Source organism: Dyadobacter soli (assembly GCF_900101885.1).
Lineage (GTDB): Bacteria > Bacteroidota > Bacteroidia > Cytophagales > Spirosomataceae > Dyadobacter > Dyadobacter soli.
In genome coordinates, this window is record NZ_FNAN01000002.1 from 460900 (window position 1) to 504611 (window position 43712).

General features: G+C 50.5%; 32 protein-coding genes and 1 tRNA gene (1 of these 33 running past the window's edge). 23 read left to right on the forward strand and 10 right to left on the reverse strand.

Going from position 1 to position 43712, the window contains the following annotated elements:
* The 7 genes from rfbB to rfbD form a co-directional block, all read left to right on the forward strand.
* Positions 1-1015: the 3' portion of a dTDP-glucose 4,6-dehydratase gene (gene rfbB, locus BLQ88_RS04230; protein ID WP_090147018.1), read on the forward strand. It extends 41 nt beyond the left edge of the window; 1015 of the gene's 1056 nt are visible here — the last part of the coding sequence; its start codon lies beyond the left edge, outside the window; its stop codon occupies positions 1013-1015.
* 33 nt (positions 1016-1048) lie between these two features.
* Positions 1049-1930, forward strand: coding sequence for a glucose-1-phosphate thymidylyltransferase RfbA (gene rfbA, locus BLQ88_RS04235; RefSeq protein ID WP_090147019.1), 882 nt, complete (start codon positions 1049-1051; stop codon positions 1928-1930).
* Between the two features lie 196 nt (positions 1931-2126).
* The gene (locus BLQ88_RS04240) at positions 2127-3761 is read left to right on the forward strand and encodes a DUF1800 domain-containing protein (protein WP_090147021.1); all 1635 of its coding nucleotides are present in this window, start codon (positions 2127-2129) and stop codon (positions 3759-3761) included.
* A gap of 10 nt (positions 3762-3771) precedes the next feature.
* Complete coding sequence (locus tag BLQ88_RS04245; protein WP_090147023.1) at positions 3772-5295, forward strand: DUF1501 domain-containing protein; 1524 nt, start codon at positions 3772-3774, stop codon at positions 5293-5295.
* A gap of 314 nt (positions 5296-5609) precedes the next feature.
* Positions 5610-6980: a sugar transferase gene (locus BLQ88_RS04250; RefSeq protein WP_090147024.1), complete on the forward strand. Its 1371-nt coding sequence runs from the start codon at positions 5610-5612 to the stop codon at positions 6978-6980.
* 210 nt (positions 6981-7190) lie between these two features.
* Positions 7191-8141: a T9SS type A sorting domain-containing protein gene (locus BLQ88_RS04255; protein WP_176884883.1), complete on the forward strand. Its 951-nt coding sequence runs from the start codon at positions 7191-7193 to the stop codon at positions 8139-8141.
* A 58-nt stretch (positions 8142-8199) separates the two neighbouring features.
* A complete protein-coding gene (gene rfbD / locus BLQ88_RS04260; RefSeq protein ID WP_090147028.1) occupies positions 8200-9066 on the forward strand; it encodes a dTDP-4-dehydrorhamnose reductase in 867 nt (288 codons plus the stop codon).
* Between the two features lie 5 nt (positions 9067-9071).
* Here the strand turns inward: rfbD and BLQ88_RS04265 are convergent, their stop codons facing one another.
* Positions 9072-11912, reverse strand: coding sequence for a family 78 glycoside hydrolase catalytic domain (locus tag BLQ88_RS04265; RefSeq protein ID WP_090147036.1), 2841 nt, complete (start codon positions 11910-11912; stop codon positions 9072-9074).
* A 17-nt stretch (positions 11913-11929) separates the two neighbouring features.
* Positions 11930-13702 carry an alpha-L-rhamnosidase-related protein gene (locus BLQ88_RS04270; protein ID WP_218132889.1) on the reverse strand — a complete coding sequence of 591 codons (1773 nt, stop codon included), beginning with the start codon at positions 13700-13702 and terminating at the stop codon, positions 11930-11932.
* A 224-nt stretch (positions 13703-13926) separates the two neighbouring features.
* Here BLQ88_RS04270 and BLQ88_RS36650 point away from each other — a divergent pair, with 224 nt between their 5' ends.
* From BLQ88_RS36650 to BLQ88_RS04295, 6 genes are all read left to right on the forward strand, one after another.
* Complete coding sequence (locus BLQ88_RS36650; protein ID WP_170118858.1) at positions 13927-14070, forward strand: hypothetical protein; 144 nt, start codon at positions 13927-13929, stop codon at positions 14068-14070.
* Complete coding sequence (locus BLQ88_RS04275) at positions 14067-15764, forward strand: sodium:solute symporter family protein (RefSeq protein WP_090147038.1); 1698 nt, start codon at positions 14067-14069, stop codon at positions 15762-15764. Before BLQ88_RS36650 ends, BLQ88_RS04275 begins: the two co-directional genes overlap by 4 nt.
* Positions 15765-16158: 394 nt before the next feature.
* On the forward strand, positions 16159-17523 hold the full coding sequence (locus BLQ88_RS04280; RefSeq protein WP_090147041.1) for a TolC family protein: 1365 nt from the start codon (positions 16159-16161) through the stop codon (positions 17521-17523).
* A gap of 56 nt (positions 17524-17579) precedes the next feature.
* Positions 17580-18719: an efflux RND transporter periplasmic adaptor subunit gene (locus tag BLQ88_RS04285; RefSeq protein WP_090147043.1), complete on the forward strand. Its 1140-nt coding sequence runs from the start codon at positions 17580-17582 to the stop codon at positions 18717-18719.
* 39 nt (positions 18720-18758) lie between these two features.
* Positions 18759-21932, forward strand: coding sequence for an efflux RND transporter permease subunit (locus tag BLQ88_RS04290; RefSeq protein WP_090147046.1), 3174 nt, complete (start codon positions 18759-18761; stop codon positions 21930-21932).
* A 92-nt stretch (positions 21933-22024) separates the two neighbouring features.
* Complete coding sequence (locus tag BLQ88_RS04295; protein WP_090147048.1) at positions 22025-22927, forward strand: bestrophin family protein; 903 nt, start codon at positions 22025-22027, stop codon at positions 22925-22927.
* A gap of 57 nt (positions 22928-22984) precedes the next feature.
* Here BLQ88_RS04295 and BLQ88_RS04300 read toward each other — a convergent pair whose 3' ends face one another.
* Entirely contained in the window at positions 22985-24397 is a 1413-nt protein-coding gene (locus BLQ88_RS04300; RefSeq protein ID WP_090147049.1) for a DUF4270 family protein, read from the reverse strand.
* Positions 24398-24884: 487 nt separating this feature from the next.
* Here BLQ88_RS04300 and BLQ88_RS04305 point away from each other — a divergent pair, with 487 nt between their 5' ends.
* Positions 24885-25925: a Kelch repeat-containing protein gene (locus BLQ88_RS04305; RefSeq protein ID WP_090147051.1), complete on the forward strand. Its 1041-nt coding sequence runs from the start codon at positions 24885-24887 to the stop codon at positions 25923-25925.
* The gene (locus BLQ88_RS04310; RefSeq protein ID WP_090147052.1) at positions 25922-26272 is read left to right on the forward strand and encodes a DUF4907 domain-containing protein; all 351 of its coding nucleotides are present in this window, start codon (positions 25922-25924) and stop codon (positions 26270-26272) included. Before BLQ88_RS04305 ends, BLQ88_RS04310 begins: the two co-directional genes overlap by 4 nt.
* A gap of 27 nt (positions 26273-26299) precedes the next feature.
* Here BLQ88_RS04310 and BLQ88_RS04315 read toward each other — a convergent pair whose 3' ends face one another.
* Positions 26300-27382 (reverse strand): endonuclease/exonuclease/phosphatase family protein, encoded by a 1083-nt coding sequence (locus tag BLQ88_RS04315; RefSeq protein ID WP_090147054.1) that lies wholly within the window; start codon positions 27380-27382, stop codon positions 26300-26302.
* A gap of 152 nt (positions 27383-27534) precedes the next feature.
* On the opposite strand from BLQ88_RS04315, the gene rimP reads away from it, so the two are divergent.
* From rimP to infB, 3 genes are all read left to right on the forward strand, one after another.
* On the forward strand, positions 27535-28032 hold the full coding sequence (gene rimP / locus BLQ88_RS04320; protein ID WP_229212569.1) for a ribosome maturation factor RimP: 498 nt from the start codon (positions 27535-27537) through the stop codon (positions 28030-28032).
* A gap of 88 nt (positions 28033-28120) precedes the next feature.
* Positions 28121-29362: a transcription termination factor NusA gene (gene nusA, locus BLQ88_RS04325; RefSeq protein WP_090147057.1), complete on the forward strand. Its 1242-nt coding sequence runs from the start codon at positions 28121-28123 to the stop codon at positions 29360-29362.
* A gap of 70 nt (positions 29363-29432) precedes the next feature.
* Entirely contained in the window at positions 29433-32570 is a 3138-nt protein-coding gene (gene infB / locus BLQ88_RS04330; protein ID WP_090147059.1) for a translation initiation factor IF-2, read from the forward strand.
* A gap of 51 nt (positions 32571-32621) precedes the next feature.
* Here the strand turns inward: infB and BLQ88_RS04335 are convergent, their stop codons facing one another.
* From BLQ88_RS04335 to BLQ88_RS04350, 4 genes are all read right to left on the reverse strand, one after another.
* Positions 32622-33188 (reverse strand): bifunctional (p)ppGpp synthetase/guanosine-3',5'-bis(diphosphate) 3'-pyrophosphohydrolase, encoded by a 567-nt coding sequence (locus tag BLQ88_RS04335; RefSeq protein ID WP_090147061.1) that lies wholly within the window; start codon positions 33186-33188, stop codon positions 32622-32624.
* 195 nt (positions 33189-33383) lie between these two features.
* Positions 33384-33458, reverse strand: a tRNA-Val gene (locus BLQ88_RS04340).
* Between the two features lie 43 nt (positions 33459-33501).
* The gene (locus tag BLQ88_RS04345) at positions 33502-34815 is read right to left on the reverse strand and encodes an MFS transporter (RefSeq protein WP_090147063.1); all 1314 of its coding nucleotides are present in this window, start codon (positions 34813-34815) and stop codon (positions 33502-33504) included.
* Between the two features lie 81 nt (positions 34816-34896).
* On the reverse strand, positions 34897-35352 hold the full coding sequence (locus BLQ88_RS04350; RefSeq protein WP_090147065.1) for a hypothetical protein: 456 nt from the start codon (positions 35350-35352) through the stop codon (positions 34897-34899).
* A 144-nt stretch (positions 35353-35496) separates the two neighbouring features.
* Here BLQ88_RS04350 and BLQ88_RS04355 point away from each other — a divergent pair, with 144 nt between their 5' ends.
* Together BLQ88_RS04355 and BLQ88_RS04360 are read left to right on the forward strand one after the other, a co-directional pair.
* A complete protein-coding gene (locus tag BLQ88_RS04355) occupies positions 35497-37128 on the forward strand; it encodes a T9SS type A sorting domain-containing protein (RefSeq protein ID WP_090147067.1) in 1632 nt (543 codons plus the stop codon).
* Between the two features lie 17 nt (positions 37129-37145).
* A complete protein-coding gene (locus BLQ88_RS04360; RefSeq protein ID WP_090147069.1) occupies positions 37146-39161 on the forward strand; it encodes a thioredoxin domain-containing protein in 2016 nt (671 codons plus the stop codon).
* Here BLQ88_RS04360 and BLQ88_RS04365 read toward each other — a convergent pair.
* Both BLQ88_RS04365 and BLQ88_RS04370 read right to left on the reverse strand, forming a co-directional pair.
* On the reverse strand, positions 39158-39676 hold the full coding sequence (locus BLQ88_RS04365; protein ID WP_090147071.1) for a DinB family protein: 519 nt from the start codon (positions 39674-39676) through the stop codon (positions 39158-39160). The genes BLQ88_RS04360 and BLQ88_RS04365 overlap by 4 nt on opposite strands.
* 19 nt (positions 39677-39695) lie before the next feature.
* Complete coding sequence (locus BLQ88_RS04370; RefSeq protein WP_090147073.1) at positions 39696-40199, reverse strand: DUF6265 family protein; 504 nt, start codon at positions 40197-40199, stop codon at positions 39696-39698.
* 226 nt (positions 40200-40425) lie between these two features.
* Here BLQ88_RS04370 and BLQ88_RS04375 point away from each other — a divergent pair, with 226 nt between their 5' ends.
* The 3 genes from BLQ88_RS04375 to BLQ88_RS04385 all read left to right on the forward strand — a co-directional run bounded on the left by BLQ88_RS04375 (position 40426) and on the right by BLQ88_RS04385 (position 43596).
* Positions 40426-40977: a hypothetical protein gene (locus BLQ88_RS04375; RefSeq protein ID WP_229212570.1), complete on the forward strand. Its 552-nt coding sequence runs from the start codon at positions 40426-40428 to the stop codon at positions 40975-40977.
* A gap of 111 nt (positions 40978-41088) precedes the next feature.
* Entirely contained in the window at positions 41089-42015 is a 927-nt protein-coding gene (locus BLQ88_RS04380) for a hypothetical protein (RefSeq protein WP_090147075.1), read from the forward strand.
* A gap of 18 nt (positions 42016-42033) precedes the next feature.
* The gene (locus tag BLQ88_RS04385) at positions 42034-43596 is read left to right on the forward strand and encodes a vanadium-dependent haloperoxidase (RefSeq protein ID WP_090147077.1); all 1563 of its coding nucleotides are present in this window, start codon (positions 42034-42036) and stop codon (positions 43594-43596) included.
* Positions 43597-43712: the final 116 nt, after the last annotated feature.

A 43712-nucleotide genomic window follows, 5' to 3' on the forward strand; every position in this document is an offset into this window, starting at 1 on the left:
CTCACACGTGGTGCGCCGCTTCGTAAAAACTTACCCGGAATACCAGATTTTCAACCTCGACACCCTGACTTACGCGGGTAACCTGGAAAATTTGCGGGATATCGAAAATGAGCCCAACTACCAATTCGTGAAGGGCGACATTGTCGACGCAGCGTTTATAGATCAGCTGTTTATTGAAAACAATTTTGATGGCGTGATACATCTCGCCGCCGAATCCCACGTGGACCGGTCCATTTCCGATCCAATGGCATTTGTGATCACCAATGTGGTAGGAACGGTCAATCTTTTGAATGCGGCCCGCAAAGCCTGGAAAGACGATCTTGAAAACCACCTCTTTTACCACGTTTCCACGGATGAGGTCTACGGAGAACTGCACGACCCGTCGGAGTTTTTTGTAGAAACTACCAAATACGATCCACGCTCGCCTTACAGCGCATCCAAAGCATCATCCGACCATTTTGTAAGGGCATACCACAATACCTACAAAATGCCGGTTGTGATTTCCAACTGCTCAAACAACTACGGCCCCAATCACTTCCCCGAGAAGCTGATCCCGCTGATGATCCACAATATCCTCAACAACAAACCGCTGCCGGTGTACGGTAAGGGCGAAAACATCCGCGACTGGCTGTTTGTAGAGGATCACGCGCGGGCGATCGATGTGATTTTCCATAAGGGTAAAAACGGCGAGACTTATAACATCGGCGGCCACAACGAATGGACGAACATCGACCTGGTGAAACTGCTTTGCAAAATTATGGATCAAAAACTGGGCAAACCCGAGGGAAGCGCGGAAGGACTGATCCATTATGTGACAGACCGCGCCGGACATGACCTGCGCTATGCGATCGACGCCACGAAGCTTAAAACCGAACTCGGATGGATGCCTTCGCTGCAATTCGCGGAAGGGCTGGAAAGAACCGTTACCTGGTACCTCGACAATGAAGAGTGGCTTACAAATGTAACCTCGGGCGCCTACCAGCATTACTACGAGGAAATGTATGAAAGCCGTTAATAATCTGTTCAACTATCTCAACGTTTTTTCACGATGAAAGGAATCATTCTGGCGGGAGGATCGGGCACCCGATTGCACCCGTTGACGCTCGCGGTAAGCAAGCAACTCATGCCGGTTTACGATAAACCGATGATCTATTACCCGCTATCGATCCTGATGCTGGCGGGCATAAGCGAAATACTGATCATTTCAACGCCGCATGACCTGCCGCATTTCCAGAAACTGCTCGGAGACGGCAGCCGTATCGGGTGCAAATTCAGCTATGCGGTTCAACCTAGCCCGGACGGACTTGCCCAGGCATTTATCATAGGCGAAGAGTTCATCGGCGACGACAAAGTTGCGCTGATCCTGGGAGATAACATTTTCTACGGCTCTGGTCTTTCCAAGCTGTTACAGGCTAACAACGACCCGGAAGGAGGTGTAATTTTCGCATACCAGGTGCACGATCCCGAACGTTACGGCGTGGTCGAGTTCGACCCGTCCTTCAAAGCATTGTCTATCGAGGAAAAACCGGTGCAGCCCAAATCCAACTACGCCGTGCCGGGATTGTATTTCTATGACAACGACGTTGTCGAAATCGCCAAATCCATCAAGCCCTCGCCAAGAGGCGAATATGAGATTACGGACGTAAACAGGCTGTATCTCGAATCCGGGAAACTAAAAGTAGGCGTGCTCGACCGGGGTACTGCCTGGCTGGACACCGGTACTTTCGAATCATTAATGCAGGCGGGCCAGTTTGTTCAGGTCATTGAAGAACGACAAGGCCTCAAAATTGGTTGTATCGAAGAGGTTGCTTATCGAATGGGCTACATATCCGCCGATCAGTTGAGTGAAATCGCCCAGCCACTGGTAAAAAGCGGCTACGGCAAATACCTTCTCAGGCTCCTGCCTGCACCCGAAGAAGCTGTCCTGTAAGTCTTCTCAACCGGCCGTTTTGACCCGTAATGCGTAAAACGGTCGGTTGCTATACGTAGAATAAATTCTATATTTTTATCGAATTTATTTGACTTTGAGTACATTTTGAGTATACTTTTGTACAAAGTACATTAAGTAGCCGAACGTATACACATGTTCTGCTAACTGTAATGATAACAATTATACAAAAGAACTCATGGCATATCTCGATACTTTTCAGCCCCTGCTAACAGCCGAGACTGCTGCGCATTTGCTCCGAAGAGCCACGTTTGGGCCTACCAAACAGGAAATTGCCAGCTTTACCGGCCTGAGTGCGACAGAAGCGGTGAACAGACTCATCGCCAACGTCGCCGTAACGATCTCACCTCCCCCACCGGTCGACTATGATGAAGGCCAGCCTACCGGCGGACAGCCTTTCCTGGATCTTCCCTACAACAAATCACGTACCAGCACATTCAGCCTGTTTATCCGGTATTGGTGGCTCGGTTTGATGCTACAACAGAACGGGCGCCCGTCGGTATTGGAAAAGCTCACGGCGTTCTGGCAAAACCATTTCGTGGTTATTCAGAGTGTGGTGCTCGACTACCGGCTCACCGATCGATATCTCCGGCTATTAAGGAACAGTTGCCTAGGCAGTTTCAGGACAATGGCCATTAACGTTTCGAAAGATGCCGGCATGCTGATATTTCAGAATGGGAATGAAAATCAGAAAGGCAAACCCAATGAAAACTATGGCCGCGAGTTGCAGGAGCTATTTGTGGTGGGGGTCAAGGACTTTAATGGTAAACCCAATTACACCGAAGACGATGTCAAAGCGGCGGCAAGAGTCCTGACCGGCTGGCAGGTGAAGAACTACCTCGTCGACGCGTCGACATCTTTCGAAGTGATCTACGACCCCAACCGGCACGACACCACCAACAAGACGTTTTCAACCTACTACGGCAACAAGACGATTACAGGACGCTCGGGCCCTACCTCGGGCGATGAAGAACTGAACGAACTGATGGACATGCTTCTGGCGCATCCCGAGTCCCCGAAGTACATTTGCCGGGAGCTCTACCGGTGGTATGTCAATTCCGAGGTTACCCAGGACATTGAAAATAACGTCATCATCCCGCTTGCCAATTTCTTCTCGAGTCCTTCCAATGCATTCAATATTGAAGCCGTCCTGCGGAAACTGCTCACGAGCGACATATTCTATGATGTCAGCAACCGGGGTGCGATGATCAAATCCCCGCTGGATTGGGTCGTCGGTAACATGCGTTTTTTCAATCAGCCCGTTCCCGACATGGCCACGGAATACGTGGCGCACCGCACCTACGTCCAGTTTGCCTACAATTTGATAGTAGGCTTGCAATACAAGCTGCTCGATCAGCCGTCTGTTTTTGGTTATTCACCTTATTATCAGACCGGTTACACCGAGAACTGGATCAACGGTACATCCATTGGCCGGCGCCACCTGCTGGTCGACAGGCTTATTTACCCGACCTCCCAAATCAAACCGGGCTACCTGATCGGCATCGACCTGCTTGGCTGGGTTACCGCTTTGCAACCCAATTTTTCGGACGTCGCGGGCACTCCGCCGCTTACCTGCGAGCAAATCCTCGACAGCTTCCTGGATAAGCTTTTCGCTGTAAGCCTCATACAGCCGGACAAGGACTTTCTGATCGATAACATTATGATGAGGGGAATTTCGCGGCAATCCTGGCTCAAAGAATGGGACAGCTACCGGGCAAACCCCACGAACGCGGATCGGAAAGGCGCGGTATTGTACCGCTTTCAAATATTAATGCGGCACCTTCTTCGAATGGCCGAGTACTACATTTTTTAACCCAGAACTTATGAAAAGGAGAGATTTTCTAGCGGCGGCATCAACGATGATGCTGCCGCTGACAGTGAGTGGTTTTGGTTTTAAGTCTGCAAACCGGAATTCACCCGTTGTGCAAAGCTTATTGAAAAGCAATTTGCTGGCCGACGACCGCGTCTTGGTTATCGTGTATTTAAATGGCGGAAACGACGGGCTCAATACCGTGATCCCCGTGGAGCATTACTCGCGATACCAGAGCCTGAGAAGCAATATAGCGATCCCTGAAAACCAGGTGCTTAAACTCGCATCGAACCCCGAAACCGGCCTTCACCCGGCTATGAGCGGAATGCGTGAAATGTATGATTCAGGCAAGCTGGCTATCATTCACTCGGTAGCATATCCCAATCCCGACCAATCGCATTACCGATCTACCGATATCTGGATGACGGGCGTCGAATCCAACCAATATTCGGAAACCGGGTGGATAGGCAGGTACCTCGACGGGCAGTTCCCGGGCTATCCCGAAAACTATCCAAACCCGTCCATGGACGATCCGCTGGCCATTCAGATAGGCTATGTGAATACCAAGACTTTACTCGGCCCATCGCAGCCGATGAACGTCACCATCGAAAACCCGAGTACTTTCTACCAATTCCTAGGTACAATTCCTTCTGCAACCTCGGGTACTCTTCCTTGCTGCGACGCCGGCAAACGGGTGGAGTTCATACGCAATCAGCAAGCCCTTGCCGTGAGCTATTCGACCGAGATCAAACGGGCGGCAGATGCGGGCAAGAATCTCGCAACCTATCCCGCTGGCGTGAACGACCTGTCTGAACAACTCAAAATTGTGGCCAGGCTGATCCACGGCGGTCTGCGGTCCAAAATCTACTTTGTTGAGCTGCGGGGTTTCGATACGCACGCGACGCAGGTAAATACATCGGATACGCTCACCGGAACTCACGCACAATTGCTGCGGCTGTTATCGGAAGCCATTTCCGCATTTCAGAACGATCTCAAACTTCAGGGTACCGAAAACCACGTGATGGGGATGACATTTTCCGACTTTGGGCGACGGGCCAATTCCAACGCCTCTATGGGCACCGACCACGGCGTAGCGGCGCCCATGTTTGCGTTCGGAACGGGGATAAAGAGGCAGTTGGTAGGCATTAATCCGAACCTCACCAGCGACCTCGACCCACCCACTACTACCCGGTACAACAACAATCAGAACATCAAAATGCAAATCGATTTCCGGCGGGTATATACCGATTTTCTGAAAGACTGGCTTGGTACACCGTCCGATAAAACAAACAGTATTTTGTACAAAAATTTCCCCACCACCTCGCTCTTCTCCGACACGGTGTATTCGCTGGGGTCCGGCATGTGGCCCGACCAGTCGATCTGGTCTTCCGGGAGAATGCCCGGCCCGAAAGATATCGTTGTCATCAACAGCGGACATTCCATTTCCGTCGGCCAGGACATCACCGCCAAAAGCATTCAGGTTGAAGGCAATGGCGAGTTGAATCTTCTGGGAAATTACAAGGTGACAACGTCCTGAGAAATCGGCGCCCGGGGATAGTCGAGTATTATTTCGATAATTTTTAAAATAGGACAATAAACAGTGGCTACAAAATAGTTCTATCATTTTTTGAATATAAACTATTGATTATCCCCAAATTACAATATTAAGGCGGTTAACCTGTTTTGAATTAAGAAAGAAATGCCTTAAACTTGTTACATACCATTCAATGCCTCCCGAATAGGCTGGCTTGTCGGAACTGAGAAATGAAAGTTTTTCCTGACCGATAGCCTGAACAGCCCGCGAAGGAGTTGGTACCAAGCAAAGCATTATACTCAACGTTATAAATACTTATGAAAAATCACTATCCTGGGCTTCTGCCTAAGGCTCACCTCTGGACGGACGTCGCGCTCCTGAATCTGTCGTTTTTCTTCGCCTACATTTTCCGGTTTGATGACAGCATTGTTACGCTGTTTGAAAATCAGTATGTGAACTTGCTCCTTGTTGCGAACCTTGTCTGGGTTTTCACGATTTACGTTTTCAAAACTTACCGGTTCACGCGGTTATCCTACCATTTCAATACGCAGCTCGCTGCATTCCTGAAAGCGGTTACGGTACACGGCGCGGTGATGATGGCGTTCCTTTACCTCAGCAAGCAGGGGGAAGAGTACTCGCGCTACCAATTCCTGATGACCTACATTATGTTCATCTCGCTGTCTTCGGCATCGAGAGCTGCGGCTGTGCTTTTTTTGAAAGTGTACCGCCAGGCAGGTTATAATTACAACCGCTACGGCATTGTGGGGAAAGGCGACCTGGCTACGCTGATCCGCGAGTTCTATGCCGAACGCAAGGAACTCGGCTACCGTTTCTCCGGCGCTATCGATCCTACTTCGGATAACAATGCGATTGCGTCGCTCGAAACGATGGTGAAGGAAAAGCAGCTCGACTACCTGTACTGCTGCCTGTCCGAAATGAACGACGAGCAGGTGAAGGAAGTGATCCGCCTCGGCGAACGCCAGCGGACGCATATCCGCCTGGTACCGGACTTCCGCGGATTTGTGACAAACATGGCTACGATCGAATACCACGATATGTACCCCATTATCGAAATCAATACCAAACCGTTTTCAAGTTTGAATGAACAGACGGTAAAGCGTGCTTTCGACCTGATATTCTCTGTTATCGTGATGATCCTCGGTGCGCCGGTATTCTTCCTGGTGTGGGCAGCGATTAAAATTACATCACCCGGGCCTGTGTTCTTCAAACAGCAACGTTCCGGACGCTGGGGTGAGTTGTTCTACATCTACAAGTTCCGCAGTATGCGCGTAGATGCGGATAAAATGGGCTTGCAGCATTCCAAGGGTGACGACGATCCGCGCATTACGCCGATAGGCCGTATTCTGCGCAAGTCACGTCTCGACGAGCTTCCGCAGTTTATCAATGTGCTCAAAGGCGAAATGTCGGTCGTAGGGCCACGTCCTTTGTACAAATATGACGTGGATATGCTCATGGAAGCAGCCCCGCACGACTTCCAGCGCCTGCTCACGGTAAAACCAGGCATTACGTCGATCGGGCAGATCAATGTGGGTTATGCCGACACGGTCGCCAAGAACGTCGAACGCCTTAAATACGATCTTCAATACCTTAAATCATATAGCGTTTTTGACGATGTCCAGCTGATTTTCAGGACTGTACAAGTAATGGTCCTTGGACGCGGGCAGTAGTATTTATCTTACAGTATCCACAACCAGAATGTAACAAAAAAGGCGCCAATGGCGCCTTTTTTGTTTTCCACCCCCACCTATTCTACCAATTTCCCAAGGCACGCTTTTTTATGTGTAGTATAAATTCTATTTTTGTGTCATACAAAGTGTTATGTCATTTTAGAATTTATACAGGAGAAGATGAAAAGGGTTTTACAAGTTTTAGCACCAATGTGCTTGTTGTTGATCGGAATGACCGACGTGCAGGCCCAGAAGCGTAAGATATTCACCGACCGGGTAAAATTCGGCGCGGTGACCTATCCGAGCACCGCCACTGTTACCGCCAACATGGTCGACGGCTATGTTAAAATGAAAGGTAGCAACCGCTTTATTTTCCCGGTGAGTGATAATTCAGTATACCGTCCGTTTGCGGCATCCGCGGATGGCACTATGGGAGCTTACTTTTCAGGTAGCGTTGCCGTTGCGGTCACCACGAGCCACAAGGGAGGCAATTACCCGCCGCTGCCGGCAGGCGCACCGTTCTCGGTCAACAGCAAAGATGCCAACGTAGGCAAAGTGTCAACCCGCGAATATTGGGACATCAATGGCACCAATGCTACGAAAATCTCATTTGCCTGGTACCAGGACAGCGGACTGGCATCATTGGCCCCGGGAGGTAACCTGAGCAAGGTTTACATTGTCGGCTGGAACGGCTCCAAGTGGGTCAAAATCCCTACGACGGTCGATGCGGTTTCCATACTCGGCGGCAGCAGCACCATCACCATGGGGTCGATGACCACGAATGCAGCCATTGTACCGAATACCTACCTGGCTTATACCTTCGGTGCAGACCTCTCGACTGCACGGGAGATGGCGCCCGGCGCCGACAGTACGCTCATAGCCGCAGATGGTACCGAAATCCTGAAACCTGAAAACAGCTCGATGGACGAAGTGGAAGCCGCGGTGTATCCAAACCCCGCGTTCGACCGGATTTTTATCCGCAGCAACCGGAAGGTAAAACAGGTATCGGTTTGGGACATGAGCGGCCGCCGGATGCTTACTACCGGCAGCGCTTATGAAAACGGCATCGAAGTGAAGGGCGTTCCTGCCGGGACTTACGTGGTGAATATCGAAGACGATAAAGGAAAAACTACTTCACGCAAAATAATAATCAACAAATAATGTCCCCTTCCCTGAGGCATTGCGTAAATTTGCATGTAACGCATTATAAAAATACTCAATGAAAATAATCGTATTAGGTGCCTCAGGGCAGCTGGGAAGCTGTCTTAAAAAAGTCTCAACGGAACGTAACATTACCGACATCTCATTTCCTTCCGAAGAAAACGCCAATATCCTCGATAAAGATTTGCTCGACAAGCTTTTCACTGCTGAAAAGCCACAGTTCGTGATTAACTGTGCGGCTTATACGGCTGTCGATAAGGCCGAGGATGACGTGGAAACCTGCCGCAAAGTCAACCGCGACGGCGCTGCGTATATTGCCGAAGCGTGCAAAACGCACGGAGCAGCATTGATACATGTTTCCACCGACTTTGTTTTCAAAGGTGATATTCCAAAACTGCTGTCCGAAACCGACACGGCCGAGCCTGAAAACATGTACGGACTCACCAAACTTGAAGGTGAAGCGGCGATTGCAGAAATCCTGCCCGAGCATTACACATTGCGTACCAGCTGGCTGTATTCCGAGTTTGGAAACAACTTTGTAAAAACCATGCTGCGCCTCGGTCGCGAGCGTGAGCAGCTGGGTGTGATCGTTGACCAGGTAGGCTCTCCTACCTACGCGATCGACCTCGCCGATACGATCCTGGACATTATCGAATCCGACAATAAATCTTACGGCATTTACCATTACAGCAACGAAGGCGTGACTTCCTGGTACGATTTCGCCAAAGCGGTTTTCGACCTGAGCGAAACCACCGTGAAACTGAATCCGGTGAAAACGTCGGAATATGTAACACGCGCGGTCCGTCCGGCCTATTCGGTAATGGATAAATCTAAAATCAAAAGCACTTTCGGCATAGCTATCCCCTACTGGCGCGATAGCCTCGGCGTTTGCATTGACCGCCTGGTCAATGAGACAGTAAGCTGATTACCTTACTTGCTCACCGCAAATTCATAATCTCCCGAGCCTGCCTCGACAATGACGTAGCTATCTTCTTTTCCAACGGTTTTCACCGCCTCGGAAGAAGATAGCTGCTTCCCATTCACCAGCACTTTCGCCTCCGCGCCCGCGGGTACATACACATGCGCGAGCGTGTTCACGGGTACTTTGACTTTCATTGTCAGTTTTCCGCTTGCGCTGCTCCATTCGGAAACAATAGTGCCGTTAATGGTGCGCAAAGAAGCTTTCAGGTGATTGATACCGTCGCTACCCATGCCGTCCGGCGCAATCTCAGGGCGAATGTCAAATGTCTCGAAGCCCGGTTTGGTCATCACAATACCCGCTGCATTACCGAACATCCATTCACACACCGCTCCGAATGCATAGTGGCTGAACGAGTTCATGGCTGCATTGTATTTGAAACCGTCTTCCTTCGTGAAGCTATCCCATCGCTCCCAGATCGTGGTGGAACCGTTTTCAACCTCAAATCCCCAGGAAGGAAACTCTTTGCTGAGAAATAATTTATACGCCAGATCGGAATGGCCCGTGGCCGAAAGTGCCGGAAGCAATGGCTTGGCGCCGAGAAAACCGGTACCGAGTTTGTCGCCATTCTCCTTTAACAGTGCCGTCAGGTAATCGCCAGCCTTCGTACGGTCGGCGGGATTGATGATATTCATGTAAATAGCATTGGCATAGGCCGTCTGCGTATGCCCGGTAAAGCCCAGCGATCCATCCACATAACCCGCTCCATTGCCATAGGCTTGTGCGTCGCATTTGAACCGGCCGCCCTGGTCCACATAATGTCCGCGAATCGCTTCTCTCACTTTCTTACCGGTTTCGACAAACCGCTGCTCGTCTTTTGCATTCCCGATCGCCGCGGCCATTTCGGCCATGAGGTCCGCGCAATAGGCGTAGTAAAAAGAAGCCAGCATATCCGGCGGGGTTTTCTTGCCAAAAGAAAGCCAGTCCCCGAAGCCACCTTTCGGATCGATATCGGCGAATGCATTCTCTTTGAAAATGTACGTACCCTTGCTTCGGGTATCGAGGAAATTCATGAACTGCACCATATCCTGCCAGCCGTCGCGGATCATGCGGGTGTCGCCATAGGTGCGGTAAATCTGGTAAGGGCAAATAATGCCCGCTTCCATCCAGCCGGGTGAAAATGTATCGGTTTTACGAAGATTGGGGCGAGGGGCATAGAGCGGGTATGCTCCGTTTTCATATTGGCCGTCGTTCAGGTCTACCACCCATTTGGTGAAAAATGAAGCCACATCCCGGTTGAATGTCGCCGACTTCACGTACACCTGCGCATCGCCCGTCCACCCGATGCGCTCGTCGCGTTGCGGGCAGTCGGTGGGAATGTCTACATAGTTGGCCCGTTGCGTCCAGTCGATATTGCTGTAAAGCTGGTTCACCATCGCATTGTCCGTTTCAAAAGAGCCGGTTTTAGGTGTATCCGAGCCGATTACCAGGCCTGTCAATGTCTCCTTCGTCGGCGCATTGCTCAAACCTTTTACCTCCACATATTGAAATCCGTGGAATGTGAACTTCGGCTCCCAGGTTTCGCCTGCCGGATCGCCTTTCAGTATATAAGTGTCGGTAGCACGCGCCATGCGCAGGTTTTCGGTCATGAGGCGGCCATCGGGGTAGAGTTTTTCGCCATATCGCAACCGGATGGTGTCGCCCGCGCGTCCCTTCACGTGCAGGCGCACAATGCCCGCGTAGTTTTGGCCCATATCGAATATGTAGGTACTGTCCGGGCGCTTTTGGGTGGTACCTACCCTTAAGGGCTGGGTTATCCTCACTGGCGGGCCGGGGTATACCTGCACTTTGCGGTCTGCTTTGTCGGGGAAGATCTCTGCATTCTTCCATTTTGCATCGTCGAAACCGGCCAGGTTCCAGCCTTTTTGTTCCAGACGCGCGTCGTAAGTTTCCCCATTCAGCAAGTCGGATTCCAGCAATGCACCCTGGCTCGCCTTCCAGCTTTGATCGGTAACGAAAGTCTCCTTCTTACCATCCGCATACTCCACTTCGAGTTGCGCTTTCAATACCGGCACTTTTCCGTAAAATGCACGCACGACGGGATTTTGGACTAATAATGAATAGCCGAGATAACCCGCATACCAGCCGTATGAGAGCTGCGAGGCCAAAGCATTCTTTCCGGACTTCAAATCTGCCGTCACATCGTAGGTCTGGTAGTAGACACGCTTGTCGTAATCCGTCCAGCCGGGCGTCAGGAATGCGTCACCGGCCTTTTTCCCATTAATACTAAATTCATACAAACCCAATGCGGTGACATACAACCGTGCCTTTTTAACGCCATTCCGGATCGTCACTTCCTTGCGCAGGTAAGGCGCCGGCGGCAAATGGTACACCTTACCCTTCCCAAGATGATCCAGGTCCAGCCCTACCCATTGCCCTTGCCACTCCGATTTGTCCAGCAAACCCATCTCCCAATGCGACGGTTTGCTCCATTCGCCGGGAATGCCATTCTTGTCCCAGCTTCTGACTTTCCAGTAACAAACCGTACGCGAAGCAAGCGGCTTACCGGCATATGCCACCTGCGCCGTACCGCGACCATTCGTTTTACCCGAATTCCACAAATCGGCACCGTTTTCGGTGAGCTTTTCCGGTGAGGAAGCCACCAGTATCTGGTAGGCGGTTTGCACCTGGTTGTTTTCCGTTGCCGTAAGCTCCCAGCTCAGGCGCGGGTGTGCGACGTCCGTAACCGGCGATTCCTTGTACTCGCAGCGCAGGTAACCGGGAACGATCCCTTTTGCATTTGCCCAAACAGTACCCAATGCCAGCATCACCGACAGCATAGTAGTTTTCATAAAATGGAGATTAAATCTTAACGCAAAACTTTCACGCCCTTCGGCGCATCGATCTTCGACTTGACCGAACCGTCGGCCTGCTTTTCGTGCCGGATTTTTACCACACCCATTGGCGTGGGATAAGTACCCTCAACCCATTGCAAATCGCCGAGGTTAGGCTGAATGCGGATCACTTTACAGCCCGGCTCTACCACGCTCACCCCCAGCACATGCTCCGAAAGCCAGGAAGTAGGCCCCGAAGCCCAGCCATGGCAGAGGCTGTGGCGTAGCTTTTTGTAACAATAAGCCCCGAAATCGCCGTGAATATCGTCCTTACCATCCGGCACAAGCTCGTCGATCGGCGCGGCATTTTTTGTCCAGGCCAGGTCGAAGTCCTCCCAAAAAGTAGTCGCGCCCATATCGAGCATACCGCCCCAGTAGTTGCGGATGCAGTTCAATGCACCGGTGTAGTCTTTTGCCTGCGCTTTGGTTTGCAACATATAGTAGCCGTAGAATGTCGAGAAGCGCTCGCAATCGCCCACGGCGATCACTTCCGCATTGGCCTTTTCGGCGGGCATCAGGCCGGCGAGGGCCATCAATGCGGCCGCTTGTTTGGAACCGTTGGCGTCGGGGACGTACATTTTCATCTGGGTCGCCATGGTTTTGCAGCGTGTGGCCTCTGCGGGCTCGTCGAGGATGAGGCAAAGTTCGGCGCCGGCTTCCAATGTCATGATCATCATCGCGTGCAGGCCCGCGTGGACGCCCTTCGGATTTTCACTGGACGGCCAGTCGAGGAAGCGGGTACCGTCCAGGTCCTCCTTATTGTCTTTGGTTTTCTCCATCAACTGGTCCAGCAATGCAACGAGGTACCTTCGCTGGTTACGGAGGTATTCGAGGTCGCCCTGATTTTTATACAAATCCCTGTGAATCAATACCCACCACATCGAATAGGCGCTAATACCGTTCATCCAGCCGGGGAGCGGGGTAATGTCGCGGGCGTGGTCGAGGCTCTTGGCTACTACTTCATTTTTACCAAAAACGGTATTGATCGTCATCACTTCCGGGTGCATATCGCCTACCCACACTAGGCGGTCGCGCTTGATACCGTCCCAGAGGTATTCCTGCATATTCAAATGCACGGTGTAAGCACCGGTGTTCCAGATGGTATTCAGGCGCTCGTCGTTGCTTTTGAACGAGCCGAGGTAAGGAATGTCGCGGTACTCGAAAATGGCGCGCACCTCTTTCAATTCCAGCTCGCGGTCGGCGTCCACAAGGTCAATTCTTGCAAACCGGAAACCCGAGTTGCCAACCTGCATCACGCCCAGCCACGGCACCTGAATGACGAAATCGCGCATAGCGTGGTCGTTGGTCGCACCCTGAATAGTGTCGATTTCCGACATGGCCTCGCTCACCGATTCGCCGAGCCGAATGCGGATGCGGACCGGCCGCTGGTCGGCCGCCTGGTCGGTCACGATCTGAATGCCGCCTTGTATCTCCTTTCCGAAATCGAATAATATGCCCGGTGTTTCGCCGTCCTTGCTGATCAGCTTTGCAAAATCCTTGTGAACGAGGTTGGCCTGGCCGGTGCCTTTCCGGAGCAGATTGGAAGCATCGACCACGCTCGTGCCGCTGCGGTCCGACATCCACACGATACGTTTGGGCGACAGGTACTGCCTGATCCGGGAGTCCTTCTGGGCATCGTAGCTGTTGTCGAAAATCGGGGGAAGTTTTGAATCGGACATTTCCTGGGCAGCGAGATCGTTGGCTAGCGCGTAAAGAAAAAGTGAAAGGAAGGCCAGGTAGTTTTTCACAAACAGATAGTTTTGGTGTTCAGGATTGTAATATTCCCTGAAAATAAATGATTATAAATTAACCAACCAGCCTGTTCTGTCCTGTCCGGCGCTATTACCCATATTGCCACCGTTAACGCTTCGTTAACATTTTTACATGCTAAAAGTAAGTCAAAACCGTTCTACTTTTGCTTGTGGTACAATCCCCGGCCATTTTTTCAATACTAAACCTTTCGACCCAACCCATGATCATAAAAGAAAATAGCTCGCAGGACCGCGACGGGCTGCCCCCATTTGTCAATAGCTGGAAACAGCTTTACATTCTGCTGATCGGCATGCTCGCATTGCAAATTGTCCTCTTCTATTTATTTATGACCCATTTTCAATGAGCACACTCGACTGGATCGTTCTTTCGCTTACCCTTCTGTTTGTTGTATTTTACGGGATCTTTCGCAGCCGCGAAAAGCATACGATGGATTCGTTCCTGCTTGCGGGGCAGTCGATGCCCTGGTACCATGTCACATTATCGCTCATGGCCACCCAGGCGAGCGCCATTACCTTCCTTTCCGCGCCCGGACAGGCCTACACCGACGGTATGCGCTTCGTGCAGTTCTATTTCGGGCTGCCGCTGGCGATGGTGGTACTTTGCGTGACTTTCGTGCCCAAATTCGGGAAGCTTAAAATATTCACCGCCTACGAATTTCTCGAAGGCCGTTTCGATTTGCGCACACGCGCACTCACCGCATTTCTTTTCCTTTTACAGCGCGGCCTTTCCACCGGCCTTAGCATTTATGCCCCGTCGCTGATCCTTTCGGCCATTCTCGGCTGGGATATCACCTGGACCAATATCATTTCCGGCGGCGTAGTGATCCTTTACACCACGCTGGGCGGTTCGCGGGCCGTTTCACACACACATTTGCAGCAAATGGGCATTATCACGATCGGAATGGTCGTAGCAGGTGTAATGGTGGTAAAGTTCCTGCCCGAGCAGGTGTCGTTTACCGATGCCTTGCATGTGGCCGGCAAGATGGGGAAGGTCAATCTGATCGATTTTACATTCGACTTGAATAACAGATATAATGTATGGTCGGGACTGATCGGCGGGTTTTTCCTGCAACTTTCCTACTTCGGGACCGATCAATCACAGGTAGGGCGCTTCCTGACGGGCAGTTCGCAGGGGCAAAGCAAACTAGGACTTGCCATGAACGGGTTATTGAAAATCCCGATGCAGTTCCTGATCCTGCTCGTGGGTGTGCTTGTGTTTGCATTCTACCAGTTCACCACGCCTCCGCTTTTCTTTAACCAAACGGCCGTCGACCATGTAAAGTCAAGTCCGTATGCGACCGAATATGCGGCATTGGAAAAGCGGCACGAGGAAATCCAGTCGGTGAAACGGCCGCAGGTAATGGCGCTTACCGAGGCGATCCGTAAAGACGACCAGCAGGCCATCGCCGCGTCCCGGAGCATTCTGGCCGACCTCGAAGGCAAAGTGAAAGACGTCCGCAAAGAAGCGACTACGGTCCTTTCCAAAGCCAACGGCGGCGAAACCAACGACGTGAATTACATTTTCCTCCGCTTTGTGATCGACTACCTGCCGATGGGTATGGTGGGACTGCTCATTGCCGTGATATTGCTGGCATCGATGGGCTCCGTGGCTGCGGCCTATAACTCGCTGGCTTCCTGTACGATCGTCGATATTTACAAACGCATTATCCGCAAGGACGAAAACGGCCGGAATTACGTGGCCGCATCCCGCTGGGCAACGTTCTTCTGGGGGGTATTCTGCATTGCGGTGGCGCAATATGCCTCGCGGCTCGGGAGTATGATCGAGGCTGTGAACATCCTGGGATCGCTTTTTTACGGGACCATTCTGGGGATTTTCCTGGTTGCATTTTACTTCAAAAAAATCGGCAGCCGCGCCGTGTTCTGGGGAAGCATTATAGGGGAAATATTCGTGATCATTAGCTACGTCATCGATCTCACCGCATTTCTCTGGCTTAACCTGATCGGTTGCGTGCTCGTTATTACGTTCGCGTGGATTATCGAGCAGGTGTGGCCCGAGCCCAAAGCAAATGTCGGGTAATCCCTATGCGTAATTTTTACGCATAATATCAGCCTTTGAAATGTCCAAATAGAGCACAATTCTCTTTAAAAATTAAACATTTTAAAGAAATCATGGTGCACAGCCAATTTTTTTCAAATACATAGGAAACTATTCCCGCATTTTAATCCTTAATAAGTTCAATCGGACAACCGGATAGCCTATACGCAGAAAGGTTATGTCACCGATTGTTTACAAAATATCTTAAACCCACAGGTTATGCTCACGCCGCACCATCCTTTCTCCGAGGGGCCTCAGATCCCGTTTTTTTCGACGGATAGTTGATGCCTCATCTTTCTTTTTTCCAATTCTTAAAAACTGTTCATCACCAGACAGCAACACTTTATCTCTATCCAAAATTCTAATTAACACCTACATGAAGTATTGGTCTAAGCCACAAAAAACGACGCGTTTGGCGCTTAGCTCGGCATTCCTCTTATTGAATTTACTCAGTACGGCCCTCGCGCAGGGCATCCAGGAAAGTAACCGGGAAGCGCCGGTTTTGGAACAGGCAACCTTGCAGGACGTGGTTTCCTACGCCATTAAAAACCAGCCAGTGATCCAGCAATCGCTGATCGACGAGCAGATTACGGCCAACCAGGTCCGCGCCAAACTGGCCGACTGGTACCCGCAGATCGGCTTTAACTACAATTTGCAGCACAACTTTATTGTTCAGACGAGCATTATCGCCGGTAACCCCGTGAAATTGGGCGTTAACAATATCTCGGCGGCGCAATTCACGCTTTCGCAGCAGATCTTCAACCGCGATGTTTTGCTTGCGAAGCGTACCCGCGGCGATGTGCTGTTTGCAGCAAGCCAGAACACAGTGAATAACAAAACCGACCTGGCCGTGAATGTGTCCAAAGCATTCTACGACGTATTAGCCACCACCCAGCAGATCAAAGTCGCCGATGAGGACATTGTTCGCCTCGAACGCAGCTTGAAAGACGCTCAGAACCAGTACAAATCTGGCATTACCGACAAGATCGACTACAAACGGGCGACCATTTCCCTCAACAATACCCGCGCCAACCGGAAGAGCAACGAGGAAGTGCTGAAGGCGAAACTGGAATACCTGAAAACGCTGATGGGCTACCCGCTCGACAAGGCGCTGCAGATCAGCTACGACACTTTGCAAATGGAGCGCGAGATCGCACTGGATACTTTGCAGAATGTCGATCTGAACGGGCGCATCGAGTACCAGATCCTGGCGACCCAGAAAAAACTCGCGGAAGCCAATTTGCTCTACAACAAATGGAGTTACCTGCCAAACCTGTCGGTGAATGGGGCTTATAACCTGAACTTTCAGAACAACCAGTTTTCGGACCTTTATAATAAGAACTATCCAAACTCCTTCGGTTTGCTGACGCTCTCACTGCCTATTTACCAGGGCGGAAAAAGGAAAGCCAACACCAAACAGGCCGAATGGCAACTCAAACGCCTCGACTGGGATTTGAAAGGCCTGCAAAACAATGTGAATTCCGAGTACGCCGCTGCATTGGCTAATTATAAAGGTAACCTGACGAACCTGCTGGCTCAGAAAGAGAATGTCGAGCTGGCGCGTGAGGTGTACGATGTGTTGCAATTGCAATACAAATCGGGTATCAAAACCTACCTTGAAGTAGTTACCTCGGAAACCGATCTCCGTCTGGCGCGCATCAATTATTACAATGCATTGTACCTGGTGCTGGCGAGCAAGATCGATGTTCAGAAGGCGCTCGGACAGATCAACATTCAGTAACCGGTCGGAACGCGACCTCATTAACACCAGCTTCCATTAGAAAATATTTTAATGATATGTTTTTAAATACAACAAAATATTCCTCCGCTGCCCTGCTTGCATTGACGATCTTCTCCTGCGGCAAAAAAGATCAGCAACAGGCTCCTACCGCACCTCCGGCAGTTAATGTTACTTTAACAGAGGTAACCACGTCGGAAGCCACTTATTACGACGAGTACCCTGGAACGGTTGTGCCACTCAACGAAATCGAGCTGCGCCCGCAGGTAACCGGCTTTGTGACCGGCATTCATTTCACGGACGGCGCCCGCGTGCGCAAAGGGCAATTGCTCTACACGATCGACGCGCAGCTTTACGATGCAAATTACGACCAGGCTGTCGCCTCTTTGAATGTCCAGGAAGCCAACCTTGCCCGCGCGCAGAAAGACGCCGACCGTTACCACGAACTCGAAAAGAACGATGCCGTGGCCAAGCAGCTCGTCGACAATGCGGATGCAGCGCTCGAAGTAGCGAAAAGGCAGGTTGACGCTGCCAAAGCGAGCATTAAAGCAAGCCAGACCAGCGTTCGTTACACCAAGGTAACCGCGCCATTCGATGGTATCATCGGCATTTCGCAGGTAAAAGTAGGTGCGCCGGTTTCAGCAGGTCAGACCATCCTGAACACGGTTTCTACGGACAACCAGCTCGCTGTCGATTTCAACGTGGATCAGAAGGAAATTTACCGGTTCACAACTTTGATGAAGTCGCAAAAGGCCAGCGATTCGACATTCTCGATGAAGTTCGGAACCGACGTTTATCCCGCACATGGCAAGATCGCATTGCTTGACCGCGCCGTGGACCCGCAAACCGGGAGCATCAAGGCACGTCTGGTATTCCCCAATAAGGACAACCAGCTCCGCGCAGGCATGAGCGGTACCGTGAGGGTACTGAACAATGCAGGTTCGAAATCTGTGGTAATCCCCTACAAAGCCGTGACCGAACAGTTGGGCGAGTTCTTTGTGTACGTGGCAGGCGACAGCAGCAAGGTTACCCAGCGCAAAGTGGTGCTCGGTACCCCTATCGGCACGAATATCATTGTAAAAGACGGGCTCAAAGAAGGCGAGAAAATCGCCGTGGAAGGTGTGCAGAACCTTCGCGAAGGAGCAGTTGTACAGGAAGGCGCACCAGCTCAGGCTCAGGGTGGCGCTCCTAAGAAATAAGCAGCCGGTCCGTTTTACTATTTCATAAACCAGTACGAAATGATTGCAGATGTTTTTATAAAAAGGCCGGTCACCGCGATAGTATCCTCGGTGGTGCTGGTTCTGGTAGGGCTCATTGCCCTTACCACCCTGCCGGTAGCCCAATATCCCGACGTTACCCCTCCTACCGTAACCGTTAGCGGGAACTTCACGGGTGCCGACGCACAGACGGTCGAACAGACGACCACAACCCCCATTGAAACGCAGATCAACGGCGTGCCGGGCATGACCTACATGTCCAGCAACAGTACCAGCAGCGGGCAAAGCAGCATTAACATCACATTCGACGTTGGTACGGATGTCAATATCGCAGCGCTCGACGTGCAGAACCGTGTAAGTGTGGCCGAGCCTACCTTGCCCGATGCGGTTAAACGCCTCGGTCTGACTGTTCGTAAACGCCAGCCGAGTATCATGATCGCTTTGGCATTGTACTCGCCGAACGGCACGCACGATGCGCAGTTCATTGGTAACTATGCCAACATTTACCTCAAAGACGCGCTTCAACGTGTGAAAGGGGTGGGTGATATCGTATCGCGTGCCGACGACTTTGGTATGCGTATCTGGCTAAACCCCGAGAAACTGGCCAACCTGCGCATGACGCCTTCGGACATTTCCGCGGCATTGGCAGAGCAAAACTTGCAGATCGCGGCCGGTACCGTGGGTGGTACGCCCCAGCCCAATGCGCAGGCATTCGAATACAGCGTGTTGACTAACAGCCGGTTAAATACAAAAGAACAGTTTGAAGATATCATCGTGCGCTCATCGCCCGAAGAAGGTAGCGTAGTGTACCTGCGTGACGTGGCGCGTGTGGAGCTGGGTAAATTCGATTACGGTGTGAATGCATTCGTAGCCGGTAAACCAGCTGCCTTCGTACTGATCTACCAGGCGCCGGATGCCAATGCATTGGACACTTATGAAGGGGTAATGAAGGCTTTGACAGAAATGAAAAAGACTTTCCCCAAGGATATCGACTATGTGATCCCTGTTGAAACTGCATCGGTTGTAAAAGTATCCATTGAAGAAGTATTGCACACATTCGGCGAAGCGATGATCCTCGTGGTACTCGTGGTGTTCCTGTTCCTACAAAACTGGCGGGCGACCCTGATCCCGATTCTGGCGATACCCGTTTCGTTGATCGGTACGTTTATATTCTTCATTCCATTCGGCTTTACGATCAATACGCTAACGCTCTTTGCGTTTGTACTCGCGATCGGTATCGTGGTGGATGACGCCATTGTGGTGGTGGAAGCGGTGCAGCATTATATCGATGAGAAGAAAATGTCGCCACGCGCCGCTACCGAGCAGGCGATGAAAGATATTTCGGGTCCCGTAATCGCCATTGCATTGATCCTCGCGGCGGTATTCGTGCCGGTGGGCTTTGTACCGGGTATCGTGGGACGCCTTTACCAGCAATTTGCGATCACGATCGCGGTATCCGTATTGCTTTCGGCATTTGTGGCGCTTTCGCTTACACCGGCACTTTGCTCGATCATGCTGCGTCCTTCCAAAGGCGAAAACGACAAGAAAAATTTGCTCGAAAAGTTCTTCGACAGTTTCAACCGCTGGTTCGATAAAGTAGCGCATTCTTATACGAGAGGTGTTTCCAAGTGGATCAAAGCGACCCCGCTGGTGCTTGTGATGATGGTTTGTCTGTTCGTAGGATTGTTCTTTCTGTTTAAAAACAAACCTTCGGGCTTTATCCCTGTGGAAGATGAGGGCCGTTTGTTCGTTACCTACGAAATGCAGGAAGCGACTTCGACAAACCGTAACGTGGCGATGATCAAGGATATCATGGCACGCGTTTCGGCCATTCCCGAAGTGAAAGTAGTGGGTGGTCTGGCCGGATTGAACGTGATCAGCTTCTCGAACAAATCGAACGTAGGTACGATGTTCGTGAGCTTACACCCATGGGCCGATCGCAAAGGCGCCGAGCACCACGTACAGGCGGTGATCAAGGAAATCCAGAAACGCACGGCCGACATTAAGGAAGCACGCGTACTGGCCATCGCGCCACCGGCGATCCCGGGTCTGGGCGCTACGTCCGGTTTTACATTCCAGTTGCAGCAATCGACGAGTACGGATAACATCCAGCGGTTCGAGGCGGTTGCGCGGGAGTTTTTGGGAAGGGTAAACCAGCGTCCCGAAATCGCGATGGCCTATACCTTCTTCAATGCAAGAACTCCGAGTTACCAGATCGACGTCGACCGTGACAAGACCAAGAAACTCGGCGTACAGGTGAACGATGTGTTCAACTCATTGTCGACGCTTTTGGGTAGTAGTTATGTCAACGACTTCAACCTTTACGGCCGTAACTTCCGGGTAATGGTGCAGGCTGACAGCAGTTTCCGCTCGTCGCTCGATAAAATTCAGAAATTCTACGTGCGCAACCGGGCCGGTAACATGATCCCGCTCAGCGCATTGGTTACTTCGAGAGTCGTAGAAAACCCCGCATTGATTTCCCACTACAACATTTACCGGTCTGTGGAGATCAACGGTACGCCGAAACCCGGTTACAGTAGCGGCCAGGCGATTACCGCATTGCGCGAGGAAGCCGCCAAACTCCCTGCGGGTTACAGCTACGAATTCTCCGGTATGAGTAGTGAAGAGATTAAAGCGGGCGACAGTACGACCACCATTTTCGCGATCTCTATCGTATTCGTGTTCCTGTTCCTGGCAGCACTTTACGAAAGCTGGTCGATCCCGTTCTCCGTACTTTTCGCGGTACCGATCGGGGCATTCGGTTCGATCCTTACGCTGACGTTCCTGCCGAATTTGTCCAACAACATTTACGCGCAGATCGGTTTGATCACGCTCATCGGTCTCGCCGCGAAAAACGCGATCCTGATCGTCGAATTCGCCAAAGAGCGGGTGGATAACGGTATGGAGCTGGTCAAAGCGACATTGGAAGCGGTGCAGCTGCGTCTGCGGCCGATTATTATGACGTCGCTCGCGTTCATCCTTGGCGTACTTCCGCTCGCGTTTGCAAGCGGTGCGGCGGCCGAATCACGGAAAACCATCGGCTGGACGGTGTTCGGCGGTATGCTTGCCGCAACGTCGCTGGCGATCTTCGTGGTGCCGGTATTGTTCGTAGCCATCGAGAAGCTGGTAACAGGTAAAAAAGGTCACCAGCCGCCACCAAAGCCGGCTAATGCTACGGAAGCTCCTGCGCATTAACCAGGATATTGTATTTATTTCAAAAAGCGGGTCATAGGTGTTACTATGGCCCGCTTTTTTATATTTTGGCGGAGAACTTATTATGATCATTTATGTACGTCAAAGAGGTCTTCTCGATCTGGCGCCTGCTCAAAGGCATTTGGGTGGGCGTGGTTGCGGTTACTGTTTACGCAACACTGGTATTTTACCTTTTCAGCTATCAGCACTGGCACTTTCTCTCCTTCCCTATCTCCATTACTACCATTCTCGGCACCGCGCTCTCGCTACTACTCGGTTTCCGGACCAATTCGGCCTATGACCGCTGGTGGGAAGCGCGCAAAAGCTGGGGAGAGATCGTCAACGACAGCCGCACGCTCGTCCGCCAGACAAAAGCATTCATCGAAGCGCCTGCCACTGAAAAAGACGAGCTGGTTTCCAACATCGCCCATTTGCAGATCGCGTGGTGTTATGCCCTGGCCAACTCGCTCCGCCGTACGCAGGTACTCGTGTACGCAGACCTGCACCTGACCGCCGAAGAGCGCGAATACGTAGGCGCACAAGACAATATCCCCAATGCGATACTGAACCTGATCCAGTTCAAGGTAGCTGCATTACACAATTCGGGTAACATTCAGACGCTGCTTTACCAGAATATCGACGAGACCCTCCGCAGGCTATGTGATGCGATGGGCAAATGCGAACGCATTAAGAACACGATCTTCCCGACCCAATACAGCTTTTTTGTACACCTGGTGATATTCATTTTCACCCTGGTACTTCCCATGGGCCTGGTCGAGAGCATCGGCCGCATTGCCATCCCTATCACATTTACGATTTCGTTCCTCTTCTTTTATGTGGAATGGATTGCTTATATCATGCAAAACCCGTTCGAAAACGGGCCTAACGATATTCCTATGACCTCTATGTCGCGCAATATCGAGATCAATCTGCTGCAACTGATCGGCGCGGAGAAGATTCCGGAGAAGATATTGCCAAAGAATGGCGTGGTAATGTAAAAGAGAAGGGGTAAGCGTTGCGGCTTACCCCTTCTTCCTTTTTGCTTCAAATAAATATTATTTAGGCTTAACTGTCGTGTAGTAAAGTTGCAGTTCAACGCCTCTGTCGGCATTCTTCTGGTCGCCAACTACCAGGCGGTCGACGCTCCTGCTGAATTCGCTACCGTTCTCACGGAACAGCCCGGTTGAACCGAAGGTGCTGCTGCGAATAACAAACCCGCCAATATCGTTGGTTTCCGAGGCCATGATCTCCGTCGCAAATGAGCTGATATCGAACCGGTAGAATTGCTCATTCTTGATATAATCCGTTTGATAGGGGGCAGAAGCACCTCCCTGGGCACCCAGTATCGCCACCGGCAATGGCGCCCCATTTCCATCGGTATAAAACTGGTTGTTTTTGTCGAGCCGGTAAAGGTACAGCACACGTGGAACCCGCAATGGGTCCGTCACCGAAGCTTTCAACGGCTTCACCTTCAAGTAGGCCTTATTAATGGCTGTGTATTTCGTGTATTTGAAATTATTCAGGTAAGGCAGGTCTACGCGCATCATAATTCCCGTTCCCGCCTGCATGAACGCCATGTTTCCCGATTGCGAGGAAGGCAGCGAAAGCCGTTTGTTGGCGGGTAGTTTGGCAAGTTGCGTTCCCGTAGGATCAGCCACTGTCTGGTTATAGTTGGCCGTAACCCTGAACACCGTCGAATCCTTCTTGAACTCGTTTGCGAGCGGTGTATGGTAATGAAGCTGAACAGAAGTGCTATCCAAACCAACACTGTTCCCCCATTCAAAGCCGACAATCGGTCCATTGTCCGTCGGAGCAGGCACTACCACCAAGCCCTTCACCAAGTTAATCCAGTCGGTGCTGGAACTGAGCTGGTTGTTTTGGGCCATTGTAAAAATCTGCTTTCCGAGCGCGTCCGAGAGCCTGATCCTCAGCTGACCAGTGGTTCTCGGCCGTGGTATGACGGTGATTTTTCCAATGGAAGCAGTTTCGTAAGGCGTGGAATTATGGTTCCAGTATGCGGTTCCCGATGGAATATCCGTAATGTCTTTCAGCAGTTTATGGACCGTCAGGTTCATCGGCTTGGTTGTATCGCCGTAGCTGTAAGTATTATCGTAATTCAGGGATAATATCAATGAATCGTATTGCGCTTCCTGCGCAAGTACTACCGCACCTGTCGCTGTCGGCTGAAAGAAGCTCATGGTCTTTACTCTTCCGAAATAAGGATCTTTGTATGTCCCCAGGAGCATGCGGGCAACGGCTCCGGTCATAATGGAATCGGTACCGATCGTCGAAAGCTGAATGGTGACTGTATCGGTATTTAATACGGCAAAATCGTCAGGATTGGGCTGTGCAAGGGATTCGATCTGATCCCCCCACTCACACGCCGTAAGCGTAAATGCAAATCCAATTATGATCAGAAGCTTATAGACTATTGACGACTTCCCGAAGGAGTAAGACTGAAATTTCATTTAGAGCGAGAACAGTAAAAAGTGCAAAAATATCAGTTGCATTCTTAATTACAACATGATTCGACGATTTCGGAACAAATAAGAAAGTAAAATCCGGATTGCAACAAAAAACGGAATGCACACGTAAGAGTTAAACAAAGGCTTTTCAAACGTTACGCCGCCAGCACCCGATTAGTGGCAAACACGGTAAGAAACGTAAAAATGGATGGACTATTTTAAACCTTTCGCGGTTGGAATTCATCCTGAGAGTGTTGGCTGCCCTTGCTGCGGCGCAACATTGTAACCTGATACGCGTTGAAAGTAACTGACAGCTTAAAGTTTTGGACAAAAAATTTCTGATTATTTTACTTAGCAGTATCAAGATGTTATGTTTGCAAAAAATTTAGGTTACGGGTGAGCTTGTCGTATCGCGTATAAACCGGTGGCCGCTTGAAACATTCAATAATTCACATTACTCATTTGTAACAATTCGTCAAACAATAAATTCATGTTTAATACCTTAAAAAAGACTTCGTTAGCCCTTCTAGTCGCTTCTACCGCGTTGGTTCAGATGAGCTGTAACAAGGATGATGATGCCGAAAAACTCGGAAACTGGTACAGAAAGGATCTGCCAAACTTCGGAGGATCGATACGGACCAACGCTGTGAGTTTTGTGATTGGTAGCGTAGGTTACATTGGTACCGGTTTAACAAATGAAGCGGTCGCCAGGGTAAAAGATTTTTGGGCTTACAATGCTGAAAGACAAACCTGGACACAAATAACTCCTTTCCCGGGAACCGGCCGTAACAATGCTACGGCGTTCGTACTGAAAGGCAAAGCTTATGTAGGCACCGGCTACGATGCAGTGGCGGCAGTCGACAATGGCTACAAAAAAGATTTCTACGAATACGATCCTGCTACTAACAAATGGGATGCTATCGCTGATTTCGGCGGCGGAACCCGTCAGTTTGCTACCTCTTTTGTCGTAAACGACAGAGCATATGTAGGTCTTGGCTACAACGGCAGCAACTTCTTCCAGGATTTTTACGAATACAACCCTACGACCGACAAATGGACCGAAATGGCTACATTTAAAGGTGGTAAAAGAACCGGCGCCATCTCATTCACTGTTGGCGACAAGGCATATGTAGGATTCGGCGAAAGCAATTCCAACGCAACGTTTAAGGACATTTACAGCTTCGACCCCGCAGGTAACGGCGGCGCAGGTAACTGGACCCGCATCGATTTCGCGACTAATTTCGACCAGGATAAATTTCCTACGCGTGCTTATGGCTCCGCGTTCGTAATCGATGGAAGAGCGTATATCGTTGGCGGAAGAGGCCAGTCTGACGTTTGGGAATACGATCCGGGAGCGAACGCCTGGGTTGAAAGAGCTCCTTTCCCTACTCAGAGAGGATTTGCAGGCGCATTCGCGATCGGCAAAATCGGTTACCTCGGAACGGGTAGCTCGGCTGGCCAAGGCAACGGAACCGACGACTTCTGGGGCTTCGATCCTACGCAGGCAATCAACACTGACGACGATCTGTGATCCGCAAAAACAGCAGAATCCTGATCATAGGTATACTGGCCTTCGCCGCCGCGATCTACTTCCTGTTCTTCAAGGGACAGGGCGGAAATCCGGGCGGCGAAGGCCTTTCCCGTTTCAAGGTTGAAACAATCAGGGGCGAGCATGGCTGGGGTTACAACATTCGTCAGGATACGACCCTTGTCATCGAGCAGAAAGTAATCCCCGGGGTACCCGGCATCAATGGATTTGCGACTGAAGGGGAAGCTGCCAAAACCGGCGCTCTCGTCAAGCAGAAGCTGGATAAGGGCATTTTCCCGCCGACCATTTCCGTGCATGAACTCGACAGTCTCGGCATTAAATACCAGTAAAAAAAAGGCTCCCGGGAGCCTTTTTTTTTATTTGAAAGTGTAGGTACCCATGATCGGGTAGTGATCCGAGTATTTGATATTCGAAAACGTCGTGAAATCTTCTGCCGAGAGGCGCGTACCGTCGTAGAACTGGTGATCGATCCGGATGAAGTAAGGCAGGTGGTTGAAGGAAAAGCCAAATCCCTGCCCTTTTTCTTCAAAACTGCTTTTAAGCGATTTCCGCAGTTGTCCGTAAATGTAGCTGTAAGGAACTTCATTAAAATCCCCGCATACCAGCACCGGGTACGGCGAATTCTTGATCCATTCCTGTAAAACCCTGAACTCCCCGGCACGTTGCTGGAAGCCGTTTTTCATTTTCCGGACAGTAATGCGGCTTTCGGCTTCTATTCCATCCATTTCTTTTTGCCGCACCAGTTTGCTCAGCCCGAGCGTCATCGAGTACAAATGCAGGCCGATTACGCGCACGGTATCGCGTCCGATCTTGATATCTGCCTGGATCATCCCGTTTTGTGCTTCAAAAACGGTGTCGCGCGAGGCGATGATGGGATGTTTCGAAAGTATGGCAAGCCCCCAGTAGGATTTTCCGTATTTGCGCCGGTGGTAGTATGCCGCATCCCGGTAACCTCTTTTACGCAGGTAATTTCCCGAATCGAAAACCGTGTCATCCTCGTCGTAATACTCGGGCAGGCAAAGCACATCGGCGCCGCTATCCCCTATCCAGGCCTTCATCTCCCTGATTTCCGCCTGCCTGCCTTCTCCCCGCCATGCACCGTATTTTTGAAAAACGTGCACATTATAGCTCATGACAGAGAATTTACGGGCATTGGAGTCAGCCGGCGTTTTTTCCGAACCATTGAACCCGTAAGTCCTCGAAAGGAACAACCCCGCCGCGACGAACAGGATCAATGGCAGAACGGCCTTCTTGCGCTCCACCACAAACCATATCGGTATGGAAATCAGATGAACAAACACCACCGCCGGGAACGACATCATCATAAATCCGGCTACCCAGCCGTCCGACGGCACCCACAGTATCAGTGTGTAAATCAGCAGGGTATAGCAAGCAAAGCATTGATACAAAAACCACAGTAACCTCTTGATCCCCTTCATTGATTCAGAATAGCATTTTTGTGCAAAAATAGACGAAGGATATGGATTTGGAAGACATCCCTGAATGTTTGTAGAAATGATAAAATAATTTTATATTTGCATCCTATTCTATTTTGATCGATTGATTGAGGGGGTCTAAACCCCTTTTTTATTTGTATAGCTTATACATGACCGTAAAGGAACATTTAGAAGTTTTGCTGGCCCCGCTTCTGGAAGATGGCGACTGTTTTTTGATAGACATTGTCATGAAACCCTCCAAGGCAAGTCAGAAAGTTACCATCCTCGTGGACAGCGACGAGGGCATTACGATCCAGCAATGCACCTCCATCAGCCGCAGGCTCGCCAAGCAGCTTGAAGAGCTGGAAATTTTCACAGACGCATACACGCTGGAAGTTTCTTCCCCGGGCCTGGACCAGCCTTTGGTGCTGCCACGCCAGTATAAAAAGAATATCGGCCGGAATCTCAAAATCACTTTGAAAACCGGCGAAGTACTGCAAGGAAACCTGACGGATGCAAGTGATGAAAACATTACCATCCAGCTTCCCGCCCCCAAGAAAAAACCGAAAACACCGGTAGACGAGGCGTCGCTGGTGCGGACGATCGGCCTGGATGAAATTTCCAAGGCACTGATCGAAATCTCGTTTAAATAGACCCACAACGCCGGAATCGCATTTTCCGGTTGTGATCAATTATATAATATGTATAACTTAGTATCAGCAAATATTCTTTAACTAAGCAATGGATAGCGGAATATTAATTGAGTCATTCGCGGAGTTCGCAAGCTCTAAGAACATCGATCGTCCCACGATGATCAGTGTTTTGGAAGAGGTATTTCGTACTATGATTCGCAAGAAATATGGCACCGATGATAATTTTGATGTGATCATCAACCCGGAAAGCGGTGACCTCGAAATGTGGCGTACCCGTGAAATCGTGGACGACAACTCCGAGGATATCTGGGAATATAATAAAATACCTCTTGCGGAAGCCCGCAAGATCCAGAGTGACTTTGAAGTAGGTGAAGAAGTTGCCGAAGAAGTGAAGCTCGTTGAATTCGGTCGCCGCCTCGTGCAAACCGCCCGCCAGACCCTGATCCAGAAGATCAAGGATATGGAAAAAGAGATCATGTATGAAAAATACAAAGATCAGGTGGGTGAAATGATCACCGGCGAAGTGTACCAGACTTTGAGACACGAGGTAATCATCGTGGATTCGGAAGGTAACGAACTCTCGCTGCCGCGTACCGAGCAGATTTCGAAAGACCGTTTCCGCAAAGGCGAATCCGTGAAATCGATAATCCATAAAGTGGAAATGAACAACGGATCACCCAAGATCACGTTGTCGAGAACATCGCCGGTATTCCTCGAAAGATTGTTCGAAGTGGAAATTCCTGAAATATATGATGGAATCATTTCGGTACGGAAAGTTGTTCGTGAACCAGGGGAACGTGCCAAAGTTGCCGTCGAATCATACGACGACAGGATCGACCCGGTGGGTGCGTGCGTAGGTATGAAAGGCTCACGTATCCATTCCATTGTACGTGAATTGGGTAACGAAAACATCGACGTTATCAACTACACCGACAACCTCGAACTACTCATCAGCCGCGCATTGAGCCCAGCGAAAGTAAGCTCGATGCAAATTGACCGCGACGCAAAGCGCGTATCGGTTTTCCTCAAACCAGACCAGGTATCACTGGCAATCGGTAAAGGCGGACAGAATATCAAGCTGGCCGGCAAACTGGTGGGAATGGAAATCGACGTATTCCGCGATATCGAAGAACAAAATGACGAAGACGTTGATTTGACCGAATTCTCGGATGAAATCGACGAATGGATCATCGACGAATTGCACAAAATCGGTCTCGATACAGCGAAAAGCGTATTGGCACTCAGCAAGGAAGAGCTCGTACGACGCACCGACCTTGAAGAAGCGACTGTCGAGGAAGTGCTCGATATTCTGCGGAAAGAATTTGAATAATATTAACCCGTGGAGCTGCACAAAACAGCTCCGCAATCAATGCAAAACCTTATTCTACTAAATTGCTAATATGGCAGAAGATAAAATGATGCGCCTTAGCCAAGTGGCACGGATCCTGAACGTGGGTATTACTACGATCGTGGATCATCTGTCTGCCAAGGGGTATAAGGTGGAAACTAATCCGAATACCAAAATTAATGCCGATCAAATCGAGTTTCTTGCGAAGGACTTCAAATCGAATGAGCTGAGATCATCCCTGACACAAAAACCGGCTGCTCCGCCCGTGGAAGCGCCGATTGAAGTAAAGGAGGACAAAGTGAAAAGCGATGTGGAGGGAATTCTATATTTCAGAAATACACCGAAAGCTGAGGAAAAGCCTGTTGCAGAAGAAAAACCTGCTGCAAACGAGCCACAGCCTGCTTTTGAAAATAAACTCCCAGGTATCAAGGTAGTAGGCAAAATCGACCTGGATGCAAAACGACCGGTAGTACAACAGTCTGCAACCGAGGAGCAGCCGAAAGCGGAAGCTCCTAAGGAAGTGGTGGCAGAAACGCCTAAGGCCGAGCCGGCAGCACCGGTTGTGAAAGAAGAAGTGAAACCGGTAGCAACCCAGCCTGAACCTGTGAAGGAAAAGCCTGTCGAAGCTCCTGTGAAAGAAACACCTGCTGCGCCTGCGGCACCAGTTGCCCAAACACCTGCCGCCGCAGTAACGCCGGCCGCCGAAGCCCCAGCGAAGGAAGAGCCACGCCAGGCAGCACCTGCGGAAACTAAACCCGCAGCGCCGGCCGAGCCGAAAGAAACGGCACCCGTTGCTGAAAAACCGGTTGCAGCACCCGCGGCAAGCACGCCTCCGGCAGCGGCTCCTGCTGCTCCCGAAGCCACCAGCAGCACCGAAGAACAGCCTGCCGGCGAATCGCAACTGATCGAGGCGCGTGGCGAACAACTCAGAGGATTACGGGTAGTTGGAAAAATCGAGCTCCCTACGAATAAGAAGAAAGATCCGGTGGCTTCCAGCGACAATGCCGCTGATAAGAAACGCCGTAGAAAAAGAAAAAGAATCCGCGACGGAGCAGCGGCTCCCGGTGAAAACCGGCCTGCCGATGCGAATGCAACACCAGGTGCTACCACTACAAACACCACTACCGGTGGCACCGATGCGAACCGCAGCCGTCCTAACACACCGGGGAATACAACCCAGGGAGGTAACCAGCAAGGCGGCGGACAACGTCCGGCGCAGGGTGGACAAGGTAACCGTGGCGGTAATAACAGCAACAACAACCGCAGAGGCGGCCGCCGCGAGGAGGTTTCCGACAAGGAAGTTGCTGACAATATCAAGGCAACAATGGCCCGTATGGGAGGTGGTAACACCAAAGGTATGGCCAGAGGAAAAGGTAACCGCCGCCGCGACCGCGGAGATCAGAACGATCCAAACGGCTTCGGAGACGAGGAAACAAAGGTATTGCGCGTAACCGAGTTCGTTTCTGCGAACGACCTGGCGTCCCTGATGGACGTGACGGTGCAGGAGGTAATCTCGGTGTGTATGAGCATGGGTATGTTCGTTTCGATCAACCAGCGCCTCGATGCGGAAGCCATTACCTTCATTGCCGACGAATTTGGCTTTGAAGTAGCCTTTATTTCTGCGGAAGAAGAAGTACAAAACGACGTTCAGGAAGAAGTCGACGACGAAGCAAGCCTGAAAGAAAGAGCACCGATCGTAACGATCATGGGTCACGTTGACCACGGTAAAACATCGCTCCTCGATTACATCCGTCAGGAAAACGTAGCGAGCGGCGAGGCCGGAGGTATCACCCAGCACATTGGTGCATATAGCGTTAAAACCAAAACCGGCAAGCCGGTAACATTCCTCGATACGCCGGGTCACGAAGCATTTACCGCGATGCGTGCACGTGGTGCGAAAATCACCGACGTGGTTATCATCGTGATCGCAGCGGACGACAGCGTCATGCCGCAAACCCGCGAGGCGATCAACCACGCACAGGTAGCCGGTGTCCCTATCGTATTTGCATTCAGTAAAGTGGACAAGGCCGGTGCAAACACCGAGAAAATCCGCGAAGAGCTGGCGAATATGAACCTTTTGGTGGAAGAATGGGGTGGTAAATACCAAACCCAGGAAATCTCTTCCAAATCAGGTCTGGGTATCGATGAACTGCTTGAAAAAGTATTGCTCGAAGCAGAATTGCTTGAACTGAAAGCCAATCCGGACCGTCGTGCGATGGGAACGGTTGTAGAAGCGTCGCTTGATAAAGGCCGCGGATATGTAACGACTATCCTCGTTCAGACCGGTACATTGAAGGTTGGAGACGTGGTATTGGCCGGTGCGCATTTCGGTAAAGTGAAAGCGATGACCGATTACCTCGGAAAACGCCTCAAAACAGCGGGTCCATCCATGCCGGTACAGCTACTCGGTTTGAATGGCGCGCCTCAGGCAGGTGATCGTTTCAACGTCTTCGAAAACGAGCGTGATGCGCGTGACATTGCTACCAAACGTGAGCAGATCCAGCGCGAGCAATCGATCCGGACACGCAAGCACATTACGCTGGAAGAGATTGGCCGTCGTAAGGCGATTGGTACCTTCCGCGAGCTGAACCTGATCGTAAAAGGTGACGTGGATGGTTCGGTAGAAGCACTTTCCGATTCATTGCTGCAACTTTCGACTTCCGAAGTTCAGGTAAATATCATTCACAAGGCGGTAGGTCAGATTTCCGAATCTGATGTCAACCTTGCGATTGCTTCCGATGCGATCATCGTCGGATTCCAGGTTCGTCCTTCTTCGAATGCGAAGAAAATGGCCGAGCAGGATCAGATCGAGATCCGCCACTATTCGGTCATTTACCAGGCGATCGAAGAGATCAAGGATGCAATGACCGGTATGTTGGCTCCGACTATCGAAGAGATCATCACCGGAAACATCGAAATCCGCGAGGTGTTCAAGATCAGCCGCATTGGTACCATTGCTGGTTGCTACGTGACGGATGGTTATGTGAAACGTAACAACAAAATCCGCGTGATCCGCGACGGTATCGTACTTTACACCGGTGAAATCGACTCGCTGAAACGTTACAAAGACGACGTTCAGGAAGTGAGAAACGGTTATGAATGTGGTTTAAGTGTTAAAAACTACAACGACATCGAAATCGGTGATATCATCGAAAGTTTCGAGCTGCGCGAAGTAAAACGGACGCTTTAATTAAGCTACCATATCATGAAAGCCTGCCCCATGCAAATGAGGCAGGCTTTTTTATATCCCGAGTTTCCCTTTCACTTCCGTCAAAAGCTGGCAGCATGCGGCATAAAGTTGAGGATTTCCCGTATTGATCTTCCATAAATAATTATCCACTTCGCGCGCATACACACGGGCGAAACCCGGGTCATGCTCGGCCAGCGACAGCATATTATCGATAATATCGGCATATTTTACCGTCTGTGCGATCGGCCGCGACGCCATAATGCGCACACTTTCCAACTCCTTCCGCTGCGCCCTGTTGAGGGAAGGATATTTTTCGGTCGTGTATTTGTCGGTCAAATCATCCACAGCGGCCAGGATCACTTCGTCTTCCTCGATGTTATAACCAATTCCCATTAGTTTGTACGACAGATCGGCCAGCGAGCATTCGGTATCCTCGATCAGGTCGTGGCAGAGCGCTATTTCCGTTTCATAACCATGCTGCACATACTGTTCAACCCGATCGGCGACACTCAGCAAATGCGTGTAATACGGCGCACCGGTATATTTACGTTTCTGTGCGCCGTGCATTTCCTTCACATAATCAAACAACGCCCATTGGCGCTCGGTCAATTCCAACATAATCGTAATGCAATCCAGAATTTCAAATGAGTACTCAGCTTCGTCTTTTTAAAATAATAATAAAACTCTGGTTATTGAAATTTTATGCAAAGAGAAGGGCGTAATATGCAATACGGAAATGATAATGCGAGCAATGAATTAAGAACGGAAACAAAAAAGGCTTGCATATCAGCGATATACAAGCCTTTGCATTTGTAGGACGTAGCGGGTTCGAACCGCTGACCTCCGCCCTGTCAAGGCGGCGCTCTGAACCAGCTGAGCTAACATCCTTTGCAGCCTCTGCCGGGGCTCCGGTTGAGGCTGCGATATTAAATCAATTTTTATTACGATCCAATTCGAAGTGGTAAACTTTGCGCGACGGGATACGGTAGAGCAACATCAGCCCGATCACGAAAATAATCAGTAGCGCCAGAATGCTGTTGCGCATGCTGCCCGTAAGTTGCTCAACAGTACCATATATAAATGTACCGATCACGATCGCCAGTTTCTCAGTCACATCGTAAAAGCTGAAATACGACGCGGTATCGGTGACATTTTCAGGAATCAGTTTGGAATAGGTAGATCTTGAAAGCGACTGAATGCCGCCCATTACCATGCCTACGGTGCAGGCAATCATGTAAAATTCCATCGCCTCGGTGGTGTAGTAGGCTCCCGTACAAATGCCGATCCAGATAGCGACACCGATCATCAATGCATAAATGTTACCGATTTTACCCGATAGCCACGCAAAGGTGTAAGAGCCCGCAATGCCTACCAGCTGTATCAGCAGCACGGTGATGATCAAGCTTTGCGAAGGCAATTTCAGCTCGGTAGCACCAAAAATCGTCGCTACGTACATGACCGTGCGCAGGCCCATAGTGTAAATGAAGAATGCACTGAGAAATTTGGCGAGATAAGGTTGCTCACGCAGGCGTCCGTAAACTTTTCTCAGCTCCCTAAAACCATGAAATATCCAGTTTCCGCTCTTTTCCTTATCCGCATTGCCGGAAGGCAGGTAGTAAAAAGGAATTTGCGCAAACAGAATCCACCATAAGCCTACGGTAAAAAACGATATGCGCGCCGGAAGCGATTTTTGAGTAATGCCGTAGAATTGCGGCGCCAGGATCATACTTAAATTGAAAAGCAACAGCAAAACACTCCCCAGATAGCCCAGCGAAAAACCCCGTGCGCTGTACTTATCAAAGCGGTCCTCGGTGGCGATTTCGGGCAGATATGAATCATAAAAAACGATGCTGCCGCTCCATCCGATCAGGCTGAGGCCGAAAAGGAATACCCCGGAGATCAATGTTTCTTTGGTAAAAAAATACAGCAGCATACAGCTCACCGCGCCCGTGTAGCAGAAAAATTGCATGAACCGCTTTTTCTTGCCCGTAAAATCGGCGATGGCCGTGCAAATGGGCACGAGCAATGCGGTGATCAGGAACGAAACGGAAACGGTGTAGGAAAAAAGTACCGAGCTTTTGATTTGCGTCCCGAAAAAATTGACATCCGGCGTACCGGACGCGCTTAATGCGGTTGCGCTGAAATAAACGGGAAAGATGCTGGAAACGATCACCAATGCGTGCACCGAATTGGCCCAGTCGTACATGCACCACGCGTTGATAATGGAGGGGATGTTCTTTTTCATTCAAAAAAATTTGCACAAAATAAGAAAAGCGGCAGATTTTATCCGCCGCTTTTCGCTATAAATTGTATATCACACCACCGGTTACTTGATCACAGGCTGGAAAACCATGATGGCCTCCTGATCCACGCCATTTACCGGCATCTTGCTTTTCAGTTTCATTCTGCTGTTAGTCAACTCTTCCAATCCAAATTCTCCCGAGAACCCAATAATCTTAATATCCAATGATTTCTCGTCGTTGATAAGATACCAGGTTCCGCCGTTGAGAACCTGACTTGAATTTTGATCCAATGCCTTCACCGTCGCGTTTTGCTGGAACTGAATGTCCATTTCCAGAATGTACTTCGTGTCCGTGCTCAGCTGGTTTTTAGGAATGTCCTTTCCCGACAAATCCGTCACGGTAGACATGCGCCAAGGATAATTAACCAGTATTTTATTCTTCCCGGTCGGCTCAGGCGTTTCGTTCTTATCTTTGTTCTCGCAGCTGATCGCTAAGAGCGAAAAAAACAGGACTGGAACAAAAAGGAGTAGTCGTTTCATGTTGATTGTATTTTACGTTTCAAGGCAATTTCCTCTGATGAACTGTCTGACGTCGCTGATTTGCGGTCGTGTCACCGACTACGCGTCTCGGAAAAATGAAATTGGCGACATTGCAAAAGTAACGAATTTGTCTGGTCTAATCTTATGGCTCACTATACAAACATCTATTCAAAGGCATTTTTCAGCGCATTTCTGAGTATACTGCTCATTTCGTTAAGCGCTCACAGTCAGAATTGTCAGCCCGGTTATGTGCTAAACCCGGTTACGACCAATAATAACATCGAATGGAGCAAGTTTCCAGAGTTTTCGCTTCCATTCAAAATGATTTACAGCGGCCCGCGCTTTGGCGATACGCAATCCCAGCCATTAAAACACGGTTTCAACCACCTCGCCGCATTCAGCGGACCAGAGCCCGGTTCATTGCAGCCAAGCCAGCTGGCGGCGCTCTGGTACGCCGTGGCTACGTCGAGCGGGAACCAGCCGTGGGCCGACAATACGCTCAGAAGCCCCTGGGGCAATGATACCGCTGCATATCGCAGCTATTGGGACGCTTATGCGAGCACGATTACCAATCTCGACGTCGTATGCCTCGACATCGAGCGGATGCAGCGCGAGGACCGCGACATTCTTGCATTGAAATCCAATACCCAGATCCCGCAAAATTACCGCAACCTTTCGGACGCCGATTTCATCGCAGCTTATAAAAGGGACATTCGCTGGTGGTATACCGAGGCCGCCAACCGCCTCCGGCTGAAAGGTGTGAAAGCGGCATTGACGAGTTACAGCGATGTGCCCATCCGCAATACCTGGCTGAACATCACCACCAACAGCTGGCAGGACTGGACCACCAACCTGGCGCGTACGCACTACCTCGTGCAGGACAATGCCGGCAAAATCGGCGGAAGCTTCTATAATGCGATGGACTTCCTTTCGCCCTCGCCGTATTACTATTACGGTTACGATCACCCGATCGGCAAGGATTACCTCTCCTACCTGCTGTTCAGCATTGAAGTGAATGCAGCATGGAGCGACAAGCCGATCATCCCGTTCGTATGGCTGCGCGTGCACGACAGCTACGACAAAAACACCCCACTGATCACCAACTTCATGGCAGAAGCCACTGCTATTTTCCCTTTCTTTTCCGGCGCAAAGGGCCTCTGGCTTTGGGAAAACCCGTTTATATCGGCCGAACGGCAGGAGAATTATACGCCTTATGAACATTTCATTTACGGGTTGTACCGCCTCTCGCAATTCAAAGACATGCTGGAAGGCAACTATCAGCTCGTGATCCCGATGCCCGCGCGGGATAATATGGAGCAGCAAAACCCGGTTTGGCGTGGTATTGTAAAAGGAAATAATATCCTGATCGCAGCACAAAACCCTTATGCCGACGACAATGCCACCACTTCCATCACGGTTTCGTATCAGAACTGGGCCCGCAACATTACTTTGAAAGGAAAGGAAGTGTTTCTCTGCAAATTCGACCTGAACGACTCTGTGAATGGCGTAGAACCGTCGCTGGATATGGTGAATGTATATCCGAACCCGGCGGCGCAGGAATTGAATGTTGCATTAGCAGGGGTTAATGGCGTTACGGATGTTGATTTTGCATTGACCAACAGTAAAGGGCAGATTTTCATGCAACAAAAACTGAAAGCTTTCGCCGGCGAAACGAAGACGACGATTACGCTCCCGAAACTATCGGCTGGCATGTATTTTGCCCGCTTTACCACCGATAACCGAACTGTCATTAAAAAGGTAGTGATCCTGCAATAGCCGCTACCCGCATTGCTATGAACCGACTCAGTCAACAAACCAGCCCATATTTACTTCAACACGCCCATAACCCGGTAGATTGGTACCCGTGGGGTGAGGAAGCATTGACCAAAGCCAAAACCGAAAACAAGCCTATCCTGGTCAGTATCGGCTATTCGGCTTGCCACTGGTGCCACGTGATGGAGCGCGAGTGTTTCGAAAAAGAGCCGATCGCCGAGGTTATGAACGAGTATTTCGTGTGCATTAAAGTCGACCGGGAAGAGCGGCCGGACGTGGACGCCGTGTACATGGACGCTGTGCAGGCCATGGGCGTACGCGGGGGATGGCCACTGAATGTGTTCCTGCTGCCCGATACCAAGCCTTTTTACGGGGTTACCTACCTGCCGCCGCAGAACTGGGTGCAGCTTTTGAAAAGCATAAATCAGGCATTCACCAACCATTACGACGAGCTGGCAAGTTCCGCGGAAGGTTTTGTAGAAAATATGGTGGCTTCCGAGAGCCAGAAATACGGCCTTGTGAATGCGACCGTTCCGTTCAACCGCAATGATGCGGACTCGATGTTCGAGCAGATCCAGCGGCATTTCGACACGCAAAAAGGTGGTATGGACCGTGCGCCGAAGTTTATGATGCCTTCGATTTATAAATTTCTGCTGCGCTATTTCGATATCAGCCAGAACCCAGAAGCGCTGGCGCAAATTGAACTTTCATTGAACCGCATTGCGCTCGGCGGCATTTACGACCACGTGGGTGGCGGCTGGGCACGGTACTCGGTGGACGAGGACTGGTTTATCCCCCATTTCGAGAAAATGCTTTACGACAACGGTCAGCTGCTGAGTGTGTATGCCGAAGCTTACTCTTTGACCCAAAACCCGCTTTACGCAAACCGCATCGAACAGACGGTTCAATGGCTTTCGGACGAAATGCGCAGCCCGGACGGCGGCTTTTTCTCCGCATTGGATGCAGATAGCGAGGGTATAGAAGGCAAATTCTACATCTGGACCGAGGAAGAGCTCAAAGCCGCATTAGGAGAAGATTTCAACTGGTTTTCAAAACTTTACAAAATATCCAGGCACGGAAACTGGGAGCACGGTTACAACCATCTGCATTTGACCGAGCCTCTGGAATATGCCGCCAGAACAGCCGGCATTCAAGCCGATGATTTTCCTGCATTGTATGAAAATGCATTGAAAAAACTGGCGGAAGCGCGCCGTTCGAAGATACGGCCAGGGCTTGACGACAAAATCCTTGCCTCCTGGAACGGGCTCCTGATCAAAGGCTTGACGGATTCCTACCGCGCATTGGGGCACGAAGAAATCCGCGATCTGGCCATTGCGACAGGCCATTTCATCGCCGAAAAAATGACGACGGGCAATCGCCTGAACCACAGTTATAAAAATGGCATTGCAACAGTAACGGGCTTTCTGGAAGATTATGCAGCGGTAGTCGATGGGTATCTGGGACTTTACCAGGTCACATTTGAAGAAGAATGGCTGCACAAGGCGCAGGAACTGGCCGACTACACGATCAGCAACTTCTTCGACCAGTCGGAGGGCTTTTTCCATTTCACAGATGCCTACGGAGAAGCGCTCATTGCACGCAAAAAAGAGCTTTTCGACAATGTAATTCCCGCTTCCAACTCGATGATGGCCCATAACCTTTACATTCTGGGCAAAATGCTGGACCGCGACAATTACCTCGAAATCGCGGACAATATGCTCTCGAAAATGACCAAGTTACTCCTGGCCGATGTGCAATGGGTGACCAACTGGGCCGCATTGTATTGCCTGCGCGCCGTTCCTACCGCCGAAATAGCGATCGTAGGCGGCGATGCGGACGCCATGCGCAAGGATTTCGACCGCTTTTTCATACCCAACAAAATTGTGATGGGAACAAGCACCTCCTCCACCCTGCCGCTATTGCAGAACCGGACCGACATCAATGCCAAAACGGCGATTTATGTATGTTACGACAAAACCTGCCAGTTGCCGGTAACCAAGGTGGAAGAAGCGCTCGATCAGCTGGCCGGCGTTTAAAGCAGCGGGAAATAGCGTTCGCGTAGCACATTCATGTGGTGAACCGGGTGCCCGAGGATCACAAAACCCAGCGCTAACGGGGTAATTTCGGTCTGGTTAGCATTGCCGACGCGTGTCAGCATGGTTGCATCCATGTTTTTAAACAAAGTAATGGTACTCCGGCGAAGCTCGCTGAACTCGTCCATCAGATCATCGATCGTCCGGTGAGCGGCTGTGGTATTTGCGGCCAGGATCTCCTCCTCGTAACCCGGCAGCTGTGTTCTATCGTTTCTGGAAAACCGTAATGCGCGGTAAGCCATAATGCGCTCATTATCGATCACGTGCTGCAAAATGTCCTTTGCCGTCCATTTTCCTTCGGCATAAACATGGTCGCCGAGTGCTGCAAGCTTCTCGGTTTCTGCAAACACGTGCTCCGGCGTGTATCTCGCGAAGCCTTCAAAAAGGTCGATATCGTCGATCAGGTTAATGTATCTGTCAAAAAAACGGGGCATCGGTACGATCTCTGATCTTTTCATGGTGTAAACAGGTGATTAATTAATGTATTCTTCGGTAAGGATAATCGATTCTGCGCTGCTTGGACTGCATTTCGCCTTCGATATGCGCATATAGCGAGTCGCTCGACCGGAAGTCGTAGACAATGCGCTTGGAGAAATCGTGTTGCAGGTTTTCAAACACGAAACGGTTACCCTCTATGGTTTTTAGTTTAAACAAAACTTCCTTCTCGTCGTTCTGCCCCGCAGCCACCGGCGCGTAAACGATCTCTTGGGCCTGAATGTACAGGCGCACCCTTTCCAGGGGGGTGGTATCACCATTTGCCACCGTGTAGCTCATCCCTGTAAATTCCCTTTCTCCCTTTCGCACCCAGGTTTCGTAAATGTCGCCTCGCGTGCGTTTATTAAGCCAGGTTCCGACGATAGGTTTCAGTTTTTCAAAATCTTTTTGGGTAAATGCATTATCCTGTGAAAAGCCGCAAATCGCAAGAAAAAGGAGCGGAACGTTTCGCTTAAAAAGCTCAGACAGAGATGGGTAGATTCGCATGGCTTTCGGTGGGAATGATCGTGGGGTCAAGATAGCAATTTTTGACGGCCGTTATTCCCAAGCCGTTGTACATACCTCTGAAATCCAAATAAATAGCCTGTTTATCCTATTATAAATAACCATTGGTTACTATATTTTGCAGTAAATGAGGGTTTTAATGATTTAGAAGGGGCTTGTTTATATGTATCTAAAATGATTACATTTGGTTATAAATCCTCTTTAAGAATTGAGAAGACTGGCGTCGATAGGGTTACTGGCATTGCTGCTCAACAACATGTTTGGGCTGAGCCTTGCTGTTCTTTTCTTCGAAAAAGACTACCAGATCGCTACTTCCTGCGGACCAGCAGAGGAAAAGATCTTGAAAATGTATCTCCCGTCATTACCTTATTCAGGTAATCTCGAAATCACCGAAAACATCGAAGGGCTGGTGCGCCAGGGCTGGCAGTTTTATAACCCTACCCAGGTATTTCACGAAAATGATACGCTTTATGTGACGCTGCAATCCAACGAAGCTGCGCGTGACCATTTTTTCGAGCTCGCCAACGCCATTCAGGTGCTGAACGATCCGCAAACCGACGTCCCGGAAAGCCCTTACGGCAAAGCCATGCAGCTTCTGAGCAGCCTTTTGACCATCTACCTTCCAAACACACAGCCATTCCCGGTCCGGTCCGAAGCCATTGTGTTTGAAACCAGGTCCTCAGTCATTAGCCATTACACGGCACCGCACTACCTGCCGTATCAAACTTCACTGGCATCCCCGCCACCCGAACAAGCTTAGCGCCGTTTCCCGACTCATAATGCTTTCACGGACAGACCACCTGATCCGAAAGTGCTATGCAACAGTTTCTGTACCCATCAACAGGTAGAATACCTAATTAATATATAATCTATGATGCATTCTTTACACCAAAAAGGGCTGCGGCTGCTTGGCATCTTGCTGGCCACCGCCGGCTCGCTATCCTCCGCTTACGCCCAAATGCCGAACGATGCCATTTACATGGGCAAAAAGACGGCCTGTCTGGCAGTTTCCTACACGCACAGCTCGTGGGACGAGTACTGGGAAAATTCTTTGAAACGTAAAAACCTCAACATCGGGACGCATACTACGCAAAATGTAATGCCGATGCTCGCAGTAGGTATCACCAAAGACTTCAACGCCATCGTGGCCTTGCCGTATGTGTGGACACGCGCCAGCACGGGTAACCTCATGTGGCAGAAAGGCTTCCAGGATGCTTCGCTCTGGTTGAAATACCGTTTTCTGAACAAATCGGGATTCTCGTTGCACGCCATCGGTGGCGCATCTATTCCGGCTACCAACTACGTTCCTGACTTCCTCCCGATGTCCATCGGTATCCAATGCAAAACAGCTACCGCCCGCTTGCTTGCCAGCTATCGCCACGAAAGCGGCATTTACCTCACCGCTTCCGCATCCTACATTTTCAGGAGTAAGATCACTGTCGATCGCGATTCATACCAGGCTGATGACAAGTTGTACAACACCAACAAAGTATCGGTACCCAATGCTTACGACGCATCGGCGAGGCTGGGTTATCTCAAAAAAGCCATCCAGGCCGAAGCATTCTTCGAACACGGAGCCTGTGACGGTGGCGACAACATTCGTCGCAACGATATGCCCTTTCCTACCAACAATATGAAAGCGAGCGTGGCAGGCGTCTATGCGAAGTTCCAGCCGAAGAACATCGGCGGCATTGCGCGCGCATCGTATGTGCTTTCGGGGCAGAATGTAGGCCAGAGCACCGCATTTACAGTTGGCGTACTATACCAATTCCGTTACGCCAAAGAAGCTAAAAACTAATATTTACGACAGAAGACAATGAAAATGAATTATACTTCCCTTCGGCAATCGATCACCCGGCTTGTAATACCGGCGATGGCGGTGACGATGCTATGGTCCTGCTCCAAGACGGTCGATGAACCCACCGTGGGTATCAACACGCCTTCCAGCCTGGACGAAAATGCAGGCAAATGGAAACCCTATGTATTGGCTTCATCCGAAGAAATCGCCGTTGCGCAACCCAAAGAAGCGGCTTCCGACGACTACAAAGCGGAGCTCAAAAAGCTGAAAGACGCCACCGATGCCGTAACGCCCCAGCAACGCGAACAGATAAACTATTGGGGAACCGGGGCCGTGTACCGGTGGAACGAAATTGCCCGCGAACTATGCGCGCGCTATAATAGCCCGCCGGCTTCCAATGCAGACGGTAAATACCCATTGCCCGACGCCAATAACCCACTGCAAGATCCGAAATTCCCGTTTGCCAACCCGCCTTACGCGGCGCGCGCACTCGCATACCTGAGCGTGGCACAATACGACGCGCTCGTAGCTGCGTGGAACTACAAGTTTAAATACAACCGCAAGGCGCCTTCTAAAAACGACACTTCCATCAAAACGCTGCTGCCGGTAAGCGACCTTCCGTCATATCCGTCCGAGGATGCCGTGGTGGCCGAAGTTTCGGTTGTGATCCTGAAAGCAATGTTCCCCGGCGAAGTACCGTTCCTGGAAGCCAAACTGGCCGAACATAAGCAGAGCAGAATCGCGGCCGGTATGAATGTCGAAAGCGATATCCTGGCGGGCTCCGATTTGGGTAAAGCTGTCGGCGCGAAAATTATGGCACGCGCAAGAACCGACAAAATGAGTGCTGCCAACGGCCAGGCGATGACCACCGCAATGATTGCGAATGCCCGGAAAATAGGTGTTACAGAGCCTTGGCTAAGCCAGGAATTTCCACCTCGCCCTCCTATGCTCCCTACTTACGGCTTCGTAAAACCATGGAACTTCGATTCGGCAACCGTGGTGGCATTGCGCCCCGAAGCGCCGCCGATCATCGGCAGCCCGGCATTCCAGAAAGACATGAACGAATTGCTTCATATCGCCAAAAACCAGACACGTGAGCAGGCGCGTATCGCGAGCTTCTGGTCCGACGGCGTGGGTAGCTACACGCCTCCCGGACACTGGCACAGAAAAGGCGCAGCATTGTGTCATGAAAACAAATACAGCGAAGTCCGCACGGCGCGCGCGCTTGCATTGCTGGGTACTACCATGCAGGATGCCGGCATTTGCTGCTGGGATGTGAAATATTACTATTACTACCCACGGCCTAACCAGATGAGCAGCAAGGTCAAAACGTCCGTCGGGTTACCTAACTTCCCGTCTTACACCTCGGGCCACTCTACATTCTCGGGTGCGGCTGCGGAAGTACTGGCGCATATTTTCCCGAATAGCAAGAAAGAAGTCGATGATATGGCTTCCGAAGCATCGGTATCCCGTATTTACGGTTTGATCCACTATCGTTTCGACTGCGAAGTAGGGCTTTCCTCCGGACATAAGATCGGCGGATATGCCGTGGCGAGGGCTAAGACGGATGGTGCTGAATAAATGCATTACCTTGTTAAAACTGAAAGAGGCCGTCTCAAATCAATTTGAGGCGGTCTTTTGTTTTTAGCCCCTTATAGAAAATTCGTTTTCTGAATTTTGTGAAGTTATGGGCAAGT

What these genes read in the sequence shown, in the direction of transcription:
- rfbA (WP_090147019.1), top strand. Translation starts at nt 1,049, where the DNA reads ATGAAAGGAATCATTCTGGCGGGAGGATCGGGCACCCGATTGCACCCG.
- BLQ88_RS04240 (WP_090147021.1), top strand. Translation starts at nt 2,127, where the DNA reads ATGGCATATCTCGATACTTTTCAGCCCCTGCTAACAGCCGAGACTGCT.
- BLQ88_RS04245 (WP_090147023.1), top strand. Translation starts at nt 3,772, where the DNA reads ATGAAAAGGAGAGATTTTCTAGCGGCGGCATCAACGATGATGCTGCCG.
- BLQ88_RS04250 (WP_090147024.1), top strand. Translation starts at nt 5,610, where the DNA reads ATGAAAAATCACTATCCTGGGCTTCTGCCTAAGGCTCACCTCTGGACG.
- BLQ88_RS04255 (WP_176884883.1), top strand. Translation starts at nt 7,191, where the DNA reads ATGTGCTTGTTGTTGATCGGAATGACCGACGTGCAGGCCCAGAAGCGT.
- rfbD (WP_090147028.1), top strand. Translation starts at nt 8,200, where the DNA reads ATGAAAATAATCGTATTAGGTGCCTCAGGGCAGCTGGGAAGCTGTCTT.
- BLQ88_RS04265 (WP_090147036.1), bottom strand. Translation starts at nt 11,912, where the DNA reads ATGAAAACTACTATGCTGTCGGTGATGCTGGCATTGGGTACTGTTTGG.
- BLQ88_RS36650 (WP_170118858.1), top strand. Translation starts at nt 13,927, where the DNA reads ATGATCATAAAAGAAAATAGCTCGCAGGACCGCGACGGGCTGCCCCCA.
- BLQ88_RS04275 (WP_090147038.1), top strand. Translation starts at nt 14,067, where the DNA reads ATGAGCACACTCGACTGGATCGTTCTTTCGCTTACCCTTCTGTTTGTT.
- BLQ88_RS04280 (WP_090147041.1), top strand. Translation starts at nt 16,159, where the DNA reads ATGAAGTATTGGTCTAAGCCACAAAAAACGACGCGTTTGGCGCTTAGC.
- BLQ88_RS04285 (WP_090147043.1), top strand. Translation starts at nt 17,580, where the DNA reads ATGTTTTTAAATACAACAAAATATTCCTCCGCTGCCCTGCTTGCATTG.
- BLQ88_RS04290 (WP_090147046.1), top strand. Translation starts at nt 18,759, where the DNA reads ATGATTGCAGATGTTTTTATAAAAAGGCCGGTCACCGCGATAGTATCC.
- BLQ88_RS04295 (WP_090147048.1), top strand. Translation starts at nt 22,025, where the DNA reads ATGTACGTCAAAGAGGTCTTCTCGATCTGGCGCCTGCTCAAAGGCATT.
- BLQ88_RS04300 (WP_090147049.1), bottom strand. Translation starts at nt 24,397, where the DNA reads ATGAAATTTCAGTCTTACTCCTTCGGGAAGTCGTCAATAGTCTATAAG.
- BLQ88_RS04305 (WP_090147051.1), top strand. Translation starts at nt 24,885, where the DNA reads ATGTTTAATACCTTAAAAAAGACTTCGTTAGCCCTTCTAGTCGCTTCT.
- BLQ88_RS04315 (WP_090147054.1), bottom strand. Translation starts at nt 27,382, where the DNA reads ATGAAGGGGATCAAGAGGTTACTGTGGTTTTTGTATCAATGCTTTGCT.
- nusA (WP_090147057.1), top strand. Translation starts at nt 28,121, where the DNA reads ATGGATAGCGGAATATTAATTGAGTCATTCGCGGAGTTCGCAAGCTCT.
- infB (WP_090147059.1), top strand. Translation starts at nt 29,433, where the DNA reads ATGGCAGAAGATAAAATGATGCGCCTTAGCCAAGTGGCACGGATCCTG.
- BLQ88_RS04335 (WP_090147061.1), bottom strand. Translation starts at nt 33,188, where the DNA reads ATGTTGGAATTGACCGAGCGCCAATGGGCGTTGTTTGATTATGTGAAG.
- BLQ88_RS04345 (WP_090147063.1), bottom strand. Translation starts at nt 34,815, where the DNA reads ATGAAAAAGAACATCCCCTCCATTATCAACGCGTGGTGCATGTACGAC.
- BLQ88_RS04350 (WP_090147065.1), bottom strand. Translation starts at nt 35,352, where the DNA reads ATGAAACGACTACTCCTTTTTGTTCCAGTCCTGTTTTTTTCGCTCTTA.
- BLQ88_RS04355 (WP_090147067.1), top strand. Translation starts at nt 35,497, where the DNA reads ATGGCTCACTATACAAACATCTATTCAAAGGCATTTTTCAGCGCATTT.
- BLQ88_RS04360 (WP_090147069.1), top strand. Translation starts at nt 37,146, where the DNA reads ATGAACCGACTCAGTCAACAAACCAGCCCATATTTACTTCAACACGCC.
- BLQ88_RS04365 (WP_090147071.1), bottom strand. Translation starts at nt 39,676, where the DNA reads ATGAAAAGATCAGAGATCGTACCGATGCCCCGTTTTTTTGACAGATAC.
- BLQ88_RS04370 (WP_090147073.1), bottom strand. Translation starts at nt 40,199, where the DNA reads ATGCGAATCTACCCATCTCTGTCTGAGCTTTTTAAGCGAAACGTTCCG.
- BLQ88_RS04380 (WP_090147075.1), top strand. Translation starts at nt 41,089, where the DNA reads ATGATGCATTCTTTACACCAAAAAGGGCTGCGGCTGCTTGGCATCTTG.
- BLQ88_RS04385 (WP_090147077.1), top strand. Translation starts at nt 42,034, where the DNA reads ATGAAAATGAATTATACTTCCCTTCGGCAATCGATCACCCGGCTTGTA.